Below are 56,856 nucleotides of genomic sequence, written 5' to 3'. Positions count from 1 at the left end.
TGCGTTTTGTTCCCGCACGTTATCCGCATCAATGGCGCGCGCCGACGGCCGCCCGCTAACCTCATCGTTTAGGGTGCAGAAAGTGATTTCTGCCCCTCTTCGCCAATAGAAAAAATCCCAAAATCAAATAACTACAGAATGTCAGGGTATTACTTAAAATCTTCGTCGCCGTAATTGAATTTATTACCGAATGAAATTAATGTGTCGCCTATTCACGACAGTCGTAAGTAACTAAAAATTAATAAAAAAATGGATCTTGTTTCCACCATTTTTTAAGCGTACATTAGCGCCATCTGGAGCAGTTGACGCACAGAATTTCGGACTGCCGCAGTCGCCAGAATAGTCTGGTTTTATCTGCGACAATCCTGCGAGGGTTAAAGTTAAATTCATTTAGGCGTTTCGCCAAAATGCGGAGTGACATGTCGTGAAATACTTTTTGATGGGAATTTCTTTTATGGTCATCGTTTGGGCCGGTACCTTCGCCCTGATGATTTAACCTGCTATGCAGTAAAGAGATGGGAGCCAGACGGCTCCCATTTTTTATTCGTGATGTTCAGCTACCGTTTTACTGGCTGCCGGTAGCAGTCCATCGGCGCGGAACATGGATTTGATGCCGCGAATAGCCTGCCGGATACGATCGCGATTTTCGATCAATGCGAAACGCACATGAGTATCGCCATAGTCGCCAAAGCCGATTCCCGGCGAGACGCACACTTTGGCCTCCTGCAGTAGCTTTTTGGCGAACTCCAGCGAGCCCATCGCCGCATATTGCTGCGGAATTTTGGCCCACACGTACATTGACGCTTTCGGGCATTCAACCATCCAGCCGGCTTCATGCAGCCCTTTCACCAGCACATCACGGCGACGTTTATATTGTTCCGCAATATCACGCACGCACTGCTGATCGCCTTCCAGCGCGGCAATCGCCGCCACCTGCAACGGCGTAAAGGTACCGTAGTCATGGTAACTTTTAATGCGGGCCAGCGCGTTAACCAGCGTTTTATTCCCCACCATAAAGCCGATACGCCAGCCAGCCATGTTGTAGCTTTTTGACAGGGTGAAGAATTCGACCGCCACATCGCGCGCCCCGGGCACCTGCATAATCGACGGCGCTTTCCAGCCATCGTAGACGATATCGGCGTAGGCCAGATCGTGCACCACCAGCACGTCATAGCGTTTCGCCAGCGCCACCACCTTCTCGAAGAAATCGAGCTCGACGCACTGCGCGGTTGGGTTAGACGGGAAGCCCAGAATCATCATTTTTGGCTTCGGATAACTCTCGCGGATCGCGCGTTCCAGTTCATTGAAGAAATCCACGCCTTCCACTAGCGGGACGGAACGGACCTGCGCCCCGGCGATAACCGCACCGTAAATATGAATCGGATAGCTGGGGTTTGGCACCAGCACCGTATCACCGTGATCGAGCGTCGCCAGCATCAAATGCGCCAGCCCCTCTTTCGAACCAATCGTCACGATGGCTTCTGATTCCGGGTCGATATCGACGTCATAGCGCTCCTGGTACCAGCGCGAAATCGCGCGGCGCAGACGAGGAATACCGCGAGAAGTAGAGTAACCGTGGGTATCCGGACGCTGGGCGACGGTACACAGTTTTTCAACAATATGCGGCGGCGTGGCGCCATCCGGGTTGCCCATACTGAAATCGATAATATCTTCGCCGCGCCGACGCGCAGCCATTTTCAGTTCGGCAGTGATGTTAAAAACATACGGAGGGAGACGATCGATACGCGTAAAACGGCGTTCAGGACTGAATTCAGCCATAGATTCCTCAGATTAACGTTAGCGCCCGGACCGTCCGAGCGACGCGGCCACCGATGTGGCTCGCTTAGAAAATAACCTGAAAAAAAACACGCTGTCGAGAGGGTTGATAAAAAATAATCGCCCACGCATAAACGGGTCATCCCGCATCGGTATGCGGCAGAACGTTTTCCCAATATGAGCGCGGCTTAAATAAACAATCAACATATTGATATCATTTATAATACTCAAATGTATCATCGTTACTCATCAACGCCCTGATAGCTGGAGTGAGCGACTTATCCCCTTTAATTTTTATGCTTGTTCCTCATTTATCTCTGCTGCTAGCCTTCTGGCGTGAGGTTTTCTATCATATTGCTTTCCCGCGAATCCTGGGCGCATCCATGCACGATATATTTAATATGCTGCTGGCGGTTTTTGACCGCGCGGCATTAATGCTCATTTGCCTCTTTTTTCTTATCCGCTTACGCCTGTTCCGCGAACTGCTGCATAAATCGGCACATACGCCTCGCGAGTTGCTGGCGGTCACCGCCATTTTCTCCATGTTTGCGCTATTTAGCACCTGGTCCGGCGTTCCGGTAGAAGGTTCGCTGGTTAACGTACGGATTATCGCGGTGATGTCCGGCGGGATCCTGTTTGGGCCGTGGGTCGGCGCGATTGTTGGCGTGATTGCCGGCGTACACCGCTATCTCATTGATATTGACGGCGTGACTGCCATCCCCTGCTTTATCACCAGTATTGTCGCCGGGTTACTTTCCGGGCTTATCAACCGCAAAATCCCGAAAGCCCAGCGCTGGAAGGTGGGGATTCTGGCCGGGATGCTGTGCGAAACGCTAACCATGATCCTCGTGGTGCTGTGGGCGCCGACGCTGGCGTTGGGGATCGATATTGTCTCCAAAATCGGTATTCCGATGATCCTTGGCAGCATCTGCATCGGTTTTATTGTTCTGCTGGTCCAAAGCGTGGAAGGCGAGAAAGAAGCCAGCGCGGCGCGCCAGGCAAAACTGGCGTTGGATATCGCCAACAAAACGCTGCCGCTGTTCCGCCACGTCAACAGCGAATCGCTGCGCCAGGTTTGCGATATCATTCGCCGGGACATCAATGCCGACGCGGTCGCGATTACCACCACTGACCGGGTGCTGGCCTACGTTGGCTACGGGGAAAATAACTATAACGATCGCAACAACGATATCAGCCCTACCACCCGCAAAGCCATTGAAAGCGACACCATCATCATTAAAAACAACGATGAAGCCTACAGAACGCCGGAGATCCACTCCATGCTGGTGATTCCGCTACGCGAGAAAGGCGTAGTGACCGGCACGCTGAAAATTTACTACTGCCACGCGCATCGTATAACCTCCTCGCTGCAGGAGATGGCGATCGGCCTGTCGCAAATTATCTCCACCCAGCTTGAGGTCTCGCGGGCCGAACAGCTGCGTGAAATGGCCAATAAAGCGGAACTACGCGCCCTGCAAAGTAAAATTAATCCCCATTTTCTGTTTAATGCGCTTAACGCCATCTCCTCTTCCATCCGCATGAATCCGGATACCGCGCGACAGTTGATTTTCAATTTATCGCGCTATTTACGCTATAACATTGAGTTAAAAGATGACGAGCAGATCGACATCAAGCGCGAGCTGTACCAAATTAAGGATTATATCGCGATCGAGCAGGCCCGCTTCGGCGACAAGCTGACGGTGATTTATGATATTGACGAAGAGGTCAGCTGCGTCATCCCCAGCCTGCTGATTCAGCCTCTGGTAGAAAACGCCATTGTCCACGGCATTCAACCCTGTCGGGGCAAGGGCGTGGTGACCATCGCCATCAACGAATGCGGAAACCGGGTGCGCATTAGCGTGCGGGATACCGGTAACGGTATCGACCCGGCGGTGGTGGCCCGCGTCGAAGCCGACGAGATGCCGGGCAATAAAATTGGCCTGCTGAATGTTCATCATCGGGTGAAACTGCTCTACGGCGAAGGGCTGCATATCCGCCGCTTGACGCCGGGAACGGAGATTGCGTTCTACGTCCCCAACCAGCACGCCCCGGCGACTGAACCGGTATCGCTGTTGCCATGAGCGGAGAAAACATGAAAGTCATTATTGTTGAGGATGAGTTCCCGGCGCAGCAGGAACTCACCTGGTTGATTAATACTCACAGCCAGATGGAGATTGTCGGCACCTTTGATGACGGTCTCGACGTGCTGAAATTCCTGCAGCACAATAAAGTCGATGCCATCTTTCTCGACATCAATATTCCCTCTCTGGATGGCGTGCTGCTGGCGCAAAATATTAGCCAGTTCGCGCATAAGCCGTTCATCGTTTTTATCACCGCGTGGAAAGAACATGCGGTGGAAGCCTTTGAACTGGAAGCGTTTGACTACATCCTAAAGCCTTATCAGGAATCGCGGATTATTAATATGTTGCAGAAACTGTCCAGCGCCTGGCAGCAACAGCAGCAGGTGGCGGTAAGCGGCACGCCCGTGCACAATCCAACCCGCGAAAACGACACCATTAATCTGATTAAAGACGAGCGGATCATCGTCACCAGCATTCACGATATTTATTACGCGGAAGCGCATGAAAAAATGACCTTCGTTTATACGCGCCGTGAATCATTCGTCATGCCGATGAACATCACTGAATTCTGCAGCAAGCTGCCGGCTGCGCACTTCTTTCGCTGCCACCGCTCGTACTGCGTCAATCTGAATAAAATTCGCGAAATAGAGCCATGGTTCAACAACACCTACGTCCTACGGCTACGCGACCTTGAATTTCAGGTACCGGTTAGCCGCAGTAAGGTGAAAGAGTTTCGCCAGTTGATGAATCTGTAGTGAGATGGGCGGCGGCAGACGCCGCCCGACTGAAAGCGACTTAAAGGATGTGCCCCAGCGTCTGGCGCAGATGCGCGCCAGAGCCCAGCAGGCCTGGGTTATCGTGAACGATGAGATAGACCGGTATATCCTGCACATAGGCTTTAAAGCGCCCTTTATCTTCAAATCCGCCGCGGAAACCCGACGCTTTAAAGAATTCAAGGAAACGCGGGACAATGCCGCCCGCGATGTACACGCCGCCGAATGTGCCGAGTGTCAGCGCCAGATTGCCGCCAAAGCGCCCCATAATGACGCAGAACAACGACAGCGCGCGGCGACAATCAATGCAGGTATCCGCCAGCGCACGTTCAGTGACGTCCTTCGGCTGTAGGTTTTCCGGCAAACGGCCATCGGATTTAACAATCGCCCGATACAGATTAACCAACCCAGGGCCGGACAAAACGCGTTCGGCGGACACGTGGCCCAACTCGCTGCGTAGCTCTTCGAGAATAATGCCCTCTTCTTCACTATTCGGCGCGAAATCAACGTGGCCGCCCTCGCCCGGCAGGCTCACCCAGCGTTTATCAACGTGTACCAGGTGCGCTACGCCAAGACCGGTGCCTGCGCCGTAGACTGCGATCGGTTTACCTTCCGCCGGTTGCGCGCCGCCGAACTGGATCAGATGCTCGGCTTTGAGCATCGGGATCGCCATCGACACCGCGGTAAAATCATTAATGATTTCCAGATGCGCGAATCCGAGGTTCTTTTTCATCTCGGCAATAGAAAAAGCCCAGGTATGGTTGGTCATCGCCACCCAGTCGCCGGTGATGGGGCAAGCAATGGCGATGCAACCATCATCAACCTTCACGGCTTGTTCGTCGAGATAGACGCGTACAACGGCCTCAAGGCTTGGGTAATCGAGCCCGGAATAAGTTTTAGCGCGGGAAATCTCCCCGCTTGCGATATCACATAACGCCAGACGGGCGTTAGTTCCACCGACGTCTCCTACTAAAGCAAATTTTGTCATTCCGTTACGGCTCCGCTAAAGTCAAAATAATTCTTTTCGCACACTGTAAATTCATGGCGACATAACAACAACGACCAACGTACAGCCGCCGGTAGTTTAGCGACATTGGTCACAATTAGACTGTAATCTATGTAACACGGCATCTTATTTCATACACGCAACGTCAGGTTTGGCCTTAAGTTTATCGTTTCAGCACCATTTGCGCCGAAGCTCTTTACAGAGACAGGCAAAGTAGCGCTTCAGGACATTTAAAAGGAACCCTTCATGCTGCACCCGCGCGCCAGAACGATGCTGTTGTTATCAATACCGGCCATTATTATTGGCATCGCTTCCAGCCTGGTATTGATTGTGGCGATGAAGATCGCCGCAATTCTGCAGAGCATCTTGTGGAGCGACCTGCCGGCACATGTCGGCATTGCCGCCGATAGTCCGCTATGGATAATAGCCATCCTCACTCTCACCGGGATTGCCGTGGGGCTGGTGGTCCGTTTCAGTCCTGGACATGGTGGGCCAGATCCGGCAACCGAATCCTTAATCGGCGCGCCCATCGCCACCAGCGCGCTACCGGGGTTACTGGCGGCGTTGATTCTCGGCCTCGCCGGCGGCGTTAGCCTCGGGCCGGAACATCCGATCATGGTCGTCAATATCGCGCTTGCCGTCGCCCTTGGCTCGCGTCTGTTTCCGCGGGTAAGTTCGCTGGACTGGACAATTCTTGCCGCGTCGGGAACCATCGGCGCGCTGTTCGGTACACCGGTTGCCGCGGCGCTTATTTTTTCGCAAACGCTCAATAGCAGCAGCGACGTTCCGTTATGGGACCGGCTGTTCGCGCCGTTGCTGGCGGCGGCGGCAGGCGCATTGACGACCGGTATTTTTTTCCATCCCAATTTCACCCTACCAATCCCGCACTATCCGCACCTGCGCATCGTCGATATCATCAGCGGCGCGATTGTCACGCTTATCGCCATCGCCGTCGGCATGGTCGCCGTGTGGTGTCTGCCGCGTCTGCACGCGCTCGTCCACCGCTTGAAAAATCCGGTGTTAATGCTCGGCATCGGGGGTTTTTTACTGGGGATCCTGGGCGTTATTGGCGGCCATATTACGCTGTTTAAAGGCCTGGACGAAATGCAGCAACTGGCTTCCAGCCAGACGCTTGGCGCCGCTGATTTTCTGCTCATTGCCGTGGTGAAATTGGCGGCGCTGGTGCTGGCGGCCGCCTGTGGCTTTCGCGGCGGGCGTATTTTCCCGGCGGTGTTTGTCGGCGTCTCGCTGGGGCTAATGCTGCATGCGCACGTTGAAGCGGTACCGGCCGCCATTACCATCTCCTGCGCGATCCTCGGTCTGGTGCTGGTCGTCACCCGCGATGGCTGGCTGAGCCTGTTTATGGCGGCAGTGGTGGTACCGGATACCACCTTGCTGCCGCTGCTGTGTATCGTGATGCTTCCGGCCTGGCTACTGCTGGCCGGGAAGCCGTTGATGATTGCCAGGCGCCGCGGCAATTAGCTGCGGTTGTTGCGATTTTCCAGCGCCTGAGTGACAGCGCGTAAGAAATCAGGAATATCCATTTTTGGCAGCATGACTTCGACCATCGTTAGCTTATCGGAGTTAACGCTATCGGCCATCGCCTCCGCCAGCTCGCCGGTTTGCGATACCCGCCAACAGCGGGAAGGCGTATCCGGCGCAAAAGCATCAGGGAAGCGGCTCCAGTCCCACAACGCGATATCGTTGTAGCGCTGTTCCGGCCCGTGAATCGCGCGCTCGACGGTGTAGCCCTCATTATTCAACAGCAAAATTAACAGTTTTTGCTTATCGCGCAGCATCGAGCTCATCTCCTGGATAGTGAGCTGCGCGGCGCCATCGCCAATGATTAATACCACCCTTCTGTCCGCGGCAGCTGTCTGCGCGCCGTAGGCGGCAGGCAGCGTAAAGCCAATTGAGCCCCATAGCGGCTGCACCAGCAGCGTCGCCTGCGAGGGAAGTTTTAATGAGGCGATGCCGAATGCCGAGGTTCCCTGATCGGCAAGAATAATATCGCCCGGCCGCAGCTGTTTCTCGACCGTACTCCAGAAGCTTTTCTGCGTCAGATTGCCCTGCGGCGCGCCGGAAGCGTCGGGCGCGATGATATCTGGCGCGCTCCATTCCGCGGACAGCTTGCCAGAAACATCAATGAGGGCCGCCAGCGCCTGATCCATCGGGATCCGGCTGAACCAATGATCGCCAACCCGTGCGGCAAACGGCTGGATTTCGATGGTTTTCTCCGTTGGCAAATGATGGGTAAAGCCGGCGGTAATCGTATCGGTAAAGCGCGTACCCACGCAGATGATGGCATCGGCGCTTTCCATCGCCTCGCGAGTCTGCGGCGCGCTGGCGATCCCGCTATAGGTCCCGGCAAAACCTGAGCCTTGTTCGTCAAACAGCCCTTTTCCCATCAGCATGGTGGCGTGGGTTATCGGCGCGGACTTAACCCACTGCTGTAGTGTGTTTTGCAGACCGTAACGCTGAGCGAGAAAATCCGCCAGCAGCGACACGCGGCGACTGCTGCGTAACAGTTTGGCCGCGTGCTCACGAAAGCCGGCAAGCTGGTTTTCATCGGCCGCCGGGCCCTTAATCACCAGCGCGCGGGCTGGCGGCACCGCGCGGGCTTTCGCCACGTCGGCAGGCAGCATCAGATACCCTGGGCGGTGGTGGGTCAGCATGTCGCTTAATACCCGGTCAATTTCGTGACAGGCGTTGCCAGCCGTTAGCGTCGCCTGGGTACAGGTAATTTGTTCGCTCATCCGCGAGAAATGGGTGAAATCGCCATCGCCGAGCGTATGGTGCAGCAGTTCGCCGCGCTGCTGCGCGCCGGTAGAAGGCGCGCCCACAATATGCAGTACAGGGATATGTTCTGCATAACTACCGGCCACCCCATTTAACGCGCTTAACTCTCCTACGCCGTAGGTGGTTAGCAGCGCGCCGGCGCCTTTTATGCGCGCATAGCCGTCAGCGGCGTAGGCCGCGTTCAGTTCGTTAGCACAGCCGACCCATCCCAAATTTTGATGGGCTATCACGTGATCGAGAAACTGTAAGTTGTAATCACCAGGCACGCCGAACAGGCGATCGATACCACAATCTACGAGACGATCCAGCAGATAATCGCCAATGGTGTAAGTCGGTTGCATATCCATAATCCTTGTTATTGTGCAGGTAATCTGAGTATTAGATATGCGCTTTACCTGTCCAGATTGTGAGCAATAAAGAGGGTGGAAAGCAAAATTTACGCGTTTTCCCCATATACTCCGCGTACAACATTGATTAGTGTAAACGTATACACACCCTGTTTTGATGCGGAGGAAGTATGGTTTACCAGGCAAGCGACACGCGTTATCAGACCATGGAGTACCGCCGATGCGGGCGCAGCGGCCTGAAGCTACCGGCGATATCTCTCGGCCTGTGGCATAACTTTGGCGATGAAACACAGGTAGAGGTCAGCCGCCAGTTGCTGCGTCACGCCTTCGACCTTGGTATTACCCACTTCGACCTGGCGAACAATTACGGTCCACCGCCGGGATCGGCTGAGAGCAACTTTGGGCGGATCCTGAAAGAAGATTTTCTGCCCTACCGCGACGAACTCATCATCTCCAGTAAAGCCGGCTATACCATGTGGGATGGTCCTTATGGCGACTGGGGATCGCGCAAGTATCTGGTCGCCAGTCTCGACCAGAGCCTGAAGCGGATGGGTCTTGAGTACGTCGATATCTTTTATCACCACCGCCCGGACCCGGAAACGCCGCTGGAAGAGACCATGCGCGCGCTGGATCATCTGGTTCGCCAGGGAAAAGCGCTCTACGTTGGTTTATCGAACTACCCGCTCGAGCTGGCGCGTCAGGCTCTCGCTATCCTCAACGATCTCGGCACGCCTTGCCTGATTCACCAACCCAAATATTCGATGTTTGAACGCTGGGTGGAAGAAGGATTATTAGCGATGCTGCAGGCCGAAGGCGTGGGAAGTATAGCGTTTTCACCGCTGGCTGGCGGCCAGCTGACCAACCGCTACCTCAACGGTATTCCGCCAGACTCGCGCGCAGCCAGCAATAGCCGTTTTTTACAGCCGGAACAGCTCACCGCCGAGCGGCTGGAAAAAATCCGCCAGCTTGACGCCCTTGCCGGGCGCCGCGGACAGAAGCTTTCACAGATGGCGTTAGCCTGGGTACTGCGTGAAGATAAGGTGACGTCAGTGCTGATCGGCGCCAGTAAGACAGCGCAACTGGACGATGCCGTGGGCATGTTAAGCAACCGCCAGTTCAGCGCTGAAGAGTGCGCCGCCATTGACGCGATCCTTGCGGTGTAAACTCATTTTTACTTTGGCAAAAAATGCTATTTCTTGCGATTTAAGAGTTCCCTGATGCTACGCCTCTTTACCGGCTCGTAATATCTGGTTAACAGGTCATTTAAGACCCGATCGTGAGGAGAAGAGTATGTTCAGGTCACTGATTCTGGCTGCGGTACTGCTGGCGTGCGCGCCGGTTATCGCCAATGCTGGTGAAATCACCCTGCTGCCATCGGTAAAATTACAAATTGGCGATCGTGACGGTTACGGTAACTACTGGGACGGTGGCGGCTGGCGCGACCGTGACTACTGGCGTCGTCATTATGAATGGCGCGATCATCGCTGGCATCGCCATGATAACGGCTGGCATCGCGGTTGGGATAAACGCGGCTGGGATCGCGGTCGTGCTTACGAGCGCGGTTATCGCGAAGGCTGGAACGATCGCCGTGGCGATTGGGGCGGTCGTCACGGTGGCTGGGGCGGTGGTCGAGGACATGGCCACGGGCACCACTAATTGATAAAGGGAGCGAAAGCTCCCTTTTTTGTTGTCCGCCTTAATCTAATGCGGAACCAATAATCAGCCAGCCGTTCAGCGCCACCACAATCACCACAATCAGCCAACCGATGCGTTTTACCCACCGACTGTTTACCAGATCGCCCATTAACCGCGCATCGCTGGTAAAAATCAGCAGCGGCACCAGCGCCAGCGCAATCCCGAAGCTCAGCAACACCTGACTCATTACCAGGATACGCGTCGGGTCCAGCCCCATCAAAATCACGATAAACGATGGCAGCATGGTAATTGTCCGGCGAAACCACAGCGGAATATGGAAGCGGATAAACCCCTGCATCACGACCTGCCCGGCAAGCGTTCCGACTACAGTCGACGAGAGACCGGCGGCAACCAGACTGAGACCAAAAATCGTCGCGGCGGCATGGCTAAGCAGCGGCTCGAGAGTTAAATAAGCCTGGTCGAGATCGGCCACTCCGGTGTGACCGTTGAAGTGAAACGCAGCGGCAGCGGTCGCCATCATCGCCAGGTTAACGAAGCCGGCAATGGTCATCGCAATCGCCACGTCCCAACGCGTGGCGTTATAGCGTTCTTTGCGCGAGCCGTCGTGCAGGTTTTGCGTCAGCGACGAGTGCAGATAAATAACGTGCGGCATAATCGTCGCCCCGAGAACCCCGGCGGCAAGGAATACCGCTTCGCCATTCGGCAGGCTCGGAATAATCATACCTTTGGCCAGCGGCGCTATCGCCGGCTGCGAGAAGATAAGCTCGACCACATAGGCCACCGCCACAAACAGCAGCAGCCCGCCGATGACTTTTTCCAGCGGTTTCTGCCCGCGACGCTGCAACATCAGGATCAGGAAGGTGGCGACGCCGGTCAGCACCGCCCCCTGTAATAAGGAAACGCCGAGCAGCAGCTTAAAGCCGATGGCTGCACCGATAAATTCAGCCAGATCGGTCGCCATGGCGATAATTTCCGCCTGTAACCAGTAAAACCACACCACCGGGCGCGGGTAATGGTCGCGGATCTGTTCCGCGAGGTTTTTACCGGTGGCGATACCGAGCTTGGCCGATAACACCTGAATCAGCATCGCCATCAGGTTCGCCCATACCACTACCCATAACAATTGATAGCCAAAGCTGGCGCCAGCCTGGATATTCATGGCGAAGTTACCCGGATCGATGTAGCCGATGGCAGCAATGAATGCGGGCCCCATCAGTGCGAGCCTCATCTTGCGCGCTGCGCGACCGCTGCTATTCTCAACGCGACTGCTAGTCATTTTCTGCCCCTGGAAATATAGCCTTTGCTATGTTTAATGCTATCAAAATGCGAATGATTATCAAGTTCATTTAGAAAGGTGATAATGATTGCTTTGATAGGAGGGAACGATAGTAGGCCAAACAACAAAACGGGCGTGAAGATGTGGACAACGCGCCTTTCATCAGATTAGTACATTAATGCAACTTTTAATACCTTTGCATAACATAACAAAAATGTACGATTGATCACTATTTTTGTTATTGGTCACATATCCTTGCAATAGTGTGGATTCGATCTCGTTTTATTTAGGCTTGTTGCATAGAATGTGCACGGAAATTTAACCTGCCTCATATTTGGAGCAAATATGGACCGCGTCTTGCATTTTGTCCTCGCGATCGTTGTGGTGGCTATACTGGCCTTGCTGGTCAGTCACAACCGTAAGCAGATCCGCATTCGTTATGTTATTCAATTACTTGTTATTGAAGTTTTGCTGGCCTGGTTCTTCCTGAACTCCGATGTCGGTCTGGGTTTCGTGAAAGGCTTTTCTGAGATGTTCGAGAAACTTCTCGGTTTCGCCAACGAAGGCACCAACTTCGTATTCGGTAACATGAACGATAAAGGTCTGGCCTTCTTCTTCCTGAAGGTTTTGTGCCCAATCGTCTTTATTTCCGCGCTGATTGGTATTTTACAGCATATTCGCATTCTGCCGATTGTCATCCGCGCTATCGGTACCGTGCTGTCGAAAGTTAACGGCATGGGCAAACTGGAATCCTTCAACGCCGTCAGCTCGCTGATCCTCGGCCAGTCGGAAAACTTCATCGCCTATAAAGATATTCTCGGCAAAATGTCGCGCAACCGTATGTACACCATGGCGGCAACCGCGATGTCTACCGTTTCGATGTCCATCGTCGGTGCCTATATGACTATGCTGCAGCCGAAGTATGTGGTTGCCGCGCTGGTGCTTAACATGTTCAGCACCTTTATCGTCCTGTCGCTGATTAACCCGTATCGCGTTGAGCAGAGCGAAGAAAACCTGCAGATGTCCAATCTGCACGAAGGTCAGAGCTTCTTCGAAATGTTGGGCGAATACATTCTGGCAGGCTTTAAAGTAGCGATTATCGTTGCAGCGATGCTGATCGGCTTTATCGCGCTGATCTCCGCACTCAACGCCCTGTTCGCCACCGTCACCGGCTGGTTTGGTTACAGCATTTCCTTCCAGGGGATCCTTGGCTACATCTTCTACCCGGTTGCGTGGGTGATGGGCGTGCCGGCGAGCGAAGCGCTGCAGGTCGGCAGTATTATGGCGACCAAACTGGTGTCTAACGAATTCGTGGCGATGATGGATCTGCAGAAAGTGGCAGCGACGCTCTCCCCGCGTGCGGAAGGTATCATCTCCATCTTCCTGGTCTCCTTCGCCAACTTCTCTTCTATCGGCATCATCGCCGGGGCGATTAAAGGCCTGAATGAAGAGCAAGGTAACGTGGTTTCTCGCTTTGGTCTGAAACTGGTTTACGGTTCCACGCTGGTCAGCGTGTTGTCAGCCTCTATCGCTGCGCTGGTACTGTAATCTCAAACAGACGTTAATAAAATAACAAGCCGGGCTGTAGCATCGCCCGGCTTTTTTACGCCTTCAATTCGCTTAACGGCTGCGGTTTGCCAATCAGGTAGCCCTGCAAATAATCGACGCCCAGCGCCAGTAACATCGCCTTCTGCGCCTGGGTCTCTACGTACTCTGCGACGACCGTTAACTGTTTCGCCCTCGCGATTTCGATAATGGATTTGACGATAATCGCATCAAGCTGGTCGCTCTCGATTTCGTGCACGAAGCAGCCGTCAATTTTTACGATATCCGCCTGCAGGCTTTTCAGACGCTCATAGTTAGCGTAACCGGTACCGAAGTCATCAATGGCGATAGCGCAACCGAACTCGCTCAGCAGCTGAATATTATGCATGCTGGTATCCGCATTCGAGAACGCCTGTTCTTCGGTTATCTCAATCGTGATATAAGCAGGCGAAACGCGATAACGCTTAAACAGCGCGATAATCTGTGCGGCGCTATCTTTTTGCATCAGCGTATACGGCAGCAAATTAACGGAGAAACGTCGGCCGGGATGTTGATCAAGCTGGCTGAACAGCGTTTCCAGCACCAGCATATCGAAGCGCTGACTGAGGTTGAACTGTGCAATAAGCGGAATAAAACGATCGGGGGTGATAATCGTCTCGCCGCAGCGCATACGGGTGAGGATTTCGTAATAGCCTTCCCCTTCTGCATTCTGAATCGGCTGCGCATATAACAGAAGATTACGCTCGTTCAGCGCTTGTTTAATTTTCGTCAGCATCCGCACCTGTTCGGTCGTTTGATCGGAAACCTCTTCCTGCGCAGTATCTAACGCCAGCACCCGCTGCACGGCACCAGCCTGCTCCGATAGCCAACTAAGCTGGCCGAGCATGGGATGTAATTCCGTCTCAATACCGCTGTAGCTGCCCCACGCCGCGCCAAACTCTAAATCGAGAACGTGGTTATGCCAGTTAAATTTTGCGTGGTTAAGCATCGCGACAATGTGATTTAGCCGCGCAGCCGGATCCGGCCCTTCTATCACCAACAATAACTCGCTACCAGGGAGCTGATAAGTTTTATCGCGGTGATCCAGGAGCGGCTGCAGGCGGCGGGCTATTTGCCGTTTGCACTCTACGCGCATCATCATGCCGTAATGGCGGCTAAGGAAGTCCAGGTTTTCGATGCGCAGACTGCTAATAACCACCCGCGGCGACTGGCGCAAATGTCCCTCCAGAGCCCGCAGATTGGGTAACCCGGTTAACGGATCCTCTTCAGCCCGATCGCGCCAGCGTTGTTTAATTCTGTCGCTACGCGAATAAATATCCGTCATGTAAAACAAACAAATCGTGAATGAAATTAGCACCGACAGGACAAATGACAAGGAGTACCCCGATTGAACGCCCTGCAGAAAGTTTTTGTTATAGGCGACTAAAAAGAATGCCGAAATAGCCCACGTAATGCGAATTAACTCATGCCCCAGCCGCCCAATACCAACGAAGTAGAGAATGAAAATAATTGGCACCAGATATCCGGCAATTAAATCGGAATCAAAAGGCGCGCAAAGCACCAGCATGATTGTGATTAATGCTATAAACCAATACACGGTAAAAGTTCTTTTTTCTTTCACCAGCCACGGTTGACAATGACGGGCCCAAAAAACCCGCCGATAACGTGGGCTAACTATCATTCTCATCGGATAATAGAAAGCGGTCGTAAAGATTAAGGCGGCGCATATCAACGCCTGGATATCAATAACGGAATAGATGATCGAGGCGGTACTAAAGTAGCTGGAGACGGCAAGCGGGAAAGCGAAGAAGCGCCCCGCCAGATACATCGTCAGCTTAAGCAGGATGGGGGCAAAGAAGCCGCCCCAGAAGATACGGCGACCAATATGGCGCTTGGCCGGCCTTCCGCTACGCCATTTTTTCCCCGACAACGAGCGCATGATTGCGAAGGTGAAAAAGACGGAAAATAACTGACAGAATAACAGGATAGCGGCCTGCGTATAAGTTAGATCTATTATAAATGTATTAGTAATTGCAAACGCAACAATCAAGGGAGCAACGGCGTAACGACCGAAAATACAAATGGTTGCGTACATGACGCTTAATGGTAGCCATGCCAGATAAATTTGTTTTCCGTCGATAAGGGTTTGCGGAGAAATTAATCGAGAAAGCGGAATAAAAATCAAACAAACAATTAACGCCAGCAGAGTTTTTTTAACTTTGATGTTAAATATGTCAGTCATTATTGTTAATCAACACCTCTGCGGCTAAAAAATTATAAGCAATCAGAAAATAGTATGTTGGTTAATAATGGCAGGCAAGAAAATAAACCGAGAAAAATTCCTAAATTACGTTGGTTTTTATTTGCTCGATACACGCTGACGTAAGCTTAACGTCATTTACATTGACGGCGCCAAAAGCAAAAACCCCCGCCGTAGCGAGGGTTCGATTTTTGGTGGAGCTAAGCGGGATCGAACCGCTGACCTCTTGCATGCCATGCAAGCGCTCTCCCAGCTGAGCTATAGCCCCACAGGACCTCTTTACGAACCAAATCCGCTGGGTGCAGAATTTGGTGGAGCTAAGCGGGATCGAACCGCTGACCTCTTGCATGCCATGCAAGCGCTCTCCCAGCTGAGCTATAGCCCCGTAACGTAAAGCGTGTCGTGTTGACGGGCGGCATAATATGAATTCCTTCGCCAGGTGTCAACGGCAAAATTACCCCTCCTGATTCAATCGCTGAAAAAGCAGGCAAATAGCTGACAATGCGAGCCTTATCGCAGGCAGGCGTTAAACATGTCACTATTTCCTGTAAAAGGATGCTATAACATGAAGCACTAATTCCCACATATTTACTCAGGAAATAGTATGCTCAAGGAACGAATGACTCCGGAAGAAATTGCGCATCTAACTGGCTTTAGCCGACAGACGATTAATAAATGGGTTCGTAAAGAGGGGTGGCAAACTTCTCCGCGGCCTGGCGTACAGGGAGGCAAAGCGCGTCTCGTACACGTTAACGAGCAGGTACGGGAGTTTATCCGCAATGCCCAGCGCGTAGCGGAAACGCCCTCGCCCTATTCGGTCGCTGAGACCGATCTCGAACCCTTATTGCTTACGCTCTGCAAAGAGATGACTCATCGCGAACAGAAGCAGCTAATGTCGCTGCTGCTACGCGAAGGCATTACCGGGTTGTTAAACCGTCTTGGAATACGCGGCCAGTAAAATAAGAATGATGAAACTAAAAGAAAAAATGACGCCTGCGGAGCTTGCCGAGGTTCTGGGTCTGGCCAGACAAACGGTCAACCGTTGGGCGCGAGAACAAAAGTGGCGAACCGAGGCGATTCCCGGCGTCAAAGGCGGGCGTGCGCGTTTGATTGTCATCGACCGGCCAGTGATTGATTTTCTGACCAATATTCCGGCATTTCGTCATCTGAATGAAGAGTATCAGCTCGCCGAACAGCCCGGCGGCTACTTTATCAATGAAGCGGATGCGGTATGGCGGCAAATCGCCGATACGCTGCAGTTAATGACCGCCGCAGAACAAACTCACCTTCGGGATCTACTTGCCCGCGATGGCATTAGTGGCTTCCTGGCGCGGTTAGGTATTAGCCCCGCGACAAAATAGCGGCGAAAAAAAACGGCAGGATTAACCTGCCGCTTGCTTTAGCTTACGCTCGGCCTCAGGACTGCTGGCTTTCGCGCTCGGCGATAAACGCCAGCGCTTTGTTGATACGTTCAACGCTACGGGATTTACCGATCGCGTGAACGGTGACGTCCAGCGCCGGAGACTGACCCGCGCCGGTCACGGCCACACGCAGCGGCATGCCCACTTTCCCCATACCCACTTCCAGCTCATCGGCGGTCGCCTGAATCGCATGGTGGACATTTTCCGCCGTCCAGTCGCTAATGGCTGCCAGCTTATCGCGAACCACTTCCAGCGGCTGACGCGCCACCGGGCGCAGGTGTTTCTTCGCCGCATCGGCGTCGAACTCGGCGAACTCTTCATAGAAGTAGCGGCAGCTCTGGGCAATCTCTTTCAGCGTTTTGCAACGCTCGCCCAGCAGCTTAACCAGCTCGGACAACTGCGGGCCGTTACGGGTATCGATATTTTCCTGCTCAATGTGCCACTGCAGATGCGTCGCCACATATTCCGCCGGCAGCGTGTTGATATAGTGATGGTTTAACCACAGCAGTTTATCGGTGTTGAACGCACTGGCAGACTTGCTCACCGCGCCCAGCGAGAAGAACTCGATCATCTCTTCGCGAGTGAAGATCTCCTGATCGCCATGAGACCAGCCCAGGCGCACCAGATAGTTCAGCAGCGCTTCCGGCAGGTAGCCGTCGTCACGGTACTGCATCACGCTCACCGCGCCGTGGCGCTTGGAAAGTTTTTTACCGTCATCGCCGTTGATCATCGATACGTGCGCATACACCGGCACCGGCGCATTCAGCGCTTTAAGAATGTTGATCTGGCGCGGGGTATTGTTGATGTGGTCTTCGCCGCGGATCACGTGGGTGATCGCCATATCCCAGTCATCCACCACGACGCAGAAGTTGTAGGTCGGGGAGCCGTCGGTACGGCGAATGATCAGATCGTCCAGCTCCTGGTTGCTGAATTCGATCGGCCCGCGGATCTGGTCGTCAAAGATAACCGAACCTTCCTGCGGGTTGGCAAAACGCACGACGCACGGCTCGTCGGCGGCGTGATGCTGATGATCATGGCGGCAGCGACCGTCGTAGCGCGGCTTTTCACCGTTAGCCATCTGTTCTTCACGCAGCGCGTCGAGACGTTCTTTCGAGCAGTAGCATTTATATGCTGTGCCTGCTTCCAGCATTTCATCAATAACCGCGTTATAGCGATCGAAACGTTTAGTCTGGAAATACGGGCCTTCGTCCCATTCCAGATTCAGCCAGTTCATCCCATCCATGATGGCTTCAATTGCTTCCGGGGTGGAGCGTTCGAGATCGGTGTCTTCAATACGCAGCACAAACTCACCGCCGTGGTTACGTGCAAAAAGCCAGGAATAGAGAGCAGTACGCGCACCGCCAACGTGCAGATAGCCTGTTGGGCTTGGCGCGAAGCGAGTTTTGATTTTCATGAAATGGCCTTACGTTTAATAAAGATGCCGATAGCCGGCAGTGTTCTTGGAATTGATAGGGGAATATTCTAACACCACAGGCTGATTCCTCAATGTAGATCCCGCCTCAACATCACGCTTTACCATTTTTGTTTATAAATCATACGCCGAAGCTGATTTTGCGATCGCTTTGTTTAATTTTACGACGAACAAACAAATTATTTAGAAAAGGCGTTGACTCAATTTCAACTCTCCCTATAATGCGACTCCACACAGCGGGGGTGATTAGCTCAGCTGGGAGAGCACCTCCCTTACAAGGAGGGGGTCGGCGGTTCGATCCCGTCATCACCCACCAACTACTTAAAGTAGTCTCCGCCGTGTAGAACAGAAAATTGAGAAGTGGGTGATTAGCTCAGCTGGGAGAGCACCTCCCTTACAAGGAGGGGGTCGGCGGTTCGATCCCGTCATCACCCACCACTTTCTCGCCAGCTGGATTTTCTGTCAAAATGTGAAGTACCGAAGTGGGTGATTAGCTCAGCTGGGAGAGCACCTCCCTTACAAGGAGGGGGTCGGCGGTTCGATCCCGTCATCACCCACCACTTCGGGTCGTTAGCTCAGTTGGTAGAGCAGTTGACTTTTAATCAATTGGTCGCAGGTTCGAATCCTGCACGACCCACCAATGTAAAAAGGCGCCCTAAAGGCGCCTTTTTGCTATGCGCAGAGCTCAGCGCCCAGGCAAAAAACTTCAGCGCTGATACAGCGGGTCCTCAATTCTGGCTGATGTCAGGTTTGCGCCCTCTTCTCGCACGATTTCCCACAGCGCCTGCGCCGCGGTCGACAGCGAACGGTTTTTTCGCTGCGCCAGCATCAATTGGCGTTCCACAACCGGGGTTAATCTTTTTACCTGCAAACGGCTGCCCTGCGGCAAGGGTAAAGCCAGCGCCGGCAGTACGCTAATACCAATCCCCGATTCCACCATCGGGAATAGCGTCGCCGGATGACCAATCTCCTGCACGATATCGGCTTTGATGGCGAAACGCGCCAGCGCGGCATCAATCAGCGGCCGACTGCCGGAAGCATAGTCCTGCAATACCAGCCTCTCCCCTTGCAACTCCTGCCAGTTGACCGATGACTGCCGGGAAAAGCGGTGATCCTCACGACATAACAACAGAAAAGGTTCCGCCAATACGGACTCGCACTGCAAGTCTGCCGCCGTCCCCGGATCGATAACGATACCAAAATCAACCTCTCCCTGACGGATACTTTCCAGCACCCACTGCTGCGGCCTGTCATGCAGTACGAAATCAATATCCGGATAGCGGCGATTGCTATGAGCGATGCATTGCGGGATCAGATGCGCCGAGATGGTCTGGCTGGCGGCGACGCGCACGGTCCCCGTCAGCTGCTGCCCTACCCGCCCCGCTTCGCGCAGGGTCACATGGAGTTCATCAAGCAAACGCTCAAGCTTGCCCGCCAGCTGATGGCCTGCTTCGGTGAGCACCACTTCACGCGTCGTTCTGTCGAGCAAACGTACGCCGGTCTGGTGCTCCAGTTCCTTAACGCTATGGCTCACTGCCGACTGGCTAAGACCAATAATTTCCCCGGCACGGCTAAAACTGCGCGCCCTGGCGACGGTGACAAAGACCTTTAACTGACGTAACGAATAATTCATCTGTTTTATTCATGAATAGATGCAATAAATCAATTTTATTTCTCAAAACAAAGAAAGCACAATAGCGGCATCGAATTTCAGGAGCGTTTATGAAACTTTTCCGCATTCTTGATCCATTTACACTGACATTGATCACCGTGGTTCTGCTGGCCTCGTTCTTCCCGGCGCGCGGCGAATTCGTCCCTTTCGTCGAGCATCTCACCACCGCCGCCATCGCGCTGTTATTCTTTATGCACGGCGCCAAGCTGTCGCGTGAAGCCATTATCGCCGGCGGCAGCCACTGGCGTTTACACCTGTGGGTGATGTGCAGCACCTTTATTGTTTTTCCGGTTCTGGGGGTTCTGTTTGCGTGGTGGGCGCCGATTAAGGTCGACCCGATGCTCTATAGCGGTTTTATTTACCTTTGTATCTTACCGGCGACCGTACAGTCAGCTATTGCTTTTACTTCGCTCGCCGGCGGTAACGTCGCCGCGGCGGTCTGTTCCGCTTCAGCGTCAAGTCTGCTCGGTATTTTTGTCTCGCCATTGCTGGTAGGACTGTTGATGCATTTGCATGGCGCTGGCGGCGATCTGGAACAGGTCGGTAAGATTATGCTGCAGCTGCTGCTGCCGTTTGTTCTTGGACACTTGTCGCGCCCGTGGATCGGTAGCTGGGTGGCGAAACATAAAAAATGGATTGGCAAAACCGACCAGACCTCAATCCTGCTGGTGGTCTACTCCGCCTTTAGCGAAGCCGTCGTCAATGGAATCTGGCATAAAGTGGGCGTAGGGTCGCTGTTGTTTATCGTCGTTGTCAGCCTGGTGCTATTGGCCATTGTCATCGCGATCAACGTTTTTGTTGCCCGCCGCTGCGGCTTTAGCAAGCCGGATGAAATTACCATCGTCTTCTGCGGCTCGAAAAAGAGCCTGGCGAACGGGATACCGATGGCGAATATCCTGTTCCCGGCATCGATTCTGGGGATAATGGTGCTGCCGCTAATGATCTTCCATCAGATCCAACTGATGGTCTGCGCCGTGCTGGCTCGTCGCTATAAAGCGCAAACAGACGCCCAACAGGCGCAGGAGAAATCCCGCGCTACGGCAGGTTAACGCGGTTGCTTCAGGGGCTGCACCAGTTGCGTCAGCCCCTCGGTCTTGATTAATAAGGTCAACGCCATCAGCTCGCCGAGATGCCCGGCAGGGAATTGATCCTTACGGGCAAACCACAGCAAATACTCTTCCGGGACGTCGATCAAACGGCGCCCCTTATATTTGCCAAATGGCATCTCGGTATTAGCGATCTCGATGAGCTGCGCTTTATCCACGTTATTCTCCCAGCAGGCGCATCATTTCGGCTTCGTCGATAACCTCAATGCCTAACTCCTGCGCCTTCGCAAGCTTAGAGCCCGCCGCTTCGCCGGCAATCACCAGATCGGTTTTCTTCGACACGCTGCCGGCGACTTTCGCCCCCATCGCGACCAGCCGCGCTTTGGCTTCATCGCGCGACAGCTGGCTCAGGCTACCGGTTAATACCACGGTTTTACCAGCAAACGGACTGTCAATTTCTTCCGCCTTCACCACCACCGGCGCCGGCCAGCGGACGCCTTCAGCGCGCAGTTGCGCGATGACCTCGCGGTTGCTCTCTTCGGCGAAGAAGTTAAAAGTATGCGTGGCGACGACAATCCCGACGTCAGGCACCTTCTGCAGTTCCTCAATTGAAGCCTGTTCCAGCGCTTCAATAGTGCCAAAATGGGCCGCCAGTCCCGCTGCTGTCGCTTCGCCAACTTCACGGATACCGAGCGCGTAAAGGAAGCGGGCGAAAGTCGTCTCTTTCGCTTTCTCCAGCGCGTTGACCACGTTTTGCGCCGATTTAGGCCCCATGCGATCCAGCCCGGTTAGTTTACCCGCGCTGAGACGGAACAGATCGGCTGGCGTATGGACGTACTCTTTCTCAACCAGCTGATCGATGATTTTATCGCCCATACCGTCGACATCCAGCGCCCGTCGGGAGACAAAGTGCTTCAGCGCTTCTTTACGCTGTGCGCCGCAGATAAGCCCGCCGGTACAGCGCGCCACCGCTTCCCCTTCCACGCGTTCAACATCGGAATGACATACCGGGCAATGGGTTGGGAAGATGATTTCACGCGTATGTTCCGGGCGTTCAGAAAGCACTACGTTGACGACCTGCGGGATCACGTCCCCCGCGCGGCGAATCACCACTTTGTCGCCAATACGCAGACCTAAACGTTCGATTTCGTCGGCGTTATGCAGGGTGGCGTTACTGACCAGAACCCCGGCCACATGCACCGGTTCAAGGCGCGCTACCGGCGTAATCGCCCCGGTACGGCCAACCTGGAATTCCACATCGTTGACAAAAGTCATCTGCTCCTGGGCCGGGAATTTAAAGGCTACCGCCCAGCGCGGGGCGCGGGCGACGAAACCAAGCTGCTCCTGCAGCGCCAGCGAATCGACTTTAATTACCACGCCGTCAATATCAAAACCAAGTTTCGGACGATCTTCTTCAACCTGGCGATAGTAAGTGAGCACTTCCTCTGGAGAATGACACAGCTTCACGCGGTCGCTCACCGGTAGCCCCCACTGCTTAAACTGCTGCAAACGCGCAGAGTGGCTGGCCGGCAGTTCGCCGCCTTCCAGCACGCCAACGCCGTAGCAGAAGAAAGTAAGCGGTCGCTTCGCGGTAATACGCGGGTCCAACTGGCGCAACGAGCCCGCAGCGGCATTGCGCGGGTTAGCAAACACTTTACCGCCGGTGCGGCGGGCTTCTTCATTAATTTTTTCAAATCCAGCCTGCGGCAGGAACACTTCTCCGCGCACTTCCAGACGCGCCGGGATATTGTCGCCGCGTAGCTTCAACGGAATAGCGCGAATGGTGCGCACGTTGGAGGTAATATCCTCGCCGGTGGTGCCATCGCCACGGGTCGCCGCCTGCATCAGCACGCCGTTTTCATAGAGGATGCTGACCGCCAGGCCATCGAGCTTGAGCTCGCAGCACCAGGTCAGATCCGCCGTATCGCTTAAACGGTCCTGCACGCGTTTGTTAAAGGCGAGGAAACTCTCTTCATCAAAGACGTTATCCAGCGATAGCATTGGCACTTCATGGCGAATCTGGCTAAAAGAGGCCAATGGCGCCGCGCCAACGCGCTGGGTTGGCGAGTCAGGGGTAATCAGTTCAGGATGTTGCGCTTCGAGTTCGCGCAGTTCGCGCATCAGCCGGTCATATTCCGCATCGGGAATCTCCGGGGTGTCCATAACATGATACAGATATTCATGATGGCGAAGGGTGGTTCGCAGTTCAGTCAGTTTTTGTTCGATTGGTTCCATATCGCACCATCAATGATAAAAAACCCCCGACGGGCGGGGGTTCAGATTAAGCAGACGACACGCTAGCGCGTAGAAATCAGGCGTTAGCCTCTTTTACTTCGCGAATACGATCCTGGTACTCACGCAGTTTCTGCGGCGTCATCATCCGACGCTGGTCGTCAAGCACCACGCCGCCAACTTCATCGGCGATGTACTGCGCCGACTGCAGCATCAGTTTAAAGTTTTGCAGCTCGTCGCCAAACGACGGCACCTGCATAAAGATAGTCACGCCCGGCGTGGTCATATCCACCATCGCATCCGGATTAAAGGTGCCAGGTTTAACCATGTTCGCCAGGCTGAACAATACCTGTCCGCTACCGTCCGGGCTTAAATGGCGATGGAAAATATTCATATCGCCAAACTTAAAGCCGGCCTGCTGGATGCTGTTGATCAGCAATTCACCATTAAGCTGCGAACCGTGATGCGCGGCGACGTTCATCACGATGACCGTCTCTTTGCGCTCTTTTGGCTGCGGCGCGGCGGCGGGCTGCTGAGGTTCAGCGGCTTGCGCTTCAGGGGCCGGTTGCGGCTGCGGCGCGGCTGGCTGTTGAACCGGCGCAGGTTGTTGAGCAACAGGTTGTTGGACTGGCGCCGGCTGTTGCGCTACAGGCTGCTGCGGCGCAGGCTGCACCGGCTGCTGGTATTGCGGCGGTACCGGCTGTGGCTGATGGACCGGCTGCGCTGGATGTACCGGCTGAGCAGGGGCAACATGATGCGGCGGCTGGGCCTGCGGCTGCGGAGCAACAGGCTGCTGCGGGCGCGGCGCGTGCGGCGGCGCCTGATGCACCGGCTCGTCCTGACGCACAGGTTGCTGCACCTGACGCTCGTACGGAGGCTGATACTGGTGTTGCGGCGCCTGACGAGGTGCTTCTTGCTCCCCATATGCGCCATTCGGGGCGTGATTAACCCGGTGAACGCGAACTTCACCTACGCCTTCAACATCGTCATCAAAGTCATCGCCTTCCGATGTTTCATCGTCGCGAGACTTCATACGTTTCAGTGGGCGATCGCGGAACATCGAGGAACGCTCTTTACGGCTGGTCCAGAAACCATGTACCAGTAAAGCGATTATGGCGATCGCGCCAACAATGATTAATATCAGACGCAAATCCTGCATCATTATATTCTCTGTTGTTCTAACACCTTGCCACCACGGCAAACATTTACTCACTAAGAGTATTTGCCGATTACATCAAGTGCAAGTGCGTCTGCCCCTTTCACCCCATAAAGATGAACTAAATCGTGCTTTTTGCTGTTTTTTCGAACATTTCCTAACTGGTTATTGTCTGACAACCCGATAAAATAAGCGGGCATTCACACTGAATGTTAAAAAAGGAGCATCGCCTGACTATGGTTTCATCATCCGCAACTACCCCACGTAGCGGCGTCTACTATTTTTCACAAGGCTGGAAACTCATCAGGCTGCCAGGGATCCGACGTTTCGTGTTCCTGCCTTTATTAGTTAACGTGATTCTGATGGGCGGCGCGTTCTGGTGGCTGTTTACCCGTCTCGATAGCTGGATCCCTTCATTAATGAGCCATGTGCCTGAATGGCTTCAGTGGTTAAACTACCTACTGTGGCCGGTGGCGGTTATCTCTATTTTGTTGGTATTTGGTTACTTCTTTTCGACTATCGCCAACTGGATTGCCGCGCCGTTTAGCGGCCTGCTGGCAGAACAGCTCGAAGCGCGGCTGACCGGCGCGACGCCGCCGGACGTTGGCGTATTCGGCATTATGAAAGATGTCCCGCGCATTATGAAACGCGAATGGCAAAAGTTTGCCTGGTACCTGCCGCGCGCCATCGTTCTGTTGCTGCTGTACTTTATCCCCGGCATTGGTCAAACCGTCGCGCCGGTACTGTGGTTCCTGTTTAGCGCCTGGATGCTGGCCATTCAGTACTGCGACTATCCGTTCGATAACCATAAAGTGCCGTTTAAAACCATGCGCGAGGCGCTGCGCTCGCGGAAGGTCATTAACATGCAGTTTGGCGCGCTGACCAGCCTGTTCACCATGATCCCGGTTCTCAACCTGGTGATTTTGCCAGTCGCTATCTGCGGCGCGACGGCGATGTGGGTGGATTGCTACCGCGATAAGCACGCGATGTGGAAATAGCGCGCTTAGCTGTCTCTTTCGGGGCGGTTCACGCCGCCCCTTATTTCCGTCTTATTCCTTCTTGCTCATCATTATTTCCCTTCAGCATATAGATATGCTAAATCCTTACTTCCGGATATTGTTTAAGCGGGTATGCTGAAGCCGTACCCCCAAATTTCATACAGTTAAGGACGGGCCATGAGTAAGATTTTTGAAGACAACTCCCTGACTATCGGTCATACGCCGCTGGTACGACTGAACCGCATCGGTAATGGCCGAATCCTGGCCAAGGTAGAATCTCGTAACCCGAGCTTTAGCGTTAAATGCCGTATCGGCGCCAATATGATTTGGGATGCTGAAAAGCGCGGCGTACTGAAACCGGGTGTGGAACTGGTTGAACCAACCAGCGGCAACACCGGTATTGCCCTTGCCTACGTCGCCGCCGCTCGCGGCTACAAACTGACGCTGACCATGCCGGAAACCATGAGCGTGGAACGCCGCAAGCTGCTGAAAGCGCTGGGCGCTAACCTGGTGCTGACCGAAGGCGCGAAAGGCATGAAAGGCGCCATCCAGAAGGCGGAAGAGATTGTCGCCAGCGACCCGGAAAAGTATCTGCTGCTGCAGCAGTTCAGTAACCCGGCGAACCCGGAAATTCACGAAAAAACCACCGGCCCGGAAATCTGGGAAGACACCGATGGCCAGGTTGACGTCTTTATTTCCGGCGTCGGTACCGGCGGTACTCTGACCGGTGTTTCTCGTTATATTAAAGGCACGAAAGGCAAAAAAGATCTGATTACCGTCGCCGTTGAGCCGACCGACTCGCCGGTTATCACTCAGGCGCTGGCTGGCGAAGAGCTGAAACCTGGCCCGCACAAAATTCAGGGCATCGGCGCCGGCTTTATCCCGGGCAACCTCGACCTGAAACTGGTCGATAAAGTGGTCGCTATTACCAATGAAGAGGCTATCTCCACCGCCCGTCGCCTGATGGAAGAAGAAGGCATTCTGGCCGGTATCTCTTCCGGCGCGGCTGTCGCCGCGGCGTTAAAGCTGCAGGAAGATGAAGCCTTTACCAATAAGAATATTGTGGTTATCCTACCGTCTTCCGGTGAGCGTTATTTAAGCACGGCGCTGTTCGCAGATCTCTTCACCGAGAAAGAATTGCAACAGTAGTGCCAGTTTGTAAAAACCGTGTAAAAAAGCACCTTTTCGGGTGCTTTTTTGTGGCATACGTCAAAGTTTTACCCCTCCTGGCATTGATTCACCTCGTAGGGTCTGGTATTTAACCAGCACATTTATTTTGAAGCGCGAAATTATTCAGATTTGGATTTCCGCAGGCTGAATCGATTTTATGATTTGGTTCAAGTCTTCCTTTCGCGGCATAATGTTTAATGAAGTGCTAGACGTCAACGGACTTAAGGTCCTCTCAGCGGTTTCGCTGCTGACGCCTTAGCCACACACGTAACGCCGGCGCTAACAATACAGGCTAAAGTTTGGTCGTTAGGCTAGACTTTAGGTCCACAACACTAAACCTATAAGTTGGGGAAATATAATGTTCCAGCAAGAAGTTACCATTACCGCTCCGAACGGTCTGCACACCCGCCCTGCTGCTCAGTTTGTTAAAGAAGCGAAAGGCTTCACTTCTGAGATCACTGTAACCTCCAACGGCAAAAGCGCCAGCGCAAAAAGCCTGTTCAAACTGCAAACTCTGGGCCTGACTCAGGGTACCGTTGTGACCATCTCCGCTGAAGGCGAAGATGAGCAAAAAGCAGTTGAGCATCTGGTTAAACTGATGGCTGAACTCGAGTAAGTTCACGGGTTCTTTTTAATATCAGTCACAAGTAAGGTAGGGTTATGATTTCAGGCATTTTAGCATCCCCGGGTATCGCTTTCGGCAAGGCTCTCCTGCTGAAAGAAGATGAAATTGTCATCGACCGGAAGAAAATTTCTGCCGATAAGGTTGATCAGGAAGTTGAACGTTTCCTGAACGGCCGCACCAAGGCCTCCGCCCAGCTGGAGGTCATCAAAACCAAAGCTGGTGAAACTTTCGGTGAAGAAAAAGAAGCCATCTTCGAAGGGCATATTATGCTGCTGGAAGATGAGGAGCTTGAGCAGGAAATCATAGCCCTGATTAAAGATAAGCACATGACTGCCGATGCGGCAGCCAATGAAGTTATCGAAGGTCAGGCAACTGCACTGGAAGAGCTGGATGATGAATACCTGAAAGAGCGTGCCGCTGACGTACGCGACATCGGTAAACGTCTGCTGCGCAACATTCTGGGCCTGGCAATCATCGATCTGAGCGCTATCGCGGATGAAGTCATCCTCGTTGCCGCCGATCTGACCCCGTCGGAAACCGCACAGCTGAACCTGAATAAGGTGCTGGGTTTCATCACCGACGCGGGCGGCCGTACTTCCCACACCTCTATCATGGCGCGCTCCCTTGAACTGCCGGCAATCGTCGGTACCGGAAGCGTCACCTCCCAGGTGAAAAACGGCGACTATCTGATTCTTGATGCGGTTAACAACCAGGTTCTGGTTAACCCAAGCAACGAAAAAATCGAAGAGCTGCGTGCGCTGCAGGCGCAGGTTGCTGAAGAAAAAGCAGAACTGGCGAAACTGAAAGATCTGCCGGCCATCACTCTCGACGGTCATCAGGTTGAAGTTTGCGCTAACATCGGTACCGTTCGCGACGTAGACGGCGCTGAGCGCAACGGCGCGGAAGGCGTAGGCCTGTACCGTACTGAATTCCTGTTCATGGACCGCGATTCTCTGCCGACTGAAGAAGAACAGTTCGCAGCCTATAAAGCGGTGGCTGAAGCGTGCGGCTCACAGGCCGTTATCGTTCGCACCATGGACATCGGCGGCGATAAAGAGCTGCCGTACATGAACTTCCCGAAAGAAGAGAACCCGTTCCTCGGTTGGCGCGCCGTGCGTATCGCGATGGATCGTAAAGAGATCCTCCGCGACCAGGTTCGCGCTATCCTGCGAGCCTCCGCTTTCGGTAAACTGCGCATCATGTTCCCGATGATCATCTCTGTTGAAGAAGTGCGCGCACTGAAGAAAGAGATTGAGATCTACAAACAGGAACTGCGTGACGAAGGTAAAGCTTTTGACGAATCGATTGAGATCGGCGTGATGGTGGAAACCCCGGCGGCCGCGACCATTGCTCGTCATTTAGCCAAAGAAGTTGATTTCTTTAGTATCGGAACCAATGATTTAACGCAATATACTCTGGCAGTTGACCGTGGTAATGATATGATCTCGCATCTTTACCAGCCGATGTCACCGTCTGTGCTGACTCTGATCAAGCAAGTTATTGATGCTTCTCATGCAGAAGGCAAATGGACTGGTATGTGTGGTGAGCTTGCGGGCGATGAACGTGCTACACTTCTGTTGCTGGGTATGGGGCTGGACGAATTCTCTATGAGCGCCATTTCCATCCCGCGCATCAAGAAGATTATTCGTAACACGAACTTCGAAGATGCGAAAGTATTAGCAGAGCAGGCTCTTGCTCAACCGACGACGGACGAGTTAATGACGCTGGTTAACAAGTTCATTGAAGAAAAAACAATCTGCTAATCCACGAGATGCGCGGCCCAAATTACTGCTTAGGAGAAGATCATGGGTTTGTTCGATAAACTGAAATCTCTGGTTTCTGATGACAAAAAAGACACCGGAACTATTGAGATTGTTGCTCCGCTCTCTGGCGAGATCGTCAACATCGAAGACGTGCCGGATGTGGTTTTTGCGGAGAAAATTGTGGGTGATGGCATTGCCATCAAACCTACTGGCAACAAAATGGTTGCGCCGGTAGAGGGTACCATCGGTAAAATTTTTGAAACCAACCATGCTTTCTCTATTGAATCCGATAGCGGCATTGAGCTGTTTGTTCACTTCGGTATCGATACCGTTGAACTGAAAGGCGAAGGCTTCAAGCGCATCGCTGAAGAAGGTCAGCGCGTGAAAGTCGGCGACCCGGTTATCGAATTCGATCTGCCGCTGCTGGAAGAAAAAGCCAAGTCTACCCTGACTCCGGTTGTTATCTCCAACATGGACGAGATCAAAGAGCTGATCAAACTGTCCGGTAGCGTCACCGTTGGTGAAACTCCGGTTATCCGCATCAAGAAGTAATTCTTGCTTGCCGAGAAAATGGCGCCTGAAGGCGCCATTTTTTTATGCCGGCCGGTAGCACTTTTCACTCGCCAGGATCTTCATCCCCTGCGGGCTACTTTCCAGAATACGCCGTTCGCTATCCGCGACCCATAGCTCGCACTGGTAGCCAGGATCGCTTTCAAACAACGACCTCGCCCTACAGGCATCTTCCAGCGCGTTCATTCCCGTCGTCTCATAATGGCCGACGGTTCTTCCTTCCCTGCGTACCACTAACCGATAGCTATGCATCGTTATTGCGCTCCAGACGGCGGTAAAATGAGTTCATCGCAGCCCTGACTCTCGGTCCAGGTCATTACCGCCAGCACGCGCTGAGCGGCGGCGCGCGTAGCGTCGCCCAACGGCATGTCGCGTACCAGGTTGCTGATGAGTTCGGCGCAGAACAGATCGCCGGTGCCTTTAAGGTCAGTTTCGACGCGAGGATGGACGACCACTTCGACCGCGTCGTCGGTGACAACCAGCACGTTAATAGTCGAAGCATCCAGTCCAGGTGCGCTGGTAATCACCACCCATTTTAGCGTATCGGAAAGCAGACTTCGCGCGGCGACCACCGCTTCCTGCTGGTTGTGGCACGGCATGCCGCTGAGGGTTTCGAGCTCGAACAGATTTGGCGTGATACCCCGCGCCAGCGGCAACAGGTGGTGGCGATAAGCCTCGGGGATCTCCGCTTTTACGTAGATGCCGCTATCCACATCGCCAATCACCGGGTCAACCAGAATACAGAGGTCGGGATGGTGCACGTGGATCCGCTGCAGCCACTGCGCCAGCAGCGCAATTTGCCCGGCGCTGCCCATATACCCGGTGGTTACCGCCCGCAGTTCGCGAAGCGCATCACGCTCCTCCAGCGCCCTCAGATAGCCGCTAAACCACTCTTCCGGGATCACTCCACCGTAGAAAGTATCGTAATGTGGGGTATTGCTGAATAACACTGTCGGCACCGCCATCACCCGTAATTCATGCTGCTTGATTGCCGGTACCGCGATACTGTTGCCAACGCTGCCGTATACCACCTGCGATTGCACCGCCACAATATCAACCTCCAGCGCCCGGCTGTGGTCGTTAAAGAGCACGGACTGTATTTCGTCTTGCTGACTCATCCTTTCTCCCCCCGCTGGACAGCGGGTCATACTCTGATTATCATTCGTCCTATGCTAAAATTCATTTTGTCATAGGTCAATAATGTTCACCGGAAAAACCGCAAGCGAGATTTTCGATAACATCCGTCATCTGGTGCAGAGCGGCGCGTTGCAACCCGGCGAGGCGCTGCCGCCGGTGCGCGAACTGGCAGGCGAACTGGCAGTCAACCGCAATACGGTGGCGGCGGCCTACAAGCGGCTGGTGACTTCAGGGCTCGCCGTCAGTCAGGGGCGCAACGGCACGGCCATTAAGGCGCGCAATACGCTTAATGCGGTCGAGGGCGGCGATCCAACGACATCGCTGATTGATATTTCCGGCGGCAATCCGGATCCACGATGTCTGCCGGATATTGGCCGTTTTCTTCCGCAGCTGGCGCAGACCCCGCACTTATATGGCGATGCTGCCGTTGAGCCACGGCTGGCTGTCTGGGCCCGGGAGTGGGTCAGTCGCGATATCGGCCACGAATTTGACATCAACTTGACCAGCGGCGCGATTGACGCCCTGGAACGCCTGCTCTGCGCGCTGCTGCTACCCGGCGACAGCGTCGCGGTAGAAGACCCCTGCTTTCTGAGCAGCATCAATATGCTGCGTTACGCCGGTTTCCAGCCCAGCCCTGTCGCCGTGGACGGTGAAGGCATGGACCCGGAGCGGCTTGAAGAAGCCCTGCGCAACGGCGCCCGCGCGGTAATACTGACTCCACGCGCCCACAACCCGACCGGCTGCAGTTTGACGCCGGAGCGCGCACAAGCGATCCGCGCCGTGCTCGCTCGCTATCCGCAGACGCTGGCGATCGTTGACGATCACTTCGCCCTGCTCTCAGCGACACGCTGGCACAATCCGCTACCTGAAGGCATTCAGCGTTGGGCGCTGGTGCGCTCAATGTCTAAAACCCTGGGCCCGGATTTGCGGCTGGCGATAGTCGCCAGCGACCCGACAACCTCGGCGGCGCTGCGCCTGCGCCTGAACGCCGGTAGCCAGTGGGTCAGCCATTTACTGCAAGAGCTGGCGTTCGCCTGCCTGAATGATAGCGCTTTTGCCGCTTCTCTGACTGCGAGCCAGCGCCATTATCAGCAGCAAAATCAGCGGCTCACCGCCGCGTTGGCCCACCACGGCGCTGGCGATTATCCGCCTGGCGATGGTCTTAACTTCTGGCTGCCGCTATCAGCCGCCAGCCAGCCGCTGGCGTTGCGTCTGGCGCGGGCCGGTTGGCTGGTGCGTGAAGGTGAAGCCTTTGGCGTGAAAACACCGTCGCACGGTCTGCGCCTGTCGCTGGGCGCCTTAACGGAGGCGCAAATTGAACAACTTGCACACGATTTATCGCTGGTCTTACCTTGTTAAACACGGGAGTTGTTATGCGGATCCACTTTATCGTCCATGAAGTTTTTGAAGCGCCCGGCGCCTATCTGCGCTGGGTTAACGCGCGCGGCTATCAGGCCAGCTGGTCGCGGGTTTATGCCGGGGATCCGCTGCCGGCGAGTGCCGAGGGTTTTGATATGCTGGTGGTACTTGGCGGCCCGCAATCACCACGCACCACGCTTGCCGAGTGCCCATGGTTTGATGCCCATACCGAGAAAAACCTGATTGCCCAGGCGATTGCCGCCGGGCGTATCGTGGTCGGGATTTGTCTCGGATCGCAGCTCATCGGCGAAGCGCTGGGTGCGCCGGTGATGCAAAGCCCGGAAAAAGAGATTGGCCACTATCCTATCATCATGACCACCGCCGGGCTGCAGGATGACAACATCGCCCATTTCGGACCATCGGTGGTAGTCGGTCACTGGCACAACGATATGCCGGGCCTGACGCCTGCGGCGGAAGTCCTGGCTTCCAGCGAAGGGTGCCCGCGGCAAATCGTCAAATATAGCGATCGGGTCTACGGTTTTCAGTGCCATATGGAGTTTGACGCGGAGGTCATCGAGTTATTAATTACGCACTCGCAACCTGAACTTGCCGCCGCAAAAGGCAGGCGCTTTATTCGCAGCGAAGATGAAATGAGGCAATGGGATTATCGCGAGATGAATCAAAAGCTATGGGCGTTTCTGGATAAGCTGGTAGCGAAATACGCACTTTAGTTAACCGGCCCCCATGCCTGGCATCGGGGCCGTGATAGCGCGTTTAGATACCCGCCCCCTGGCTGAAGTGTTCTTCGCCGAACACGCCGGTTGAGAGATAGCGATCGCCGCGATCGCAGATGATCGCCACCACCACCGCGCCCGGATTGGCGCGAGCAATACGCAACGCCCCGGCAACCGCGCCGCCGGAACTGACGCCACAGAAGATCCCTTCCTGTACGGCCAGCTGGCGCATCGTGTTTTCCGCATCCTGCTGGTGGATATCCAGTACCTCATCGACCAACGAGGCATTAAAAATGCCCGGCATATATTTCTGCGGCCAGCGGCGGATCCCCGGAATGCTGCTGCCCTCTTCCGGCTGTAGCCCAATGATGCTTACCGGCTTCGCCTGTTTGCGCAGAAAACGCGATACGCCGGTAATCGTACCGGTGGTGCCCATGCTGGAAACAAAGTGGGTAATACGCCCGTCCGTCTGGCGCCAGATCTCCGGGCCGGTGGTGGTGTAATGAGCGTAAGGGTTATCGGGATTGTTAAACTGATCCAATAGTTTACCCTCGCCACGCTCGGCCATCGCGGCGGCCAGATCGCGAGCACCCTCCATCCCCTGCTCTTTGGTGACCAGAATCAATTCAGCGCCGTAGGCGCGCATCGCGGCACGGCGCTCCTGGCTCATGTTGTCCGGCATCAGCAGTTTCATCTGATAGCCTTTTAACGCCGCAATCATCGCCAGCGCGATACCGGTATTACCGCTGGTCGCCTCGATCAATACATCGCCGGGTTTAATTTCACCGCGCTTTTCCGCTTCGACAATCATCGATAGCGCAGCGCGATCTTTTACCGAGCCCGCCGGGTTGTTGCCCTCAAGCTTAAGCCAAATTTCGCTGCCGTTGTCCGGCCCCAGACGTTGTAATTTCACCAGAGGCGTGTTGCCGATTGTTTGTTCTAATGTGTTCACTTCAGCTGTCCAATAAAAAGCCCGGCCGCGTCATGCGCTCCGGGCTGTCAGCCGGGGCAGCGCTGCGCCGCCCGGCAAAAGCACGTGGATTTAAGCTATCAGGCCGACTCTGCCAGAGCAAGTTCGCCGCGCGGTTCGATGCGCTCGGTTCCGTTATACAGGCGCGCATTCTGCAAGCCGACAAACAGGCGTTCGCCGCGGGACGGGGCCTCATCGCCCGCCAGCACCACGCTCAGCGGTTCGTCATACCACCCCAGAGGCTGGACAACTAATTGGGTGTAGTGCCCCTTCGGACTGGCTTCCAGCACCTGCACCGGCAACGGCGAATCCAGGCTGGTACGGCGGCTGATATCTACTTCCCACGGTCGCAGGAACAGATCGACCGGCCCCTGATATGCAGGGGTATAGCCTAAAGGCCAGCGGTGGGCGCCGACGTGGAACTGGCCGCCGCGAATGGTGCCCTGCAGGCGGTTAACTTCGCCCATAAACTCAAGCACAAAACGGGTCGAAGGTTCGCGCCAGACGCGTTCAGGCGCATCGGCCTGTTCGATGTTGCCCTGGCTCATTACCACTACCCGATCGGCGACTTCCATCGCCTCTTCCTGGTCGTGGGTAACAAACACGCTGGTGAATTTTAACTCTTCATGTAGCTGGCGCAGCCAGCGGCGCAGTTCTTTACGCACCTGCGCATCCAGCGCGCCAAAGGGTTCATCCAGCAGCAGAATTTGCGGCTCGACCGCCAGCGCGCGCGCTAACGCCACGCGTTGCTTCTGGCCGCCGGAAAGCTGCGCCGGATAACGGTCGGCAAGATGGGCCAGTTGCACCATCTCCAGCAGTTTGGTCACTTTGGCTTTAATCGCCGCCGCATTGGGACGCTCACGGCGCGGCAGCACGGTCAGGCCAAAGGCGATGTTATCGAATACCGTCATATGCCGAAACAGCGCATAGTGCTGGAAAACAAAGCCCACTTTACGATCGCGGGCGTGCATCCGGCTCACGTCGGTACCGTGAAAACGGATATGGCCGCTGGATTGATGCTCCAGCCCGGCGATAATCCGCAATAAGGTGGTTTTACCGGAGCCGGACGGCCCCAACAGCGCAACCATTTGCCCGGAAGGGATATCCAGCGAGATATCATTCAGCACCTGGGTGCGACCAAACGATTTCTTAATATTGGCAATCTCAATGCTCATGATTTCCCTCCTGTTGCGCGCGTTTTTCCTGATTGGCCAGACGCCATTGCAACATACTCTTTAAAAACAGGGTCAAAATAGCCATTAACGTCAGCAGGGCCGCGGCGGTAAACGAACCGACGGTGTTATAGTCCTGCTGCAGTAATTCAATTTGCAGCGGCAGCGACAACGTTTCGCCGCGGATCGAGCCGGAAACGACCGACACCGCGCCAAATTCGCCAATCGCGCGGGCATTGGTCAACACCACGCCGTACAGCAGCGCCCAGCGAATATTGGGTAGCGTCACCCGGCGGAACATCTGCCAACCGGAAGCGCCAAGCAGGATCGCCGCTTCATCTTCGTTGCTCCCCTGACTCATCATCACCGGTACCAGCTCGCGGACCACAAACGGACAGGTGACGAAGATAGTCGCCAGCACCATGCCCGGCCAGGCGAACATGATCTGCAGGTTGTGCTCATCAAGCCAGCCGCCGAGTGGGCCGTTGGAGCCGTAAAACAGCAAATAAACCAGACCTGCCACCACCGGCGAGACGGCGAACGGGATATCCAGCATCGTCAGCAGCAGCTGGCGGCCAGGGAAGGTAAAGCGCGTCACCAGCCAGGCCAGCAGCGTACCGAACACCAGATTCACCGGCACGGTAATCAACGCGATCATCACCGTCAGCCAGATGGCGTGCAGCATGTCCGGATTGGCCAGGTTTTCCAGCACCGGCATTAACCCTTTACTGAAAGCCTGGACAAAAATATAAATCATCGGCACCACGAGGATGAAGGCGGATACCAGCATCCCGACGCCGATCAGAAACCATTTGCCCCAGTTGATCCGGGGCGCGTCATAGCGCTTCAATTGAGTAACTTCCGCCATTAGTGACCTACCACGCGTCGACCAAAGCGACTCTGCAGGGTGTTGATAGAGAACAGCAGCAGCAGCGAAGCCGCGAGGATCACCGAGGCAATCGCGCTCGCCGCCGGGTAATCAAACTCCTGCAAACGAATGAAAATCATCAGCGAAGTCACTTCCGTTTTCCATGCGATGTTGCCGGCGATAAAGATCACCGCACCGAACTCGCCAAGGCTGCGGGTAAACGACAGCGCAATCCCCGCCAGCAGAGCTGGCGACAGTTCAGGCAGCACCACTTTGCGGAAACTCTGTAAGCGCGTCGCGCCGAGGGTTTCCGCCGCTTCTTCATATTCCGGCCCTAATTCTTCCAGCACCGGCTGCACGGTACGCACCACAAACGGAATACTGGTAAAGGCCATCGCCACCGCGATGCCAAGCCAGGTATAGGTCACTTTGATATCAAACTTCGCCAGCCACTCGCCGTACAAGCCATTAACCGAAAACAGCGAGGCCAGCGTCAGGCCCGCCACTGCCGTTGGCAGCGCGAACGGCAGGTCCATTAGGGCATCGAGCAGCGTACGGCCCGGGAAACGATAGCGGGTAAGGATCCACGCCATCAGCAGGCCGAACACGCCGTTAAAAATCGACGCCACAAAAGCAGACAGCAGCGTGACTTTATAGGCGGCGACCACCTGCGGGTTGGTAATCACCTCCCAATACTGCGCCCAGCTCATCTGCGCCAGCTGCATCACCAGCGCGCTGAGCGGCAACAGTAAAATCAGGCACACAAACAGCAGGCTGGTGCCAAGGCTCAGGGTAAAGCCCGGCAGCACGCGCTTGGACGACACAGCCAACATTACTGACGCCCCGCTGCCAGCAGTTTGTCCAGCTCACCGCCGCTGACGAAGTGGGTTTTCATCACTTCAGGCCAGCTGCCGAACTGGTCTTCCACGCGGAACAGTTCGGTCTGCGGGAATTTATCTTTCAGCGACGCCATCACTTTCGGGTCGTTCACGCGATAGTAGTAATCGGTGATGATGGTCTGCGCCTGCGGACTATAGAGATAGTTCAGGTAGGCTTTCGCCGCTTTTTCAGTACCGTTGGCCTTAACGTTTTTGTCTACCCACGCTACCGGGAATTCGGCGAGGATATTGACCTTCGGCACAACGACTTCAAACCCCTGCGCTTCATACTGTTTACGGATGTGGTTAACTTCCGATTCAAAAGTAATCAGCACATCGCCTAGCCCGCGCTCGACGAAGGTGGTGGTCGCGCCGCGACCGCCGGTATCGAATACCTCGACGTTCTTCAGGAACTGGGTCATGAACTGTTCGGTTTTGGCTTTATCGCCGCCATCGGCTTTGTCCGCCGCTCCCCAGGCCGCAAGATAGGTATAACGCGCGTTGCCTGAAGTTTTAGGATTCGGGAAGATCAGCTTCACGTCAGAACGCACCAGATCGTTCCAGTCATGAATATTTTTGGGGTTGCCCTTACGCACCAGGAAAGCCATGGTCGAATAGAACGGTGAGCTGTTATTCGGCAGACGGCTCTGCCAGTCTGCCGGGATCAGGTTGCCTTTATCATGCAGAATCTGGACGTCCGTCACCTGGTTATAGGTCACGACGTCAGCCTTCAGACCTTGCAGAATCGCCAACGCCTGCTTGGAAGAGCCCGCATGGGACTGCTTGATGGTCAGCTTATCCCCGCCGTTTTCTTTTGCCCACTGCTGCTCAAAAGGCGGATTAAGGGCGGCGAACAGCTCGCGGGAAACATCATAGGAACTGTTCAGCAGTTCAGTCGCCTGCGCCTGCGCCACCAGCAGCATGGAAGCCGCCAGCGCCAGATATCCTTTTTTCAGTGATTTAACGGCCATTGCGCACCCTTATCAAAAATGATCATTTACTGATGATCATCATATTTATAACGAGTACGAAAGGAGTAACGGTTTTATATACCGTTTGGCGATTTGGAAGTAGAAAAGAGAATAAGCAACTGGCAAAGCTTTGCTGAAAGCGGCTCGCAGATTCGACGTGTCATTGTGACAAACGGCAGCCAGGCGTGCACTGTGTTTATATGAAAAATACACAGATATTTGCTCGTCAGCTCAGACGTAGCTTAACGCCAACAGAACGTCGACTATGGTACTTACTGCGCAACCGCCGTTTTGCTTGCTATAAGTTTCGCCGCCAGCATCCCGTTGGTCCCTACATTCTCGATTTTGCCTGCTGCGCAACACGGCTGGCGATCGAACTGGACGGCGGTCAGCACGATGAGAGGCGCGTCTACGATGTTCGCCGCACCCGCTGGCTACAGAGCCAGGGATGGCGGGTTTTACGCTTCTGGAATAATGAGTTTGAAGAGTATGAAGATGCGGTGATGGAGAGAATACTTGAAGCGCTTGAGTCGCCGATGCCCTCACCCCGCCCCTCTCCCTGAGGGAGAGGGAGAAAGAGAGTCCACCGTGCCGTCCCCTCTCCCCATTGGGAAGAGGGTTAGGGTGAGGGGAAAAATTACAGCGCCTGGATACGCTCCAGCGACGGCGCGAAGTAATAACCGCCGGTCACCGGTTTTGTAAAGCGCAGCATCGCATCACGCTTACCGTCGGTATCGCCGAACATGCTCAGCAGCTGTTGCTCAATGTTATACAGGCGCGCGCAGTAGGCGCAGAAGTACAGGCCGTTAGTGCCGCTGGCGGTACCGTACGGCAGGCTCTGGCGGACGATTTTCAGGCCTTTGCCATCTTCTTTTAAGTCCACGCGGCTCAGGTGCGAAGTAATCGGGCGCTCGTCGCCGTCGATCTCTTCGTTGGCGTCTTTGGTACGGCCAATCATCATCTCCTGATCCGGCACGCTCATGCGGTTCAGTTGCTTAAGATTGTGCTCCCAGCGCTGCACGAATACGTAGCTGCCGCCCGCGTCAACGCCGTCTTTAATCACCGCGACTTCACGGCGGGTTTCTTCGCCTGCCGGGTTTTCGGTGCCGTCGACAAAGCCGCTCAGATCGCGTTCTTCCACCCAGCGGAAACCGTGAATTTCTTCTTTCACTTCAATGGCGTCGCCGAAAGCGGCCACCGCCGCCTGGGCGACGGAAAAGTTCACTTCATGACGGGCGGATAAAATATGAATCAACACGTCATACTGCGTGGATGGCGCCAGCCCTTTACCGTAAACCGGAAAATCTTTTAACTCTTCCGCGCCTTCACCGCCGCTCAGCTGACGCCAGACGGTATTGCCGAAAGCGACCACCGCGCCGAGTTTGGCGTCAGGGAATTTAGCCTGGAAGGTGGCCACGTTATCGACAAAAATTTTGCTCGCTTCGCGCAGGGCGTTAACGTCCCCTTTGACATTGGCTTCAATCCAAATCGCCGCGCGGCAATGTTCCGGCAAAATGCCGCTCTGAACCTGAGACATCGCTCCTCCTGAAATGATGCAACCACAACGCTATCGCGTTGCTAACGCGCCATTGTAACCGTTTTTATCCGCCCACGTGTCTCTTCAGATCAAATTAGCGTCGCCAGATAATTTTGCTGACTTTCCAGTTCTTCAGGGTATCGTCGGACGGCATCAGCTCGTCCGGACCGCTCCAGTGGCCGGTAAAGGCATAGCTGATGTGCTGGCTCCCTGCGGCTTTACATTCCACCACCGCGCCGTTATCAGGAGCGCCTTTCTCGCAGTTGCCAAACGCTTTGCTGTACAGTTCGCTAAACGGGGTACCGATTTTCACGCCGCTGGCGGCGGGAATTGCGCTATCGCGCACGTCAATGCGGCTCACCGTACCGCCATCGCCGTTGATGGTCAGCGCCAGCTTGTCATCCTTTAGCGCTTCAAAATAGTGAACGATTTTGCCATCCGTGGTTTTCATTCCGCTGCGCAGACGGTAGCTGCCGCCGAGGGCGTCGCTAATCGCCTGTTCATTCAACGGCGTCGACGCCGTCAGTTTACCCACGCCCTGCTCGGTGACCTCGTTAGAGGAACCAAACCAGTTCCACGGATAGGTAGCCGACCAGTTCACCGCGCTCATCGTTGAGCAGCCGGTTAGCGCTAGCGGAAGCGCGCAGAGCATTAGACGTAGCGATTTCATAACTCAATCCTTTCTGATTAATTCAACGCATGTTGGAGTACGCGATCGGCAAAAAGTGCCATTAAAGCGCTTCAAGGCGAAAACAGGCATGCAACCTGCGGCTGGTTATCAGCCACCATAGCGCATAAATATCGGCCGCCAGCAGGGCGATGGTCAGCGCGGAAGGCGCCTCGCCGGTTAGCCACAGCCACGGCTGCCAGGCCAGCAATAGCGCCTGCGAGGCAATCAGCAGCCAACGCATCAGCGGCCAGAGCCGCGGAAAACGCTGACGCTGACCGCTCAACAAAAATGCCGCTACCGCCGGTACGCCGGGCAGTAACCCCAGCCAGAAGTTATCGTGATCGGGATAGAACAGGCTCAGCAGCGCATCTCCCTGCTGGCGGGAGGCGCCGGCCATAACGAACAGTACCCAGGTGCGCGCCTGCAGCAACAGCACGCCCCAAAACAACAGCGGCAGCCGTAAACGGCCCTGGGTATCATAATCGGCAGGAATAAATTCAGTATTCTTCATCTTCAATCAGGCGTTTACCGAGGGTGAGTACATCCGAGTGCTCGTAACCGAGACGCTCATACATCCCCTGCACCACTTCGTTATCGTCACGCACCATAATTGAAATTTTCGGGCAGCCGCGGGCGATCAGCTTCTTTTCCAGCCGATTGAGCAGCGCATTAGCGATACCGCGGCCGCGGTATTCCGGATGTACGCCAAGATAGTAAGCGGAACCGCGGTGTCCGTCGTAACCGCCCATTACCGTCCCTACCACTTCACCGTTCACTTCAGCGACCAGAAACAAGCTCACGTCGTGGTTGAGCTTACGCTCGATATCCATTTCCGGATCGTTCCATGGGCGCAGAAGATCGCAGCGCTCCCAAAGGGTGATCACTTCTTCGAAATCCTGCTGGCGAAAAACGCGAATCTCCATGGTATTCCCCACCATTTACGGTTAAAAACAGTGATTATGGCGCGAATATGACTGATAGCCAATATCAGGCGAAATCATCGGCAAAAAATGGCATAATATGGCTTTGTCATGTATTGAAATGAAAAGTAAAACAATTCTTATTTTGAGTGGTCGTAACGGGAAACGCGATACGATATAACATTGGACATCACTTGTTTACAATTCAGGCCGAATGAGCACTTTTAAACCATTAAAAATACTTGCTTCGCGCCGTCAGGTGCTGAAGGCAGGACTGGCTGCGATGACGCTAACCGGCGTTGCTTCCCAAGCCAAAGCCAAAGAACAGCCGCTAAAAACTTCCAATGGACACAGCAAACCCGTCGCAAAGAAAGCAGGCAGCAAGCGCCTGGTGATGCTTGACCCCGGTCATGGCGGCATCGATACGGGGGCAATTGGCCACAACGGTTCGAAAGAAAAACACGTCGTGCTGGCCATTGCCAAAAATGTGCGCAGCATTTTACGCAGCAACGGCATCGATGCCCGTCTGACGCGTAGCGGCGATACCTTTATTCCGCTGTACGATCGCGTTGAGATTGCCCACCAGCACGGCGCCGATCTGTTTATGTCGATTCACGCCGACGGCTTTACCAACCCGAGTGCGGCCGGCGCCTCCGTCTTTGCGCTCTCCAACCGCGGCGCCAGTAGCGCCATGGCGAAATATCTCTCCGAGCGCGAAAACCGCGCCGATGAGGTTGCCGGTAAAAAAGCGACGGATAAGGACCATCTGCTGCAGCAGGTATTGTTCGATTTGGTGCAAACCGACACCATTAAGAACAGCCTGACGCTTGGCTCGCATATTCTGAAAAAGATTAAGCCGGTGCATAAGCTGCACAGCCGCAATACAGAGCAGGCGGCCTTTGTGGTGCTGAAGTCCCCTTCTATTCCCTCGGTGCTGGTCGAAACGTCGTTCATTACCAACCCAAATGAAGAGAAGCTACTCGGCACAACCGCGTTTCGCCAGAAGATTGCTAACGCTATTGCTTCCGGCATTATTAGTTATTTCCACTGGTTCGATAACCAGAAAGCGCATTCGAAGAGACGTTAATGAAACCCGATGTACAGCAGGTCAAAGCCTTCCTTCTTCAGCTGCAGGATGCCATTTGCGCCAAACTCTCCGCCGTTGACGGCAAGGATTTTGTTGAAGATAGCTGGCAGCGTGAAGGCGGCGGCGGCGGACGCAGCCGGGTTTTACGTGACGGCGGCATCTTTGAGCAGGCCGGAGTTAATTTTTCTCACGTCCACGGCGATGCGATGCCCGCCTCTGCCACCGCCCACCGCCCGGAACTGGCCGGGCGCAGCTTTGAAGCAATGGGTGTTTCGCTGGTGGTGCATCCGCGCAACCCCTATGTGCCGACCAGCCACGCTAACGTTCGCTTTTTTATTGCCGAGAAGCCCGGCGCCGATCCGGTGTGGTGGTTCGGCGGCGGTTTTGATTTAACGCCTTATTACGGATTTGAAGAAGACGCCATCCACTGGCATCGTACCGCCCGCGATTTGTGCCTGCCGTACGGCGACGAGGTCTATCCGCGCTATAAAAAGTGGTGCGATGATTACTTCTTCCTTAAGCACCGCAATGAGCAGCGCGGCATTGGCGGCCTGTTCTTTGATGATTTAAATACGCCGGATTTCGACCACTGCTTCGCCTTTATGCAGGCGGTGGGCAACGGCTTTACCGACGCTTACCTGCCGATCGTTGAGCGCCGAAAAACCACGCCTTATGGCGAACGCGAACGCGATTTCCAGCTTTATCGCCGCGGGCGTTATGTAGAATTCAATCTGGTGTGGGATCGCGGCACGCTGTTCGGCCTGCAGACCGGCGGGCGTACGGAGTCTATTCTGATGTCGATGCCGCCCCTGGTGCGCTGGGAGTATGACTACCACCCGCAAGAAGGCAGCCCGGAAGCCGCATTGAGCGAGTTTATTAAAGTCAAAGAGTGGATCTAATTTAGGTCTTCTGAGACAAAAAAGCCCCGGTATACCGGGGCTTTTTTATTGTGCTTATAGCGGCTGGGTCTGCGCTTCCACGACCGCCAGCGCCACCATATTGACGATACGGCGCACGGAGGCAATAGGCGTCAGAATATGCACCGGCTTAGCGATACCCATCAGTACCGGCCCGACGGTGACCCCTTCCGAACTGGAGACGCGCAGCAGGTTGTAGCTGATACGCGCGGCTTCCATATTCGGCATCACCAGAATATTAGCCGCCCCTTTCAGCGGGCTATCCGGCATACGGTCATTACGGATGCTCTCCACCAGCGCGGCGTCGCCGTGCATTTCGCCGTCAATCATCAGATCCGGCGCGCTCGCTTTCACCAATTCCAGCGTTTTGCGCATTTTGCTGGCGGACGGGCAATCAGCTGAACCGAAGTTAGAGTGCGACAGCAGCGCCACGCGCGGTTCGATACCAAAACGACGCACGCTTTCCGCCGCCATCAGGGTGATCTCCGCCAGCTCTTCCGGCGATGGATCGTGATTGACGTAGGTGTCGGCGATAAAGGTGTTGCCGCTTGGCAGCAGCAGCGCATTCATCGCCCCGGCGGTGCTGACGCCGTCGCGGAAGCCAAACAGCGGCTGAACCACGCGATAGTGCTCATGATAATCGCCGATGGTTCCGCAGATCATCGCATCCGCCTCACCGCGATGAACCATAATCGCGCCAATGACCGAAGTGTTGCTAATGACCGCCCGCTGCGCCTGCTCCTGGGTAATGCCGCGGCGCTTCATCAGCTGATAGTACTCGCTCCAGTACTCTTTAAAGCGCGGATCGGATTCATTATTGACGATTTCAAAGTCCACGCCCGGTTTGATCTGCAGACCCAGTTTCTGGATGCGCATTTCAATCACGCTCGGACGACCGATGAGGATTGGCTTCGCCAGCCCCAGAGATACCAGCTCCTGCGTAGCGTGCAGCACGCGGGTCTCCTCACCTTCCGCCAGCACCACGCGCTTCGGCTCTTTGCGCGCCTGGGAGAAGATCGGCTTCATAAACAGGTTGGTTTTATAAACGAACTCGCTCAGCTTCTCGATGTAGGCATCGAAGTCGGCAATCGGCCGCGTCGCCACGCCGGATTCCATCGCCGCTTTAGCGACCGCTGGGGCGATCTTGACGATCAGACGCGGATCGAACGGTTTCGGAATAATGTACTCCGGGCCAAAGCTGAGGTCCTGGTCGCCATAGGCGGAAGCCACAACTTCGCTCTGTTCGGCATGCGCCAGCTCGGCGATAGCATGAACCGCCGCCAGCTTCATCTCTTCGTTTATCGCCGTCGCGCCGACATCCAGCGCGCCGCGGAAGATGAACGGGAAGCACAGCACGTTGTTGACCTGGTTTGGATAGTCGGAACGGCCGGTACAAATAATCACGTCGTCGCGCACTTCCTTCGCCAGCGGCGGCAGGATTTCCGGCTCCGGGTTCGCCAGCGCGAGGATCAGCGGCGAGCGCGCCATCTTCTTGACCATCTCCGGAGTCAGAACTTTCGGCCCGGAGCAGCCGAGGAAAATGTCCGCGCCATCGATGACATCGTCGAGGGTACGTTTCCCGTCGTCTTCCACCGCGTAGGCCGCTTTGGTTTCCGCCATGTTGGCTTCGCGGTCTTTATAGATAACGCCTTTCGAGTCGCAGACCACGATATTGTGTTTCTGCATTCCCAGCGCCACCAGCAGGTTCATACAGGCGATAGCCGCCGCTCCCGCGCCGGAGACCACCATCCGCACATCGGAGAGATTCTTCTCCACCACCCGCAGACCGTTGAGAATTGCCGCGGTACTGATAATCGCCGTACCGTGCTGATCGTCGTGGAACACCGGAATATTCATGCGTTCACGCAGTTTCTGTTCAATATAGAAACATTCCGGCGCTTTAATATCTTCGAGGTTGATGCCGCCAAATGTCGGCTCCAGGGCGGCAACGACATTAATGAATTTGTCAGGATCCAGCTCATCGACTTCAATATCAAACACATCAATGCCGGCGAATTTCTTAAACAGAACGCCCTTTCCTTCCATTACCGGTTTTCCGGCCAGCGCGCCGATATTGCCTAAACCGAGGACGGCGGTACCGTTAGAGACCACCGCCACGAGGTTGCCGCGAGCGGTGTATTTGTAAGCGGCCAAAGGATCCTTCTCAATTTCCAGGCACGGCGCGGCAACGCCCGGCGAATATGCCAGCGCCAGATCGCGTTGGGTCGCCAGAGGTTTAGTCGGCGACACCTGAATTTTCCCGGGTACCGGGAACTCGTGGAAATCGAGGGCGCTTTGTTTCAACTGCTCATCCATTTTATGGTTCCTTTCACGTATCGAATCGTAGGGGGTGAAGCGTGATGGCGAGCCGTCGGCCCGCCTTAAGGCGAGGCTTAGTATCGCGCCTGACGGCGGTTTAAACTTTGAAGGCCGCCATACTCTTGCCATCACAAAGGTCTGGTTGTTATCAATTTATAATATTTATGTAACCTAGTTTCACGGTCAATGATAGCCCCGTCTGCTATGCTTTTTAGTTATGTACCTCATCACGACCTCTACCGCATAACGACAAGAACTCATGCAACTTATTGTTCCAGGAGTACTTTTTAATGAACCAGCTAGACAGTATCAAACAATTCACCACCGTAGTCGCCGACAGCGGCGACATTGAATCTATCCGCCACTATCAGCCTGAAGATGCCACCACCAACCCTTCGCTGCTCTTAAAGGCTGCCGGACTGGATAACTACGCCGGGCTTATCGATGATGCCCTCGCCTGGGCTGCAAAACAGGGCGGCAACCGCGAGACGCAGGTCGCCAATGCCTGCGATAAACTGGCGGTCAATTTTGGTGCGGAAATACTCAAAAGCATCCCAGGGCGCGTCTCCACCGAAGTCGATGCCCGTCTCTCCTTCAATCGTGAAAAAAGTATCGAGAAAGCGCGCCATCTGGTCGCTCTCTATCAGGAAATGGGGATCGATAAGTCGCGGATCCTGATCAAACTGGCCTCCACCTGGGAGGGGATCCGCGCCGCGGAGGTGCTGGAAAAAGAAGGGATCCACTGCAACCTGACGCTGTTGTTCTCATTCGCCCAGGCTCGCGCCTGCGCCGAAGCCGGCGTGTTTCTGATTTCGCCCTTCGTCGGGCGTATTTACGACTGGTATCAGGCGCGTCAGCCGTTAGAACCTTACGTGGTTGATGAAGACCCGGGGGTGAAATCGGTGCGCAATATCTACGACTATTTCAAACTCCATAAGTACAACACCATCGTGATGGGCGCCAGCTTCCGCCGTACCGAACAAATCCTCGCGCTGGTCGGCTGCGACCGCCTCACCATCTCCCCGGCCTTGTTACAAGAGCTGCAGGCCAGCGACGCGCCGGTAATACGTAAACTCATCCCCGCTCATCAGATACTTCCGCGCCCGGTTCCGCTAAGCGAAGCGGAATTCCGCTGGGAGCATAACCAGGATCCGATGGCGGTAGAAAAGCTGGCGGAAGGTATTCGCCAGTTCGCCGTCGATCAACGCAAACTGGAAGATCTGCTAGCAGCCAAACTGTCATCCTTTGTCACGGAGTAAACGACTATGTCCCGAAGAGAGCTTGCTAACGCCATTCGCGCCCTGAGCATGGACGCCGTCCAGAAAGCCAACTCCGGCCACCCCGGCGCTCCGATGGGGATGGCGGATATTGCCGAAGTACTGTGGAACGATTTTCTCAAGCACAACCCGACAAATCCGCACTGGTACGATCGCGATCGTTTCATTTTGTCTAACGGCCATGCTTCGATGCTGCTGTATAGCCTGCTGCATTTGACCGGCTACGATCTGCCGATGAATGAGCTGAAAAACTTCCGCCAGCTGCATTCGAAAACGCCGGGCCACCCGGAACATGGCTATACCCCCGGCGTGGAAACCACCACCGGGCCGCTCGGCCAGGGGCTGGCTAACGCCGTCGGGATGGCTATCGCCGAACGTACGCTGGCGGCGCAGTTTAACCGTCCCGGCCACGACATCGTCGATCACTACACCTGGGTGTTTATGGGCGATGGCTGTCTGATGGAGGGGATTTCACACGAGGCCAGTTCGCTGGCGGGCACCCTGGGATTAGGTAAGCTGATTGGGTTCTACGATCACAACGGTATCTCTATTGACGGCCACGTTGAAGGCTGGTTCACCGACGATACCGCCGAGCGCTTTCGCGCCTACCACTGGCACGTGATTGGCGATATCGACGGTCACGATCCGCAGGCGGTGAAGCAGGCAATCCAGCAAGCGCAGGCGGTAACAGACAAACCTTCGCTGATTATTTGCCGCACCATAATCGGCTTTGGTTCACCGAATAAAGCCGGTTCCGAAGAGTCGCACGGCGCGGCCTTGGGGGAAAAGGAGGTCGCGCTGGCCCGCGAACAGCTGGGCTGGAAATATCCGCCGTTTGAAATCCCGAAAGAAATTTATCAGGGCTGGGATGCGCGACCGCGCGGCGAGAAAGCAGAACATGCATGGAATGAAAAATTCGCCGCTTACCAGCAGCAGTATCCAGAACTGGCGGCTGAACTGAAACGCCGCATGGAAGGTGAGCTCCCGGCTGACTGGCAAAAAACGGCCCATGACTATGTGGCGAAGCTACAGTCGGAACCGGCGAAAATAGCCAGCCGTAAGGCTTCGCAAAATGCGCTTAACGCCTACGGCCCGGATCTGCCTGAGCTGCTCGGTGGTTCCGCCGACCTGGCGCCCAGTAACCTGACGATCTGGTCCGGCTCTAAGTCGATCAAAGAGGATCAGGCGGGTAATTATATCCACTACGGCGTACGCGAATTCGGTATGACCGCGGTAGCTAACGGCATCGCCCTGCACGGCGGTTTTATTCCCTATACCTCGACTTTCCTGATGTTCGTCGAATACGCGCGCAACGCCGCGCGCATGGCGGCGCTGATGAAAGCGCACCAGATTATGGTCTACACCCATGATTCAATCGGCCTTGGCGAAGACGGCCCAACGCATCAGGCGGTGGAGCAACTGGCAAGCCTGCGCCTGACGCCCAATTTTAGTACCTGGCGGCCGTGCGATCAGGTGGAAACCGCCGTCGCCTGGCAGGCGGCCATCGAGCGCAATGACGGCCCTACCGCGTTAATCCTTTCGCGACAGAATCTGGCGCAAATGGCCCGTACGCCGGAACAGGTGCAGGAAATTGCGCGCGGCGGTTACGTTCTGAAAGATGCGGGCGGCAAGCCGGATCTCATCCTGATCGCCACCGGTTCGGAAGTCGAGATTACCGTTCAGGCGGCGGAGACGCTGCTGGCCAGCGGCGTAAACGTGCGGGTGGTGTCGCTGCCTTCCACCGACGTTTTCGATGCTCAGGATGAGGCCTGGCGCGAGTCGGTGCTGCCTTCCGATGTTAGCGCCCGCGTCGCTATCGAAGCCGGTATTGCCGACTACTGGTATAAATATGTCGGCCTGAAAGGTACAATTGTTGGTATGACCCGCTACGGGGAATCGGCGCCCGCCGACAAGCTGTTCCCGTTCTTCGGCTTTACCGCTGAACATATTGTCGAAGTCAGCCGCAAAGTGCTTAACGGGTGATCCATAGTGTGGGCCAGGCATCTGGCCCCTGCCAGTTATCGCACTGCGGTTGCTGAGCGTAGCGGGTCAAATTAAACCGCTGGCCGTCATAACGCCAGCGGGTTTGGATTCCGCAATCGCCCGGCGCGCGGCCTTTATCGAAGGTCACCAGTTCATGACGCTGCTCATCGAAGCTGGCGTTAATCAGCTCTATATCCCGCGGCGCATTCCCCGGAGGCTGGAAAGGCAGCGCCAGGCGCACCTGGCGGGAGAGATGCGGCGTTTTGCGCGACACCAGCCACGCCAGCCAGACGGTGTTGTAGGCGCCCGCTTCGCAACTAGTCATCAGCAGAACTTTCTCATCGGTCAGCGCGGTGACGCGGATTTCCCGGCGGAAAGGATCGAGCGAACAGGGGCTGGCGTTCATCCGCTCATTGCCGTAGTCGATCAGCTCATTAAGTTCGTCGCGGCTAAGCGGCGATTGCGCCACTTCCGCCTGGCCGACGGTTCGCAATGCCGGCGCTGGCGGTACGCTGAGCGGTGGTTCTTCACCTTTGCCGACCCACGCGGTTTCGCTGCCGACCCGCTTTTGCCGATTATCAATAAATAGCAGCGCGGCCTTGAGGCCCTTTAATGAAATACTTTGCAGACCGTTTTGCAGGGTAATTTCTTTCCCCTCCTGGGCCTGCTGCAGGAAAGCGTCGATGCTGACGCTATCGCTGGTTTTAATTAGCTTATCGGCAATCTGCCAATGTTTACCGTCAAAATGCAGCGGTTTTTCATCTAGCTGCAGCCGCGGGCCGATGGCCGCCAGCGCGGCAACCGGATTACCAACGCCGCCAAGTTCGATGCGCAAAGCGGCATCAGTGGCCGCTCCCGCGCTGCGGCTTAGCGTCATCACCAATCCATGATGCAGCCCGACATTACGCGTGACGCAATAATTTTGATTGTTGCAGGTGACAAGCCAGTCTCCAAACAGCTGCTGGGCTGGCGCCGCCCACGCCAACGATGTCGGCAGAAAACCGAAAAAAAGCAGTATTAAAACCCGATAAAGCATGAGCGGCACAATCCCGAAGTATGACTGACAGAGTGATTTCTAATTCATCATTATCATCAGCACTGGCGGGGTTTTGCTCAATCAGATTTATCAGAGATCCCGCGACATCAGGCCGGAATTTTGTAGGTATTGCAGCAGGATCACCGCTTTGCCATCCTGGATTTCACCGTTGGCGACCATCTCCAGCGCCCGGACGAACGGCAGTTCCAGTACCTCAATATCTTCATCATCCACGCCACCGCCCCGGTTAGCGCGCTGCGCTTCGCTGTATTCGGCAATAAAAAAGTGAATCAGCTCGGTCACGCCGCCGGGCGACATATAAAGTTCGAAGACCTTGCGCGCCTCGCCGACCTGATAGCCGGTCTCCTCGATCGCCTCCTTGCGGATACATACCTCTGGCGCGTCGTTATCCAGCAGTCCGGCGCAGGTTTCAATCAGCATGCCATCCGGGTTGCCGTTAACCCAGGTGGCGACGCGGAACTGGCGCACCAGTACCACGCTTTGCTTGCTGGGGTTGTAAAGCAGAACCGTGGCGCCGTTGCCGCGATCGTACACTTCGCGTTTGTGACGCACGACGCTGCCGTCGCGGCGCGTCAACTCATAGGTCATGTTGCGCAGCAGAAAATAGTTTTCGGAGAGAATTTTATCTTTAATGACGTGGATATTAAGTGACATGCAAACTCCGCAGCGTGAAATAACCCGGTCATACTACGCCGCGGAGCCTGCTTTGTCGTTAGTGCGTCAGTGCGGAAACGACGCCCAGGTAGTCCATGATCCCCTGCGCGGCATGCCGCCCTTCCGCCATCGCCGTCACCACCAAATCCGCGCCGCGTACCGCGTCGCCGCCGGCGAAGACCTTCTGATTACTGGTCTGGTAACGATAGCGGCTCTCCACGCTCGCCTTGATCCGCCCGCGGCTATCCAGCTGTACCCCTGCGGCTTCCAGCCACGGCATCGAATGCGGGTGGAAACCAAACGCCATAATGACCGCGTCGGCAGGCATGACAAATTCGCTGCCGGGGATCGGCGACGGGCTGCGACGCCCCTGTGCGTCAGGTTCGCCAAGCTGGGTGCGCAGAAAACGCACGCCGCTGACCCGGCCGTCCTCACCGAGCTCAAGGGTGATCGGCTGAACATTGAATTCAAAGCTCGCCCCCTCTTCCCGGGCATTTTTGACTTCTTTTTTCGACCCCGGCATATTGGCTTCATCACGACGATAAGCGCAGGTGACCTGTTGCGCGCCGTGGCGCAGCGCGGTACGCACGCAGTCCATCGCCGTATCGCCGCCCCCCAGCACGACAACCTTCAGCCCGGCGGTATCGATATAAGGCTCATCGGCCAGCGCCTCCAGCCCCATCACCTGTTTGGTGTTGGCAATAAGGAACGGCAGCGCCTCATACACGCCCGGCGCCTCCTCGTTGGGCAGATCGGCTTTCATCGAGCGATAGGTACCGGCGCCGACGAAAACCGCGTCATAATCTGCAAGCAGTTGAGCGAGTTTGATGTCTTTTCCCACCTCGCAGTTCAGTTCAAAGCGGATGCCCATCTGGCTGAAAATCTCACGCCGACGCGCCAGCAATGATTTATCCAGTTTGAAAGGCGGAATGCCGAAAGTCAGCAGGCCGCCGATTTCCGGGTGGCGATCGAACACCACCGCCGCCACGCCGCTACGCGCCAGAAGGTCGGCGCAGGCCAGGCCCGCAGGCCCGGCGCCGATGATGGCAACCTTCTTGCCGCTGGCTTTTACTGCCGAAAGGTCCGGGCGCCAGCCGCCGGCCAGCGCCTGGTCGGAGATATAGCGTTCGATGTTGCCGATAGTCACCGAGCCGCTCTCGTCGCGCAGCGTGCAGGCCCCCTCGCACAGGCGATCCTGCGGGCAGACGCGGCCGGTAATTTCCGGCAGGCAGTTGGTTTGATGGGAAAGCTCTACGGCGCTGGCGATGTCGCCAGCCTTTACCCGCTCGATCCACTGCGGAATATGGTTATGCAGCGGACAGGTCCACTCGCAGATGCTGCGATCGCCACATTTCAGACAGCGTTGCGTTTCCCGCCGCGCCTGTTCGGCGCTGAACGGCAAATAGATTTCGCCAAAGTGCTGTTTACGCGCATCAGCCGCCAGTTTATCCGCCTCGCCGCGCGCGGGCGTGGCCGCCATCTGGCTGGCCTTATTGCCAGAGGTTGACGCTAAAGCGGTCAAAGTACGATGTTGCCACGACGCCGCATCCGCACGCGCTGCCCGCAGGCGCCGCGTTTTCGCCATCTCGCTTAGCGTGGAATCGGTCGCCAGCTGTAATGCCTGCGCCGGACAATTCTGCACGCAGGCCGGCCCGGCTTGGCGCTCATGGCATAAGTCGCACTTGTGCGCCGTTGCCCTGCCGTCTGACGTGACGACGATTTGCATCACGCCAAAGGGGCAAGCCACCACGCAGGATTTACAGCCAATACATTTTTCTCCATGCACTAATACGCTGTCATCCTGCTGGCTAATGGCGCCGTTAGGGCAGCTACGCACGCAGGGCGCGCCTTCACAGTGACGACAGGTTACCGCGTTACGCTGGCTCTGGTTTTTAATAACGCTAATGCGCGGCAAAAAGCGCTGTGGGGTCAAGACATGTTGTTCGCCATTATGCGCCAGCACGCAGGCCACTTCGCAGCCCCTGCATCCGATGCATTTGCGACTATCGCTCATAATAAAGTGGTTCATACATCCTTCCGGCTTATCGCTAATAACCCCTCATTTAGTATGACTGTTTATTACCCGACATCATGACCGCGGGACAATGGTCATTTGCCCAGAAATCGGCTTTTCTCGCCAGAATCCGGTTTAGATCAAAAATATTGACCTGAATGAAATTTTGTTTCATTTAGCTGAGCAATAATAGGCGGCTTTGGCGGAATGACAGAAAAGACGTGATAAGCGCATATAAATTCAGAGAGGAGCGGCAGACGTTTCTTTACGCTCTCATAAAAGACACATGATAAATTACACTATCTCCTTAATTTCTCCACGATTGCCTGCGGGGTTATCTATAAAGTATCACAGGCTGCGCAATAACAAAAAATGTACACAATGAGGTCCTGATTCCGATGGCGAATTTCTTTATCGATCGCCCCATCTTTGCCTGGGTTTTGGCTATTTTATTAGTCCTGACCGGCACGCTGGCAATTTTGTCGCTCCCCGTAGAACAATATCCGGATTTGGCGCCGCCTAACGTCCGAGTCACGGCGAATTATCCCGGCGCCTCGGCGCAAACGCTGGAGAATACCGTCACCCAGGTTATCGAACAAAACATGACCGGCCTTGATAACCTCATGTACATGTCATCGCAAAGTAGCGCCACCGGTCAGGCAACGGTTACCCTGAGCTTTACCGCCGGTACCGATCCGGATGAAGCCGTGCAGCAGGTACAAAACCAGCTGCAATCGGCGATGCGAAAACTGCCGCAGGCGGTACAGAATCAGGGGGTAACGGTACGCAAAACCGGCGACACCAACATTCTGACTCTTGCGTTTGTCTCTACCGACGGCAGCATGGATAAGCAGGATATTGCCGACTACGTCGCCAGTAACGTGCAGGATCCTCTAAGCCGCGTCAACGGCGTCGGCGATATCGACGCCTACGGTTCGCAGTACTCAATGCGTATCTGGCTCGATCCGGCGAAACTCAACAGTTATCAGATGACGGCGAAAGATGTGACTGACGCCATCGAATCGCAGAACGCGCAGATTGCCGTCGGCCAGTTGGGCGGTACGCCGTCGGTTGATAAGCAGGCGCTGAACGCCACCATCAACTCGCAATCGCTGCTGCAAACGCCGCAGCAGTTCCGCGATATTACCCTGCGCGTTAATCAGGATGGTTCGGAAGTCACGCTGGGCGACGTCGCCAGCGTCGAAATGGGCGCAGAAAAATATGATTATCTGAGCCGCTATAATCGTCAGGCCGCTTCGGGGCTGGGGATTAAGCTCGCCTCCGGCGCCAACGAAATGGCCACCGCCGAGCGCGTTATCGCCCGTCTTGATGAACTGTCGCAATATTTTCCGCACGGGCTGCAGTATAAAGTCGCCTACGAGACCACCTCTTTTGTAAAAGCCTCGATTACCGATGTAGTGAAAACGCTGCTGGAGGCGATTCTGCTGGTGTTCCTGGTCATGTATTTGTTCTTGCAGAACTTCCGCGCGACCCTTATCCCGACCATCGCCGTGCCGGTAGTATTGATGGGCACCTTCGCGGTGCTCTACGCCTGCGGTTACAGTATTAACACCCTGACGATGTTCGCGACGGTGCTGGCTATCGGCCTGCTGGTCGATGATGCCATCGTCGTGGTTGAAAACGTCGAGCGCATTATGAGCGAAGAAGGTCTTTCGCCGCGCGAAGCGACGCGAAAATCGATGAAACAGATCCAGGGGGCGCTGGTCGGTATCGCTATGGTGCTATCGGCGGTATTCGTCCCCATGGCCTTCTTCGGCGGCACCACCGGCGCCATTTACCGACAGTTCTCCATTACCATCGTTTCAGCAATGGTGCTGTCGGTGCTGGTAGCGATGATCCTCACCCCGGCGCTGTGCGCCACGTTGTTAAAACCGATTCATAAAGGCGAGGTGCATGGTCAAAAAGGGTTCTTCGGCTGGTTTAACCGCACCTTCAACCGCAGCGCCAGCCGCTATGAAACTTTCGTGGGCAAAATTCTCCACCGCTCGCTGCGCTGGATTTTGATTTATGTCCTGCTGCTCGGCGGCATGGTGCTGCTGTTCCTGCATCTGCCGACCTCATTCCTGCCGCTGGAAGACCGCGGTATGTTCACCACCTCGATACAGCTCCCGAGCGGTTCCACCCAACAGCAGACGCTGAAGGTGGTGCAGAAAGCGGAAGATTATTTCCTCAATAACGAGAAGAGTAACGTCGAGTCGGTATTTGCAACCGTCGGCTCCGGCCCCGGCGGCAACGGCCAGAACGTTGCTCGTATGTTTGTGCGCCTGAAAGACTGGGACCAACGCGACCCAACCACTGGCTCCTCATTCGCTATCATTGAGCGCGCGACCAAGGCTTTCAACAAAATTAAAGAAGCGCGCGTCTTTGCCAGCAGCCCGCCGGCCATCAGCGGTCTCGGCAGCTCCGCCGGCTTCGATATGGAGCTTGAAGACCACGCTGGTAACGGCCACGAGGCGTTGATGTCAGCGCGCGATAAGCTGCTGGAGCTGGCGGCGAACAACGACCAGCTCACCCGCGTGCGCCACAACGGCCTGGACGACAGCCCGCAGCTACAGGTTGATATCGACCAGCGTAAAGCCCAAGCGCTGGGAGTCTCCATTGATGATATTAACGATACGCTACAGACCGCCTGGGGTTCGAGCTACGTAAACGACTTTATGGATCGCGGACGCGTGAAGAAGGTCTACGTCCAGGCGGCGGCGAAATATCGCATGCTGCCGGACGATATCAATTTGTGGTATGTGCGTAACAACAGCGGCACCATGGTACCGTTCTCCGCCTTCGCCACCTCGCGTTGGGAAACAGGTTCGCCGCGCCTCGAACGTTACAATGGCTACTCAGCGGTCGAGATCGTTGGCGAAGCTGCGCCTGGCGTCAGCACCGGAACCGCCATGACCATTATGGAAGAGTTAGCCAAACAGCTCCCGAACGGTTTCGGCCTGGAATGGACAGCGATGTCCTATCAGGAGCGTTTGTCTGGCGCTCAGGCGCCTGCCCTGTATGCCATTTCTCTGCTGGTGGTCTTCCTGTGTCTGGCGGCGCTATATGAAAGCTGGTCGGTACCGTTCTCGGTGATGCTGGTGGTGCCGCTGGGGGTTATCGGCGCGCTGCTGGCGACCTGGATGCGCGGCCTGGAAAACGATGTCTACTTCCAGGTAGGTCTGTTGACGGTCATCGGCCTGTCGGCCAAGAACGCCATCCTGATTGTTGAGTTCGCCAACGAACTCAACCAGAAAGGTGAAGATCTGCTGACCGCCACGCTATCGGCCTGCCGCCAGCGTCTACGCCCGATACTGATGACCTCACTGGCGTTTATCTTTGGCGTGCTACCAATGGCCACCAGTACCGGCGCGGGCTCCGGCAGCCAGCACGCTGTTGGTACCGGCGTCATGGGCGGCATGATCTCCGCCACCGTGCTGGCCATCTTCTTTGTACCGCTGTTCTTCGTGTTGGTACGCCGCCGCTTCCCGCTGAAAGAGAGGGCGGAATAAACCGTCAAATAACAGAAAAGGCGACTGTCACAGTCGCCTTTTTCATGGGTCAAACATTGTCTTCAGTACCGACAAAGCCAGATTTTATTTACGCAGCATATCTTCGATAAAATCTTTCCAGTTCCCCAGTTCATGTTCAATCATAATAGCCTCTCTTATTATTATGGCGATTTTAGATAATTTCCCCGCTCAGGAGAAGTTCGTCCGATCTATCGCTCTAATCGCTTTTCTTGTCGCCACAAGCCTTGAATACTCTGGCTTGCGGCTACCATAAGCCGGTTCATGTAAATTTAATGTGACATGGAGCAACATTACGCAACATTTTGTTAATATCAGAATTCCTGTAATTCATTATCTTAGTCTGCCGAGAAAAAGAACAAATTTTAATCAGACAAGGCTGAAAAGTTATATTTATCCAGCCGATTCACGTATTATTTAACAAAGCTTATATATTCGGAAAAAACTGAGAAACATATTCTTTTAACGTGAAGGTTTAATTATGTTGACCATGTACGGCATCAAAAACTGCGACACCATTAAAAAGGCCCGCCGCTGGCTGGAAGCCCATCAGATAGACTATCGCTTCCACGATTATCGTGTTGACGGACTGGACCGCGAATTGCTGAATACCTTTATTGCCGAATTAGGCTGGGAAGCGCTGCTTAACACCCGCGGCACCACCTGGCGCAAACTCGATGAATCGGTCCGCACTGGGATCGATAATGCCGATGCGGCGGCGGCGTTGATGCTGGAAATGCCGGCAATTATCAAACGCCCATTGCTCTGCGCGCCCGGTCAGCCTATGCTGCTGGGCTTTAGCGAAGCAAACTACGAAAAATTTATTAACGAGGTGTAGTCTATGTCTTGCCCGGTCATTGAGCTGGCTCAGCAGCTTATTCGCCGCCCTTCCCTTAGCCCCAATGATGCGGGATGCCAGGCGTTAATGATTGAACGCCTGCGGGCGATCGGCTTTACCGTTGAAGCGATGGACTTCGGCGATACGCAAAATTTCTGGGCCTGGCGTGGACAGGGTGAAACGCTGGCCTTTGCCGGCCATACCGATGTGGTGCCGGCAGGCGACGCCGACCGCTGGATCAATCCGCCGTTTGAACCGACTATCCGCGATGGCATGCTGTTTGGCCGCGGCGCGGCGGATATGAAAGGGTCGCTGGCGGCGATGGTTGTCGCCGCCGAGCGCTTTGTCGCGCAGTACCCG

Annotated in this window: 51 protein-coding genes, 6 tRNA genes and 1 pseudogene (2 of these 58 cut by a window edge); 30 read left to right on the top strand and 28 right to left on the bottom strand. The window is 55.1% G+C overall.

Annotated features, from left to right (window positions below):
- On the top strand, window positions 1-59 hold the final stretch of the coding sequence (locus ACSEMK_RS07745; protein ID WP_430914730.1) for a cyanate transporter. 1,135 nt of this gene lie to the left of the window's left edge; only the last 59 of its 1,194 coding nucleotides appear in the window; its start codon lies beyond the left edge, outside the window; the stop codon is at window positions 57-59.
- A 365-nt stretch (window positions 60-424) separates the two neighbouring features.
- A complete protein-coding gene (gene ypdK / locus ACSEMK_RS07740; protein WP_077777854.1) occupies window positions 425-496 on the top strand; it encodes a membrane protein YpdK in 72 nt (23 codons plus the stop codon).
- Between the two features lie 44 nt (window positions 497-540).
- Here the strand turns inward: ypdK and alaC are convergent, their stop codons facing one another.
- Window positions 541-1,779: an alanine transaminase gene (gene alaC, locus ACSEMK_RS07735; protein ID WP_087860080.1), complete on the bottom strand. Its 1,239-nt coding sequence runs from the start codon at window positions 1,777-1,779 to the stop codon at window positions 541-543.
- Between the two features lie 380 nt (window positions 1,780-2,159).
- Between alaC and ACSEMK_RS07730 the strand changes: the two genes are divergently transcribed.
- Both ACSEMK_RS07730 and ACSEMK_RS07725 read left to right on the top strand, forming a co-directional pair.
- Entirely contained in the window at window positions 2,160-3,857 is a 1,698-nt protein-coding gene (locus ACSEMK_RS07730) for a sensor histidine kinase (protein WP_045391561.1), read from the top strand.
- Window positions 3,858-3,868: 11 nt separating this feature from the next.
- Window positions 3,869-4,612 carry a LytR/AlgR family response regulator transcription factor gene (locus tag ACSEMK_RS07725; RefSeq protein WP_087860079.1) on the top strand — a complete coding sequence of 248 codons (744 nt, stop codon included), beginning with the start codon at window positions 3,869-3,871 and terminating at the stop codon, window positions 4,610-4,612.
- Between the two features lie 40 nt (window positions 4,613-4,652).
- Here the strand turns inward: ACSEMK_RS07725 and glk are convergent, their stop codons facing one another.
- Complete coding sequence (gene glk / locus ACSEMK_RS07720) at window positions 4,653-5,618, bottom strand: glucokinase (protein ID WP_113374457.1); 966 nt, start codon at window positions 5,616-5,618, stop codon at window positions 4,653-4,655.
- Between the two features lie 264 nt (window positions 5,619-5,882).
- Here glk and ACSEMK_RS07715 point away from each other — a divergent pair, with 264 nt between their 5' ends.
- Window positions 5,883-7,118, top strand: coding sequence for an ion channel protein (locus ACSEMK_RS07715; protein WP_430914729.1), 1,236 nt, complete (start codon window positions 5,883-5,885; stop codon window positions 7,116-7,118).
- Here ACSEMK_RS07715 and ACSEMK_RS07710 read toward each other — a convergent pair.
- Window positions 7,115-8,776: an alpha-keto acid decarboxylase family protein gene (locus ACSEMK_RS07710; RefSeq protein ID WP_113374459.1), complete on the bottom strand. Its 1,662-nt coding sequence runs from the start codon at window positions 8,774-8,776 to the stop codon at window positions 7,115-7,117. The genes ACSEMK_RS07715 and ACSEMK_RS07710 overlap by 4 nt on opposite strands.
- Window positions 8,777-8,952: 176 nt before the next feature.
- Here ACSEMK_RS07710 and mgrA point away from each other — a divergent pair, with 176 nt between their 5' ends.
- Both mgrA and ACSEMK_RS07700 read left to right on the top strand, forming a co-directional pair.
- Window positions 8,953-9,945 (top strand): L-glyceraldehyde 3-phosphate reductase, encoded by a 993-nt coding sequence (mgrA, locus tag ACSEMK_RS07705; RefSeq protein WP_308959045.1) that lies wholly within the window; start codon window positions 8,953-8,955, stop codon window positions 9,943-9,945.
- Window positions 9,946-10,072: 127 nt separating this feature from the next.
- Complete coding sequence (locus ACSEMK_RS07700; RefSeq protein ID WP_087860074.1) at window positions 10,073-10,438, top strand: DUF2502 domain-containing protein; 366 nt, start codon at window positions 10,073-10,075, stop codon at window positions 10,436-10,438.
- Window positions 10,439-10,478: 40 nt separating this feature from the next.
- On the opposite strand, the gene ACSEMK_RS07695 is transcribed toward ACSEMK_RS07700, so the two are convergent.
- A complete protein-coding gene (locus ACSEMK_RS07695; protein WP_430914727.1) occupies window positions 10,479-11,714 on the bottom strand; it encodes an Nramp family divalent metal transporter in 1,236 nt (411 codons plus the stop codon).
- Between the two features lie 345 nt (window positions 11,715-12,059).
- On the opposite strand from ACSEMK_RS07695, the gene nupC reads away from it, so the two are divergent.
- Window positions 12,060-13,262: a nucleoside permease NupC gene (gene nupC, locus ACSEMK_RS07690; protein ID WP_013878156.1), complete on the top strand. Its 1,203-nt coding sequence runs from the start codon at window positions 12,060-12,062 to the stop codon at window positions 13,260-13,262.
- Window positions 13,263-13,317: 55 nt separating this feature from the next.
- Here nupC and ACSEMK_RS07685 read toward each other — a convergent pair whose 3' ends face one another.
- The 3 genes from ACSEMK_RS07685 to ACSEMK_RS07675 form a co-directional block, all read right to left on the bottom strand.
- Window positions 13,318-15,501, bottom strand: a complete 2,184-nt coding sequence (locus ACSEMK_RS07685; protein WP_430914726.1) for an EAL domain-containing protein — start codon at window positions 15,499-15,501, stop codon at window positions 13,318-13,320.
- Window positions 15,502-15,711: 210 nt separating this feature from the next.
- Window positions 15,712-15,787: transfer RNA gene (locus tag ACSEMK_RS07680), tRNA-Ala, on the bottom strand.
- A 41-nt stretch (window positions 15,788-15,828) separates the two neighbouring features.
- Window positions 15,829-15,904 (bottom strand) — tRNA-Ala (locus ACSEMK_RS07675).
- Window positions 15,905-16,123: 219 nt separating this feature from the next.
- On the opposite strand from ACSEMK_RS07675, the gene ACSEMK_RS07670 reads away from it, so the two are divergent.
- Together ACSEMK_RS07670 and ACSEMK_RS07665 are read left to right on the top strand one after the other, a co-directional pair.
- Complete coding sequence (locus ACSEMK_RS07670) at window positions 16,124-16,477, top strand: YfeC-like transcriptional regulator (protein ID WP_013878158.1); 354 nt, start codon at window positions 16,124-16,126, stop codon at window positions 16,475-16,477.
- A gap of 7 nt (window positions 16,478-16,484) precedes the next feature.
- Window positions 16,485-16,880 (top strand): YfeC-like transcriptional regulator, encoded by a 396-nt coding sequence (locus ACSEMK_RS07665; protein ID WP_087860071.1) that lies wholly within the window; start codon window positions 16,485-16,487, stop codon window positions 16,878-16,880.
- 55 nt (window positions 16,881-16,935) lie between these two features.
- On the opposite strand, the gene gltX is transcribed toward ACSEMK_RS07665, so the two are convergent.
- Window positions 16,936-18,354, bottom strand: coding sequence for a glutamate--tRNA ligase (gltX, locus tag ACSEMK_RS07660; RefSeq protein ID WP_020078209.1), 1,419 nt, complete (start codon window positions 18,352-18,354; stop codon window positions 16,936-16,938).
- Between the two features lie 258 nt (window positions 18,355-18,612).
- On the opposite strand from gltX, the gene ACSEMK_RS07655 reads away from it, so the two are divergent.
- The 4 genes from ACSEMK_RS07655 to ACSEMK_RS07640 all read left to right on the top strand — a co-directional run bounded on the left by ACSEMK_RS07655 (window position 18,613) and on the right by ACSEMK_RS07640 (window position 19,012).
- Window positions 18,613-18,688: transfer RNA gene (locus ACSEMK_RS07655), tRNA-Val, on the top strand.
- A gap of 46 nt (window positions 18,689-18,734) precedes the next feature.
- Window positions 18,735-18,810, top strand: a tRNA-Val gene (locus tag ACSEMK_RS07650).
- A 46-nt stretch (window positions 18,811-18,856) separates the two neighbouring features.
- Window positions 18,857-18,932: transfer RNA gene (locus tag ACSEMK_RS07645), tRNA-Val, on the top strand.
- 4 nt (window positions 18,933-18,936) lie between these two features.
- Window positions 18,937-19,012 (top strand) — tRNA-Lys (locus ACSEMK_RS07640).
- A gap of 66 nt (window positions 19,013-19,078) precedes the next feature.
- Here ACSEMK_RS07640 and ACSEMK_RS07635 read toward each other — a convergent pair.
- A complete protein-coding gene (locus ACSEMK_RS07635; RefSeq protein WP_047037069.1) occupies window positions 19,079-20,005 on the bottom strand; it encodes a LysR family transcriptional regulator in 927 nt (308 codons plus the stop codon).
- An 89-nt stretch (window positions 20,006-20,094) separates the two neighbouring features.
- Between ACSEMK_RS07635 and ACSEMK_RS07630 the strand changes: the two genes are divergently transcribed.
- On the top strand, window positions 20,095-21,093 hold the full coding sequence (locus ACSEMK_RS07630) for a bile acid:sodium symporter family protein (protein ID WP_013878163.1): 999 nt from the start codon (window positions 20,095-20,097) through the stop codon (window positions 21,091-21,093).
- On the opposite strand, the gene ACSEMK_RS07625 is transcribed toward ACSEMK_RS07630, so the two are convergent.
- From ACSEMK_RS07625 to zipA, 3 genes are all read right to left on the bottom strand, one after another.
- Window positions 21,090-21,308, bottom strand: a complete 219-nt coding sequence (locus ACSEMK_RS07625) for a DUF3820 family protein (RefSeq protein ID WP_013878164.1) — start codon at window positions 21,306-21,308, stop codon at window positions 21,090-21,092. The genes ACSEMK_RS07630 and ACSEMK_RS07625 overlap by 4 nt on opposite strands.
- 1 nt (window position 21,309) lies before the next feature.
- On the bottom strand, window positions 21,310-23,325 hold the full coding sequence (gene ligA / locus ACSEMK_RS07620; protein WP_087858441.1) for an NAD-dependent DNA ligase LigA: 2,016 nt from the start codon (window positions 23,323-23,325) through the stop codon (window positions 21,310-21,312).
- 76 nt (window positions 23,326-23,401) lie between these two features.
- Window positions 23,402-24,484: a cell division protein ZipA gene (gene zipA, locus ACSEMK_RS07615; protein WP_430914724.1), complete on the bottom strand. Its 1,083-nt coding sequence runs from the start codon at window positions 24,482-24,484 to the stop codon at window positions 23,402-23,404.
- A gap of 230 nt (window positions 24,485-24,714) precedes the next feature.
- Between zipA and cysZ the strand changes: the two genes are divergently transcribed.
- From cysZ to crr, 5 genes are all read left to right on the top strand, one after another.
- Window positions 24,715-25,476: a sulfate transporter CysZ gene (gene cysZ, locus ACSEMK_RS07610; protein WP_049060291.1), complete on the top strand. Its 762-nt coding sequence runs from the start codon at window positions 24,715-24,717 to the stop codon at window positions 25,474-25,476.
- Window positions 25,477-25,653: 177 nt separating this feature from the next.
- Window positions 25,654-26,625: a cysteine synthase A gene (gene cysK / locus ACSEMK_RS07605; protein ID WP_045362238.1), complete on the top strand. Its 972-nt coding sequence runs from the start codon at window positions 25,654-25,656 to the stop codon at window positions 26,623-26,625.
- 379 nt (window positions 26,626-27,004) lie between these two features.
- Complete coding sequence (gene ptsH, locus ACSEMK_RS07600) at window positions 27,005-27,262, top strand: phosphocarrier protein Hpr (RefSeq protein WP_000487600.1); 258 nt, start codon at window positions 27,005-27,007, stop codon at window positions 27,260-27,262.
- Between the two features lie 44 nt (window positions 27,263-27,306).
- Entirely contained in the window at window positions 27,307-29,034 is a 1,728-nt protein-coding gene (gene ptsI, locus ACSEMK_RS07595; protein ID WP_015365498.1) for a phosphoenolpyruvate-protein phosphotransferase PtsI, read from the top strand.
- Window positions 29,035-29,076: 42 nt separating this feature from the next.
- Window positions 29,077-29,586, top strand: a complete 510-nt coding sequence (crr, locus tag ACSEMK_RS07590) for a PTS glucose transporter subunit IIA (RefSeq protein ID WP_015365497.1) — start codon at window positions 29,077-29,079, stop codon at window positions 29,584-29,586.
- A gap of 42 nt (window positions 29,587-29,628) precedes the next feature.
- On the opposite strand, the gene ACSEMK_RS07585 is transcribed toward crr, so the two are convergent.
- Together ACSEMK_RS07585 and pdxK are read right to left on the bottom strand one after the other, a co-directional pair.
- Window positions 29,629-29,856, bottom strand: a complete 228-nt coding sequence (locus ACSEMK_RS07585; RefSeq protein WP_087858440.1) for a cytoplasmic protein — start codon at window positions 29,854-29,856, stop codon at window positions 29,629-29,631.
- A 2-nt stretch (window positions 29,857-29,858) separates the two neighbouring features.
- Window positions 29,859-30,722, bottom strand: a complete 864-nt coding sequence (pdxK, locus tag ACSEMK_RS07580; protein WP_411325578.1) for a pyridoxine/pyridoxal/pyridoxamine kinase — start codon at window positions 30,720-30,722, stop codon at window positions 29,859-29,861.
- Window positions 30,723-30,804: 82 nt separating this feature from the next.
- Here pdxK and ptsJ point away from each other — a divergent pair, with 82 nt between their 5' ends.
- Window positions 30,805-32,100 carry a transcriptional regulator PtsJ gene (ptsJ, locus tag ACSEMK_RS07575; RefSeq protein ID WP_411325579.1) on the top strand — a complete coding sequence of 432 codons (1,296 nt, stop codon included), beginning with the start codon at window positions 30,805-30,807 and terminating at the stop codon, window positions 32,098-32,100.
- Between the two features lie 14 nt (window positions 32,101-32,114).
- The gene (locus tag ACSEMK_RS07570) at window positions 32,115-32,831 is read left to right on the top strand and encodes a type 1 glutamine amidotransferase (protein WP_411325580.1); all 717 of its coding nucleotides are present in this window, start codon (window positions 32,115-32,117) and stop codon (window positions 32,829-32,831) included.
- Window positions 32,832-32,874: 43 nt separating this feature from the next.
- Here the strand turns inward: ACSEMK_RS07570 and cysM are convergent, their stop codons facing one another.
- From cysM to ACSEMK_RS07545, 5 genes are all read right to left on the bottom strand, one after another.
- The gene (gene cysM, locus ACSEMK_RS07565; RefSeq protein ID WP_430914723.1) at window positions 32,875-33,786 is read right to left on the bottom strand and encodes a cysteine synthase CysM; all 912 of its coding nucleotides are present in this window, start codon (window positions 33,784-33,786) and stop codon (window positions 32,875-32,877) included.
- A gap of 98 nt (window positions 33,787-33,884) precedes the next feature.
- The gene (gene cysA / locus ACSEMK_RS07560) at window positions 33,885-34,979 is read right to left on the bottom strand and encodes a sulfate/thiosulfate ABC transporter ATP-binding protein CysA (protein WP_015365491.1); all 1,095 of its coding nucleotides are present in this window, start codon (window positions 34,977-34,979) and stop codon (window positions 33,885-33,887) included.
- Complete coding sequence (gene cysW / locus ACSEMK_RS07555) at window positions 34,969-35,844, bottom strand: sulfate/thiosulfate ABC transporter permease CysW (RefSeq protein ID WP_015365490.1); 876 nt, start codon at window positions 35,842-35,844, stop codon at window positions 34,969-34,971. The genes cysA and cysW overlap by 11 nt, the downstream gene beginning before the upstream one ends.
- Window positions 35,844-36,677, bottom strand: a complete 834-nt coding sequence (gene cysT / locus ACSEMK_RS07550; RefSeq protein ID WP_015365489.1) for a sulfate/thiosulfate ABC transporter permease CysT — start codon at window positions 36,675-36,677, stop codon at window positions 35,844-35,846. Before cysT ends, cysW begins: the two co-directional genes overlap by 1 nt.
- On the bottom strand, window positions 36,677-37,693 hold the full coding sequence (locus ACSEMK_RS07545; protein ID WP_430914722.1) for a sulfate ABC transporter substrate-binding protein: 1,017 nt from the start codon (window positions 37,691-37,693) through the stop codon (window positions 36,677-36,679). Before ACSEMK_RS07545 ends, cysT begins: the two co-directional genes overlap by 1 nt.
- A 200-nt stretch (window positions 37,694-37,893) precedes the next feature.
- Between ACSEMK_RS07545 and ACSEMK_RS07540 the strand changes: the two genes are divergently transcribed.
- Window positions 37,894-38,256 (top strand): endonuclease domain-containing protein, encoded by a 363-nt coding sequence (locus ACSEMK_RS07540; protein WP_072059378.1) that lies wholly within the window; start codon window positions 37,894-37,896, stop codon window positions 38,254-38,256.
- A 74-nt stretch (window positions 38,257-38,330) separates the two neighbouring features.
- Here the strand turns inward: ACSEMK_RS07540 and ACSEMK_RS07535 are convergent, their stop codons facing one another.
- The 4 genes from ACSEMK_RS07535 to ACSEMK_RS07520 all read right to left on the bottom strand — a co-directional run bounded on the left by ACSEMK_RS07535 (window position 38,331) and on the right by ACSEMK_RS07520 (window position 40,823).
- On the bottom strand, window positions 38,331-39,230 hold the full coding sequence (locus ACSEMK_RS07535) for a Dyp-type peroxidase (RefSeq protein ID WP_015365487.1): 900 nt from the start codon (window positions 39,228-39,230) through the stop codon (window positions 38,331-38,333).
- Between the two features lie 94 nt (window positions 39,231-39,324).
- Window positions 39,325-39,900 carry an RpoE-regulated lipoprotein gene (locus tag ACSEMK_RS07530; RefSeq protein ID WP_430914721.1) on the bottom strand — a complete coding sequence of 192 codons (576 nt, stop codon included), beginning with the start codon at window positions 39,898-39,900 and terminating at the stop codon, window positions 39,325-39,327.
- Window positions 39,901-39,961: 61 nt separating this feature from the next.
- Window positions 39,962-40,411: a DUF2919 domain-containing protein gene (locus ACSEMK_RS07525; RefSeq protein WP_087858436.1), complete on the bottom strand. Its 450-nt coding sequence runs from the start codon at window positions 40,409-40,411 to the stop codon at window positions 39,962-39,964.
- Window positions 40,398-40,823, bottom strand: a complete 426-nt coding sequence (locus ACSEMK_RS07520; RefSeq protein WP_045392622.1) for a GNAT family acetyltransferase — start codon at window positions 40,821-40,823, stop codon at window positions 40,398-40,400. Before ACSEMK_RS07520 ends, ACSEMK_RS07525 begins: the two co-directional genes overlap by 14 nt.
- 211 nt (window positions 40,824-41,034) lie before the next feature.
- On the opposite strand from ACSEMK_RS07520, the gene amiA reads away from it, so the two are divergent.
- Both amiA and hemF read left to right on the top strand, forming a co-directional pair.
- Window positions 41,035-41,907: an N-acetylmuramoyl-L-alanine amidase AmiA gene (amiA, locus tag ACSEMK_RS07515; protein WP_087858435.1), complete on the top strand. Its 873-nt coding sequence runs from the start codon at window positions 41,035-41,037 to the stop codon at window positions 41,905-41,907.
- Window positions 41,907-42,806, top strand: coding sequence for an oxygen-dependent coproporphyrinogen oxidase (hemF, locus tag ACSEMK_RS07510; RefSeq protein ID WP_015365482.1), 900 nt, complete (start codon window positions 41,907-41,909; stop codon window positions 42,804-42,806). The genes amiA and hemF overlap by 1 nt, the downstream gene beginning before the upstream one ends.
- 54 nt (window positions 42,807-42,860) lie before the next feature.
- Here hemF and maeB read toward each other — a convergent pair whose 3' ends face one another.
- Window positions 42,861-45,140 (bottom strand): NADP-dependent oxaloacetate-decarboxylating malate dehydrogenase, encoded by a 2,280-nt coding sequence (maeB, locus tag ACSEMK_RS07505; RefSeq protein ID WP_015365481.1) that lies wholly within the window; start codon window positions 45,138-45,140, stop codon window positions 42,861-42,863.
- Window positions 45,141-45,433: 293 nt separating this feature from the next.
- On the opposite strand from maeB, the gene tal reads away from it, so the two are divergent.
- Window positions 45,434-46,402: a transaldolase gene (gene tal / locus ACSEMK_RS07500; protein ID WP_380378865.1), complete on the top strand. Its 969-nt coding sequence runs from the start codon at window positions 45,434-45,436 to the stop codon at window positions 46,400-46,402.
- Between the two features lie 6 nt (window positions 46,403-46,408).
- The gene (gene tkt, locus ACSEMK_RS07495) at window positions 46,409-48,403 is read left to right on the top strand and encodes a transketolase (protein ID WP_430914720.1); all 1,995 of its coding nucleotides are present in this window, start codon (window positions 46,409-46,411) and stop codon (window positions 48,401-48,403) included.
- Here the strand turns inward: tkt and ACSEMK_RS07490 are convergent.
- The 3 genes and pseudogenes from ACSEMK_RS07490 to aegA all read right to left on the bottom strand — a co-directional run bounded on the left by ACSEMK_RS07490 (window position 48,393) and on the right by aegA (window position 52,143).
- Window positions 48,393-49,439 carry a DUF1176 domain-containing protein gene (locus tag ACSEMK_RS07490; RefSeq protein ID WP_087858432.1) on the bottom strand — a complete coding sequence of 349 codons (1,047 nt, stop codon included), beginning with the start codon at window positions 49,437-49,439 and terminating at the stop codon, window positions 48,393-48,395. The two genes, tkt and ACSEMK_RS07490, sit on opposite strands and share 11 nt — an antisense overlap.
- Before the next feature lie 77 nt (window positions 49,440-49,516).
- Window positions 49,517-50,114, bottom strand: a pseudogene (gene nudK, locus ACSEMK_RS07485) (GDP-mannose pyrophosphatase NudK).
- A 58-nt stretch (window positions 50,115-50,172) separates the two neighbouring features.
- Window positions 50,173-52,143, bottom strand: a complete 1,971-nt coding sequence (gene aegA, locus ACSEMK_RS07480; protein ID WP_430914719.1) for a formate-dependent uric acid utilization protein AegA — start codon at window positions 52,141-52,143, stop codon at window positions 50,173-50,175.
- Between the two features lie 383 nt (window positions 52,144-52,526).
- On the opposite strand from aegA, the gene acrD reads away from it, so the two are divergent.
- Window positions 52,527-55,640 carry a multidrug efflux RND transporter permease AcrD gene (gene acrD / locus ACSEMK_RS07475; protein WP_087858429.1) on the top strand — a complete coding sequence of 1,038 codons (3,114 nt, stop codon included), beginning with the start codon at window positions 52,527-52,529 and terminating at the stop codon, window positions 55,638-55,640.
- A gap of 84 nt (window positions 55,641-55,724) precedes the next feature.
- Here acrD and ypfM read toward each other — a convergent pair whose 3' ends face one another.
- A complete protein-coding gene (ypfM, locus tag ACSEMK_RS07470; RefSeq protein ID WP_087867655.1) occupies window positions 55,725-55,784 on the bottom strand; it encodes a protein YpfM in 60 nt (19 codons plus the stop codon).
- Between the two features lie 355 nt (window positions 55,785-56,139).
- On the opposite strand from ypfM, the gene ACSEMK_RS07465 reads away from it, so the two are divergent.
- Both ACSEMK_RS07465 and dapE read left to right on the top strand, forming a co-directional pair.
- Window positions 56,140-56,496 carry an ArsC family reductase gene (locus tag ACSEMK_RS07465; protein WP_015703145.1) on the top strand — a complete coding sequence of 119 codons (357 nt, stop codon included), beginning with the start codon at window positions 56,140-56,142 and terminating at the stop codon, window positions 56,494-56,496.
- Between the two features lie 3 nt (window positions 56,497-56,499).
- Window positions 56,500-56,856, top strand: partial view of a succinyl-diaminopimelate desuccinylase gene (gene dapE / locus ACSEMK_RS07460; RefSeq protein ID WP_113374476.1) — the 5' portion only. Its footprint extends 771 nt past the window's final position; 357 of the gene's 1,128 nt are visible here — the first part of the coding sequence; its start codon is at window positions 56,500-56,502; its stop codon lies beyond the right edge, outside the window.

The sequence above is a fragment of the Klebsiella sp. K-3 genome (genome assembly GCF_051207495.1).
GTDB classification, from domain to species: Bacteria; Pseudomonadota; Gammaproteobacteria; order Enterobacterales; family Enterobacteriaceae; genus Klebsiella; species Klebsiella aerogenes.
This window is presented reverse-complemented; position numbering and strand designations above follow the sequence as displayed.

Bases quoted from the DNA above. Each gene is read 5' to 3' on its own strand.
- alaC (WP_087860080.1), bottom strand. From the start codon at position 1,779: ATGGCTGAATTCAGTCCTGAACGCCGTTTTACGCGTATCGATCGTCTC.
- ACSEMK_RS07730 (WP_045391561.1), top strand. From the start codon at position 2,160: ATGCACGATATATTTAATATGCTGCTGGCGGTTTTTGACCGCGCGGCA.
- ACSEMK_RS07725 (WP_087860079.1), top strand. From the start codon at position 3,869: ATGAAAGTCATTATTGTTGAGGATGAGTTCCCGGCGCAGCAGGAACTC.
- glk (WP_113374457.1), bottom strand. From the start codon at position 5,618: ATGACAAAATTTGCTTTAGTAGGAGACGTCGGTGGAACTAACGCCCGT.
- ACSEMK_RS07715 (WP_430914729.1), top strand. From the start codon at position 5,883: ATGCTGCACCCGCGCGCCAGAACGATGCTGTTGTTATCAATACCGGCC.
- ACSEMK_RS07710 (WP_113374459.1), bottom strand. From the start codon at position 8,776: ATGCAACCGACTTACACCATTGGCGATTATCTGCTGGATCGTCTCGTA.
- mgrA (WP_308959045.1), top strand. From the start codon at position 8,953: ATGGTTTACCAGGCAAGCGACACGCGTTATCAGACCATGGAGTACCGC.
- ACSEMK_RS07700 (WP_087860074.1), top strand. From the start codon at position 10,073: ATGTTCAGGTCACTGATTCTGGCTGCGGTACTGCTGGCGTGCGCGCCG.
- ACSEMK_RS07695 (WP_430914727.1), bottom strand. From the start codon at position 11,714: ATGACTAGCAGTCGCGTTGAGAATAGCAGCGGTCGCGCAGCGCGCAAG.
- nupC (WP_013878156.1), top strand. From the start codon at position 12,060: ATGGACCGCGTCTTGCATTTTGTCCTCGCGATCGTTGTGGTGGCTATA.
- ACSEMK_RS07685 (WP_430914726.1), bottom strand. From the start codon at position 15,501: ATGACTGACATATTTAACATCAAAGTTAAAAAAACTCTGCTGGCGTTA.
- ACSEMK_RS07670 (WP_013878158.1), top strand. From the start codon at position 16,124: ATGCTCAAGGAACGAATGACTCCGGAAGAAATTGCGCATCTAACTGGC.
- ACSEMK_RS07665 (WP_087860071.1), top strand. From the start codon at position 16,485: ATGATGAAACTAAAAGAAAAAATGACGCCTGCGGAGCTTGCCGAGGTT.
- gltX (WP_020078209.1), bottom strand. From the start codon at position 18,354: ATGAAAATCAAAACTCGCTTCGCGCCAAGCCCAACAGGCTATCTGCAC.
- ACSEMK_RS07635 (WP_047037069.1), bottom strand. From the start codon at position 20,005: ATGAATTATTCGTTACGTCAGTTAAAGGTCTTTGTCACCGTCGCCAGG.
- ACSEMK_RS07630 (WP_013878163.1), top strand. From the start codon at position 20,095: ATGAAACTTTTCCGCATTCTTGATCCATTTACACTGACATTGATCACC.
- ligA (WP_087858441.1), bottom strand. From the start codon at position 23,325: ATGGAACCAATCGAACAAAAACTGACTGAACTGCGAACCACCCTTCGC.
- zipA (WP_430914724.1), bottom strand. From the start codon at position 24,484: ATGATGCAGGATTTGCGTCTGATATTAATCATTGTTGGCGCGATCGCC.
- cysZ (WP_049060291.1), top strand. From the start codon at position 24,715: ATGGTTTCATCATCCGCAACTACCCCACGTAGCGGCGTCTACTATTTT.
- cysK (WP_045362238.1), top strand. From the start codon at position 25,654: ATGAGTAAGATTTTTGAAGACAACTCCCTGACTATCGGTCATACGCCG.
- ptsH (WP_000487600.1), top strand. From the start codon at position 27,005: ATGTTCCAGCAAGAAGTTACCATTACCGCTCCGAACGGTCTGCACACC.
- ptsI (WP_015365498.1), top strand. From the start codon at position 27,307: ATGATTTCAGGCATTTTAGCATCCCCGGGTATCGCTTTCGGCAAGGCT.
- crr (WP_015365497.1), top strand. From the start codon at position 29,077: ATGGGTTTGTTCGATAAACTGAAATCTCTGGTTTCTGATGACAAAAAA.
- ACSEMK_RS07585 (WP_087858440.1), bottom strand. From the start codon at position 29,856: ATGCATAGCTATCGGTTAGTGGTACGCAGGGAAGGAAGAACCGTCGGC.
- pdxK (WP_411325578.1), bottom strand. From the start codon at position 30,722: ATGAGTCAGCAAGACGAAATACAGTCCGTGCTCTTTAACGACCACAGC.
- ptsJ (WP_411325579.1), top strand. From the start codon at position 30,805: ATGTTCACCGGAAAAACCGCAAGCGAGATTTTCGATAACATCCGTCAT.
- ACSEMK_RS07570 (WP_411325580.1), top strand. From the start codon at position 32,115: ATGCGGATCCACTTTATCGTCCATGAAGTTTTTGAAGCGCCCGGCGCC.
- cysA (WP_015365491.1), bottom strand. From the start codon at position 34,979: ATGAGCATTGAGATTGCCAATATTAAGAAATCGTTTGGTCGCACCCAG.
- cysW (WP_015365490.1), bottom strand. From the start codon at position 35,844: ATGGCGGAAGTTACTCAATTGAAGCGCTATGACGCGCCCCGGATCAAC.
- cysT (WP_015365489.1), bottom strand. From the start codon at position 36,677: ATGTTGGCTGTGTCGTCCAAGCGCGTGCTGCCGGGCTTTACCCTGAGC.
- ACSEMK_RS07545 (WP_430914722.1), bottom strand. From the start codon at position 37,693: ATGGCCGTTAAATCACTGAAAAAAGGATATCTGGCGCTGGCGGCTTCC.
- ACSEMK_RS07540 (WP_072059378.1), top strand. From the start codon at position 37,894: ATGAAAAATACACAGATATTTGCTCGTCAGCTCAGACGTAGCTTAACG.
- ACSEMK_RS07535 (WP_015365487.1), bottom strand. From the start codon at position 39,230: ATGTCTCAGGTTCAGAGCGGCATTTTGCCGGAACATTGCCGCGCGGCG.
- ACSEMK_RS07530 (WP_430914721.1), bottom strand. From the start codon at position 39,900: ATGAAATCGCTACGTCTAATGCTCTGCGCGCTTCCGCTAGCGCTAACC.
- ACSEMK_RS07525 (WP_087858436.1), bottom strand. From the start codon at position 40,411: ATGAAGAATACTGAATTTATTCCTGCCGATTATGATACCCAGGGCCGT.
- ACSEMK_RS07520 (WP_045392622.1), bottom strand. From the start codon at position 40,823: ATGGAGATTCGCGTTTTTCGCCAGCAGGATTTCGAAGAAGTGATCACC.
- amiA (WP_087858435.1), top strand. From the start codon at position 41,035: ATGAGCACTTTTAAACCATTAAAAATACTTGCTTCGCGCCGTCAGGTG.
- hemF (WP_015365482.1), top strand. From the start codon at position 41,907: ATGAAACCCGATGTACAGCAGGTCAAAGCCTTCCTTCTTCAGCTGCAG.
- maeB (WP_015365481.1), bottom strand. From the start codon at position 45,140: ATGGATGAGCAGTTGAAACAAAGCGCCCTCGATTTCCACGAGTTCCCG.
- tal (WP_380378865.1), top strand. From the start codon at position 45,434: ATGAACCAGCTAGACAGTATCAAACAATTCACCACCGTAGTCGCCGAC.
- tkt (WP_430914720.1), top strand. From the start codon at position 46,409: ATGTCCCGAAGAGAGCTTGCTAACGCCATTCGCGCCCTGAGCATGGAC.
- ACSEMK_RS07490 (WP_087858432.1), bottom strand. From the start codon at position 49,439: ATGCTTTATCGGGTTTTAATACTGCTTTTTTTCGGTTTTCTGCCGACA.
- aegA (WP_430914719.1), bottom strand. From the start codon at position 52,143: ATGAACCACTTTATTATGAGCGATAGTCGCAAATGCATCGGATGCAGG.
- acrD (WP_087858429.1), top strand. From the start codon at position 52,527: ATGGCGAATTTCTTTATCGATCGCCCCATCTTTGCCTGGGTTTTGGCT.
- ACSEMK_RS07465 (WP_015703145.1), top strand. From the start codon at position 56,140: ATGTTGACCATGTACGGCATCAAAAACTGCGACACCATTAAAAAGGCC.